The organism is Roseateles sp. Mitsp63 (assembly GCF_059491535.1).
The window spans coordinates 3,837,077-3,894,747 of record NZ_CP168509.1; the positions used below are offsets into that span (position 1 = coordinate 3,837,077).

The 57,671-nt window shown below is 70.5% G+C and carries 38 protein-coding genes (2 of these 38 running past the window's edge); 15 read left to right on the forward strand and 23 right to left on the reverse strand.

The window, feature by feature from the left end:
- Window positions 1-404 carry the 3' portion of a response regulator gene (locus tag ACEN96_RS16790; RefSeq protein WP_495588626.1) on the forward strand. 31 nt of this gene lie to the left of the window's left edge, so 404 of the gene's 435 nt are visible here — the last part of the coding sequence; its start codon lies off the left edge, out of view; it ends in the stop codon at window positions 402-404.
- A 63-nt stretch (window positions 405-467) separates the two neighbouring features.
- Here the strand turns inward: ACEN96_RS16790 and ACEN96_RS16795 are convergent, their stop codons facing one another.
- Genes ACEN96_RS16795 through scpA form a run of 5 tightly spaced genes read right to left on the reverse strand, consistent with a single transcriptional unit; the run spans window position 468 to window position 7,862 of the window.
- On the reverse strand, window positions 468-962 hold the full coding sequence (locus ACEN96_RS16795) for a VOC family protein (RefSeq protein ID WP_495584230.1): 495 nt from the start codon (window positions 960-962) through the stop codon (window positions 468-470).
- Between the two features lie 10 nt (window positions 963-972).
- Window positions 973-3,021 (reverse strand): acetyl-CoA carboxylase biotin carboxylase subunit, encoded by a 2,049-nt coding sequence (locus ACEN96_RS16800; RefSeq protein ID WP_495584231.1) that lies wholly within the window; start codon window positions 3,019-3,021, stop codon window positions 973-975.
- 23 nt (window positions 3,022-3,044) lie between these two features.
- The gene (locus ACEN96_RS16805; RefSeq protein ID WP_495584232.1) at window positions 3,045-4,577 is read right to left on the reverse strand and encodes an acyl-CoA carboxylase subunit beta; all 1,533 of its coding nucleotides are present in this window, start codon (window positions 4,575-4,577) and stop codon (window positions 3,045-3,047) included.
- A complete protein-coding gene (gene meaB, locus ACEN96_RS16810; protein WP_495588627.1) occupies window positions 4,570-5,616 on the reverse strand; it encodes a methylmalonyl Co-A mutase-associated GTPase MeaB in 1,047 nt (348 codons plus the stop codon). The genes ACEN96_RS16805 and meaB overlap by 8 nt, the downstream gene beginning before the upstream one ends.
- 38 nt (window positions 5,617-5,654) lie before the next feature.
- Window positions 5,655-7,862, reverse strand: a complete 2,208-nt coding sequence (gene scpA / locus ACEN96_RS16815) for a methylmalonyl-CoA mutase (protein ID WP_495584233.1) — start codon at window positions 7,860-7,862, stop codon at window positions 5,655-5,657.
- Between the two features lie 81 nt (window positions 7,863-7,943).
- Between scpA and ACEN96_RS16820 the strand changes: the two genes are divergently transcribed.
- The 9 genes from ACEN96_RS16820 to ACEN96_RS16860 all read left to right on the forward strand — a co-directional run bounded on the left by ACEN96_RS16820 (window position 7,944) and on the right by ACEN96_RS16860 (window position 31,758).
- Window positions 7,944-8,609 (forward strand): GntR family transcriptional regulator, encoded by a 666-nt coding sequence (locus tag ACEN96_RS16820; RefSeq protein WP_495584234.1) that lies wholly within the window; start codon window positions 7,944-7,946, stop codon window positions 8,607-8,609.
- Between the two features lie 637 nt (window positions 8,610-9,246).
- Window positions 9,247-18,702 (forward strand): SPM autocatalytic domain-containing protein, encoded by a 9,456-nt coding sequence (locus ACEN96_RS16825; protein ID WP_495584235.1) that lies wholly within the window; start codon window positions 9,247-9,249, stop codon window positions 18,700-18,702.
- A 106-nt stretch (window positions 18,703-18,808) separates the two neighbouring features.
- On the forward strand, window positions 18,809-23,266 hold the full coding sequence (locus ACEN96_RS16830; protein ID WP_495584236.1) for an SPM autocatalytic domain-containing protein: 4,458 nt from the start codon (window positions 18,809-18,811) through the stop codon (window positions 23,264-23,266).
- A 195-nt stretch (window positions 23,267-23,461) separates the two neighbouring features.
- Window positions 23,462-26,518 (forward strand): hypothetical protein, encoded by a 3,057-nt coding sequence (locus ACEN96_RS16835; protein WP_495584237.1) that lies wholly within the window; start codon window positions 23,462-23,464, stop codon window positions 26,516-26,518.
- A gap of 159 nt (window positions 26,519-26,677) precedes the next feature.
- Window positions 26,678-27,799 carry a glycosyltransferase family 4 protein gene (locus ACEN96_RS16840; RefSeq protein WP_495584238.1) on the forward strand — a complete coding sequence of 374 codons (1,122 nt, stop codon included), beginning with the start codon at window positions 26,678-26,680 and terminating at the stop codon, window positions 27,797-27,799.
- Window positions 27,799-28,545, forward strand: a complete 747-nt coding sequence (locus ACEN96_RS16845) for a DUF5672 family protein (RefSeq protein ID WP_495584239.1) — start codon at window positions 27,799-27,801, stop codon at window positions 28,543-28,545. The genes ACEN96_RS16840 and ACEN96_RS16845 overlap by 1 nt, the downstream gene beginning before the upstream one ends.
- A gap of 62 nt (window positions 28,546-28,607) precedes the next feature.
- Window positions 28,608-29,615, forward strand: coding sequence for a hypothetical protein (locus ACEN96_RS16850; RefSeq protein WP_495584240.1), 1,008 nt, complete (start codon window positions 28,608-28,610; stop codon window positions 29,613-29,615).
- A gap of 152 nt (window positions 29,616-29,767) precedes the next feature.
- Window positions 29,768-31,345, forward strand: a complete 1,578-nt coding sequence (locus tag ACEN96_RS16855) for a methyl-accepting chemotaxis protein (protein WP_495584241.1) — start codon at window positions 29,768-29,770, stop codon at window positions 31,343-31,345.
- Between the two features lie 188 nt (window positions 31,346-31,533).
- Window positions 31,534-31,758 (forward strand): hypothetical protein, encoded by a 225-nt coding sequence (locus ACEN96_RS16860; protein WP_495584242.1) that lies wholly within the window; start codon window positions 31,534-31,536, stop codon window positions 31,756-31,758.
- A gap of 18 nt (window positions 31,759-31,776) precedes the next feature.
- Here ACEN96_RS16860 and ACEN96_RS16865 read toward each other — a convergent pair whose 3' ends face one another.
- The 3 genes from ACEN96_RS16865 to ACEN96_RS16875 form a co-directional block, all read right to left on the reverse strand.
- On the reverse strand, window positions 31,777-32,397 hold the full coding sequence (locus ACEN96_RS16865; RefSeq protein WP_495584243.1) for a hypothetical protein: 621 nt from the start codon (window positions 32,395-32,397) through the stop codon (window positions 31,777-31,779).
- Window positions 32,387-33,745 carry a hypothetical protein gene (locus ACEN96_RS16870; protein ID WP_495584244.1) on the reverse strand — a complete coding sequence of 453 codons (1,359 nt, stop codon included), beginning with the start codon at window positions 33,743-33,745 and terminating at the stop codon, window positions 32,387-32,389. Before ACEN96_RS16870 ends, ACEN96_RS16865 begins: the two co-directional genes overlap by 11 nt.
- A 62-nt stretch (window positions 33,746-33,807) precedes the next feature.
- On the reverse strand, window positions 33,808-34,833 hold the full coding sequence (locus ACEN96_RS16875) for a phospholipase (protein ID WP_495584245.1): 1,026 nt from the start codon (window positions 34,831-34,833) through the stop codon (window positions 33,808-33,810).
- A 317-nt stretch (window positions 34,834-35,150) separates the two neighbouring features.
- Here ACEN96_RS16875 and ACEN96_RS16880 point away from each other — a divergent pair, with 317 nt between their 5' ends.
- Window positions 35,151-36,284 (forward strand): glycine zipper domain-containing protein, encoded by a 1,134-nt coding sequence (locus ACEN96_RS16880; protein WP_495584246.1) that lies wholly within the window; start codon window positions 35,151-35,153, stop codon window positions 36,282-36,284.
- A gap of 25 nt (window positions 36,285-36,309) precedes the next feature.
- Window positions 36,310-36,969: a hypothetical protein gene (locus ACEN96_RS16885; protein ID WP_495584247.1), complete on the forward strand. Its 660-nt coding sequence runs from the start codon at window positions 36,310-36,312 to the stop codon at window positions 36,967-36,969.
- Here ACEN96_RS16885 and ACEN96_RS16890 read toward each other — a convergent pair.
- From ACEN96_RS16890 to ACEN96_RS16910, 5 genes are all read right to left on the reverse strand, one after another.
- Entirely contained in the window at window positions 36,908-38,158 is a 1,251-nt protein-coding gene (locus ACEN96_RS16890) for a patatin-like phospholipase family protein (protein WP_495584248.1), read from the reverse strand. The two genes, ACEN96_RS16885 and ACEN96_RS16890, sit on opposite strands and share 62 nt — an antisense overlap.
- Window positions 38,159-38,235: 77 nt before the next feature.
- A complete protein-coding gene (locus tag ACEN96_RS16895; protein WP_495584249.1) occupies window positions 38,236-39,267 on the reverse strand; it encodes a TRAP transporter substrate-binding protein in 1,032 nt (343 codons plus the stop codon).
- Between the two features lie 71 nt (window positions 39,268-39,338).
- A complete protein-coding gene (locus ACEN96_RS16900; protein ID WP_495584250.1) occupies window positions 39,339-40,631 on the reverse strand; it encodes a TRAP transporter large permease in 1,293 nt (430 codons plus the stop codon).
- A gap of 13 nt (window positions 40,632-40,644) precedes the next feature.
- Window positions 40,645-41,166, reverse strand: a complete 522-nt coding sequence (locus ACEN96_RS16905) for a TRAP transporter small permease (protein WP_495584251.1) — start codon at window positions 41,164-41,166, stop codon at window positions 40,645-40,647.
- Entirely contained in the window at window positions 41,163-41,702 is a 540-nt protein-coding gene (locus ACEN96_RS16910; protein WP_495584252.1) for a gluconokinase, read from the reverse strand. Before ACEN96_RS16910 ends, ACEN96_RS16905 begins: the two co-directional genes overlap by 4 nt.
- 245 nt (window positions 41,703-41,947) lie before the next feature.
- Here ACEN96_RS16910 and gntR point away from each other — a divergent pair, with 245 nt between their 5' ends.
- The gene (gntR, locus tag ACEN96_RS16915; protein WP_495584253.1) at window positions 41,948-42,970 is read left to right on the forward strand and encodes an HTH-type transcriptional regulator GntR; all 1,023 of its coding nucleotides are present in this window, start codon (window positions 41,948-41,950) and stop codon (window positions 42,968-42,970) included.
- Window positions 42,971-43,004: 34 nt separating this feature from the next.
- Here gntR and ACEN96_RS16920 read toward each other — a convergent pair whose 3' ends face one another.
- From ACEN96_RS16920 to surE, 9 genes are all read right to left on the reverse strand, one after another.
- On the reverse strand, window positions 43,005-43,643 hold the full coding sequence (locus ACEN96_RS16920) for a hypothetical protein (RefSeq protein WP_495584254.1): 639 nt from the start codon (window positions 43,641-43,643) through the stop codon (window positions 43,005-43,007).
- A 139-nt stretch (window positions 43,644-43,782) separates the two neighbouring features.
- The gene (locus tag ACEN96_RS16925; RefSeq protein WP_495584255.1) at window positions 43,783-47,046 is read right to left on the reverse strand and encodes an efflux RND transporter permease subunit; all 3,264 of its coding nucleotides are present in this window, start codon (window positions 47,044-47,046) and stop codon (window positions 43,783-43,785) included.
- Window positions 47,047-47,061: 15 nt separating this feature from the next.
- A complete protein-coding gene (locus tag ACEN96_RS16930; RefSeq protein ID WP_495584256.1) occupies window positions 47,062-48,216 on the reverse strand; it encodes an efflux RND transporter periplasmic adaptor subunit in 1,155 nt (384 codons plus the stop codon).
- A 201-nt stretch (window positions 48,217-48,417) separates the two neighbouring features.
- Window positions 48,418-49,527 (reverse strand): chorismate synthase, encoded by a 1,110-nt coding sequence (aroC, locus tag ACEN96_RS16935; protein WP_495584257.1) that lies wholly within the window; start codon window positions 49,525-49,527, stop codon window positions 48,418-48,420.
- A 94-nt stretch (window positions 49,528-49,621) separates the two neighbouring features.
- Window positions 49,622-51,079 (reverse strand): 23S rRNA (uracil(1939)-C(5))-methyltransferase RlmD, encoded by a 1,458-nt coding sequence (gene rlmD / locus ACEN96_RS16940; RefSeq protein WP_495584258.1) that lies wholly within the window; start codon window positions 51,077-51,079, stop codon window positions 49,622-49,624.
- Window positions 51,080-51,132: 53 nt separating this feature from the next.
- Window positions 51,133-52,260, reverse strand: coding sequence for an RNA polymerase sigma factor RpoS (gene rpoS / locus ACEN96_RS16945; RefSeq protein ID WP_495584259.1), 1,128 nt, complete (start codon window positions 52,258-52,260; stop codon window positions 51,133-51,135).
- Between the two features lie 23 nt (window positions 52,261-52,283).
- Window positions 52,284-53,168: a peptidoglycan DD-metalloendopeptidase family protein gene (locus tag ACEN96_RS16950; protein WP_495584260.1), complete on the reverse strand. Its 885-nt coding sequence runs from the start codon at window positions 53,166-53,168 to the stop codon at window positions 52,284-52,286.
- 55 nt (window positions 53,169-53,223) lie between these two features.
- The gene (locus ACEN96_RS16955) at window positions 53,224-54,069 is read right to left on the reverse strand and encodes a protein-L-isoaspartate(D-aspartate) O-methyltransferase (RefSeq protein WP_495584261.1); all 846 of its coding nucleotides are present in this window, start codon (window positions 54,067-54,069) and stop codon (window positions 53,224-53,226) included.
- On the reverse strand, window positions 54,066-54,821 hold the full coding sequence (gene surE, locus ACEN96_RS16960; protein WP_495584262.1) for a 5'/3'-nucleotidase SurE: 756 nt from the start codon (window positions 54,819-54,821) through the stop codon (window positions 54,066-54,068). The genes ACEN96_RS16955 and surE overlap by 4 nt, the downstream gene beginning before the upstream one ends.
- 95 nt (window positions 54,822-54,916) lie before the next feature.
- Between surE and ACEN96_RS16965 the strand changes: the two genes are divergently transcribed.
- The gene (locus ACEN96_RS16965; protein WP_495584263.1) at window positions 54,917-55,894 is read left to right on the forward strand and encodes an NADPH:quinone oxidoreductase family protein; all 978 of its coding nucleotides are present in this window, start codon (window positions 54,917-54,919) and stop codon (window positions 55,892-55,894) included.
- Window positions 55,895-55,988: 94 nt separating this feature from the next.
- The gene (locus tag ACEN96_RS16970) at window positions 55,989-56,732 is read left to right on the forward strand and encodes a LuxR C-terminal-related transcriptional regulator (protein WP_495584264.1); all 744 of its coding nucleotides are present in this window, start codon (window positions 55,989-55,991) and stop codon (window positions 56,730-56,732) included.
- A gap of 18 nt (window positions 56,733-56,750) precedes the next feature.
- On the opposite strand, the gene ACEN96_RS16975 is transcribed toward ACEN96_RS16970, so the two are convergent.
- Window positions 56,751-57,671, reverse strand: partial view of a TonB-dependent receptor plug domain-containing protein gene (locus ACEN96_RS16975; RefSeq protein WP_495584265.1) — the final stretch only. 1,464 nt of this gene lie beyond the right edge of the window; the window shows 921 of its 2,385 coding nt (coding positions 1,465-2,385); its start codon lies beyond the right edge, outside the window; the stop codon is at window positions 56,751-56,753.

Here is a 57,671-nt window from a genome sequence, read left to right on the forward strand (position 1 = left end):
CATTCCTGGTGGTCGACGACTTCTCGACCATGCGGCGCATCATCTCCGGCCTGCTGCGCGAGCTCGGCTTCAAGAAGATTCTTGAGGCCGAAGACGGCAGGGCCGCGCTGCGCCAACTCGAAATCGCCGCCGAATCCGGCGAGCCGGTGCACTTCGTGCTCAGCGACGTCAACATGCCGGTGATGAACGGCTTCCAGTTGCTCGAGGCGCTGCGCACCAAGCCCGAAGGCGATCAGCTGCGCACGATCCCGGTCTTGCTCGTCACCGCCGAGGGCCGCAAGGAAGACATCATCCGCGCCGCGCAACTCGGCGCATCGGGCTACATCGTCAAGCCGTTCAACAAGGACACGGTCGGCGACAAGATCCACCTGACGCTGAAGAACCGGAACATCCTCGTCGACTGACGCTTCAGGACCACGCCTGAAGCGCCAGGTGCGCCCCACCAGGGCCGGCTGCCGTCAGCCCCATCAGCCACCGGCTCCGCCCAGGACCTTCACCACATCCGCCGGCGCCTGCACCAGCTCGATCAGCACGCCCTCCCCTCCAATGGGGAACTCGTCATTGCTCTTCGGATGGATGAAGCAGATGTCGTAGCCCGCAGCGCCCTTGCGGATGCCGCCCGGCGCGAATCGCACGCCATGGGCCGTCATCCACGCCACCGCCTTCGGCAGGTCATCGACCCACAGCCCGACGTGGTTCAGCGGCGTCGTGTGCACCGCCGGCTTCTTCTCCGGATCCAGCGGCTGCATCAGGTCGACCTCGACCTTGTGCGGCCCGCTGCCGATCGCGCAGATGTCCTCGTCGACGTTCTCGCGCTCCGAGACGAAGTTCCCGGTGACCTCCAGCCCCAGCACGTCCACCCACAGCCGCCGCAGCGCCGCCTTGTCCGGCCCGCCGATCGCGATCTGCTGGATGCCCAGGATCCGATAGGGCTTCGCGCCCTGTCCGTTCGATGCGGTCATCGTCCCCTCCTCACTCGAAACGCACGATGGGCTGATCGACCGCCAGGCTCTCGCCCACCTTGGCCAGCACCTCGCCCACCGTCACGTCCTGCGTCGCCGTCAGGATGTTCTCCATCTTCATCGCCTCGATGACGGCCAGCCGCTCGCCCGCCTGCACCCGCTGCCCCGGCTCCACCGCGACATGCACCAGCAGGCCCGGCATCGGCGACAGCAGCAGCTTGCTGGTGTCCGGCGGCGCCTTGTAAGGCATCAGCCGGTGCAGCTCCGCCGCGCGCGGCGACAGCACCGTGACCTCGATCGCGCGCCCGTTGTGCTGGATGCGATATGCCAGCGGCGCCCTCGGCGTGCCGCGCTCGGCCTGCGCGACGAAGGGCCGGCCATCCACCGTGCCGACGATCCGCGTGTCGTTGAGCCGCGACTGGCTCACGATGCGGTACTGCTTGTGCCCGCCGATCGCCACCAGCGCCTCGCCCAGGCTGCCCACGTACTCGGTGATGCTCAGCGGATGACGGCTGAACTGGCCCTGCCCTTCGTTGACCACCGCGACGTAGTCGTGCTCGATGCGCACCTCATGCCCCGGCAACTGGCCGGTGATGCCGGCCTCGCGCTCGCGCGCCTTGCGGCGGATGAAGCCGGCCAGCGCGACCAGGAAGTCCGGATCGTCGTGCGGCACGTCCTCGGCGTGGAATCCGCCGCCGTAGTGCTGCGCGATGAAGCCGGTGTTGAAGTCGCCCGCGCGGAAGTCCGGATGCGCCAGCAGCGCCGACTGGAACGGGATGTTGCTCGAGATGCCCCGGATCACGAAGCCATTGAGCGCCTCGCGCATCTTGGCGATCGCGTCGTCGCGGTCGCGGCCGTGCACGATCAGCTTGGCGATCATCGAGTCGTAGAACATCGGGATCTCGCCGCCGTCGAAGACGCCGGTGTCCACGCGCACGCCGAAGCGCTCCTCGCCGGCCGCCTCCATCGAGGTCTCCGGCGGCTGGTACTTCACCAGCCGGCCGGTCGACGGCAGGAAGTTCCGCAGCGGGTCCTCCGCGTTGATGCGGCATTCGATCGCCCAGCCCTCGCGCCGGATCTCGTCCTGCTTGAACGGCAGCGCCTCGCCCGCGGCGACGCGGATCATCAGCTCCACCAGGTCCAGCCCGGTGATGCACTCGGTGACCGGATGCTCGACCTGCAGCCGCGTGTTCATCTCCAGGAAGTAGAACGACTGGTCCTTGCCGACGACGAACTCCACCGTGCCCGCGCTCTGGTACTTCACCGCCCTGGCCAGCGCCACCGCCTGCTCGCCCATCGCGCGGCGCGTGGCCTCGCTGATGAATGGCGACGGCGCCTCCTCGATCACCTTCTGGTGCCGGCGCTGGATCGAGCACTCGCGCTCCCACAGGTAGACGACATTGCCCTGCGCGTCGCCCAGCACCTGGATCTCGATGTGGCGCGGCGACTCGACGAACTTCTCCATGAACACGCGGTCGTCGCCGAAGCTCGCGCGCGCCTCGTTGCGGCAGCTGGTGAAGCCGTCGTGGCAGTCCTTGTCGTTGAACGCGACGCGCAGGCCCTTGCCGCCGCCGCCCGCGCTCGCCTTGATCATCACCGGGTAGCCGATGCGGTTGGCGATGGCCACGGCCTCGTCGGGCGATTCGATCGGCTGGTTGTGGCCGGGGATCGTGTTGACCCGCGCCTCGCCCGCCAGCTTCTTGGAGGCGATCTTGTCGCCCATCGCCGCGATCGAGTAATGCTTGGGCCCGATGAAGACCAGCCCCTCCTCCTCGACGCGGCGCGCGAAGTCCTCGTTCTCCGACAGGAAGCCGTAGCCGGGATGGATGGCCTGGGCGCCGGTCTGCTTCGCGGCGGCGATGATCTTGTCGGCCACCAGGTAGGACTCGCGCGACGGCGCCGGGCCCAGCAGCACGGCCTCGTCGGCCAGCTCCACGTGGCGGGCGTCCTTGTCGGCCTCCGAATACACCGCCACCGTGGCGATGCCCATCTTCCTCGCCGTCTTGATCACGCGGCAGGCAATCTCGCCACGGTTGGCGATCAGGATCTTCTTGAACATGTTCTGCGTCTCCTGCGCGCCGGTCAGAGCGGAATGTTCCCGTGCTTGCGCCACGGGTTCTCGAGCTGCTTGTCCTTGAGCATCACCAGCGAGCGGCAGATGCGCTTGCGCGTCTCGTGCGGCTGGATGACGTCGTCGATGAAGCCGCGCGCGCCAGCCACGAACGGGTTCGCGAAGCGCGCCTTGTACTCGGCCTCGCGCGCGGCCAGCTTGGCCGGATCGTTCTTGTCCTCGCGGAAGATGATCTCCACCGCGCCCTTGGCGCCCATCACCGCGATCTCGGCATTGGGCCAGGCGAAGTTGACGTCGCCGCGCAGATGCTTGGAACTCATCACGTCATACGCGCCGCCATAGGCCTTGCGCGTGATCACCGTCACCTTGGGCACCGTGCACTCCGCGTAGGCGTAGAGCAGCTTGGCGCCGTGCTTGATGATGCCGCCGTACTCCTGCGAGGTCCCCGGCATGAAGCCCGGCACGTCGACGAAGGTGATCACCGGGATGTTGAACGCATCGCAGAAGCGCACGAAGCGCGCCGCCTTGATGCTGCTCCTGATGTCCAGGCAGCCCGCCAGCACCAGCGGCTGGTTGGCGACGATGCCCACCGTCTGCCCTTCCATGCGGGCGAAGCCGGTCAGGATGTTCTTCGCGTTCTCGGCCTGCAGCTCGAAGAAGTCGCCGTCGTCCACGACCTTGAGGATCAGCTCCCTCATGTCGTAGGGCTTGTTCGGGTGGTCCGGCACCAGCGTGTCGAGCGAATGGTCCAGCCGCGCGCCCGGATCGCCGCTCGGGCGGCAGGGTGCCTTCTCGCGGTTGTTCAGCGGCAGGTAGTTGAAGAAGCGCCGCAGCATCAGGATGGCCTCGACGTCGTTCTCGAACGCCAGGTCGGCAACGCCGCTGCGGGACGTGTGCGTCGAGGCGCCGCCCAGTTCCTCGGCCGTCACCTCCTCGTGCGTCACGGTCTTCACCACCTCGGGGCCGGTGACGAACATGTAGCTGCTGTCCTTCACCATGAAGATGAAGTCGGTCATCGCCGGCGAGTACACCGCGCCGCCGGCGCAGGGGCCCATGATCATGCTGATCTGCGGGATCACGCCGGAGGCCATCACGTTGCGCTGGAACACCTCGGCATAGCCGCCCAGCGAGGCCACGCCCTCCTGGATGCGCGCGCCGCCCGAGTCGTTCAGGCCGATCACCGGCGCGCCGACCTTCATCGCCTGGTCCATCACCTTGCAGATCTTCTCGGCATGCGCCTCGGACAGCGCGCCGCCGAAGACGGTGAAGTCCTGGCTGAAGGCGAAGGCCAGCCGGCCGTTGATCATCCCGTAGCCGATGACCACGCCATCGCCCGGGATGCGGTTGTCCGCCATGCCGAAGTCGACGCAGCGGTGCTCGACGAACATGTCCCATTCCTCGAAGGTGCCGTCATCGAAGAGCAGGTCCAGCCGTTCGCGCGCGGTCAGCTTGCCCTTGGCATGCTGCGCCGCGATGCGCTTCTCGCCGCCGCCCTGGCGCGCCTGCTCGCGCTTGTCCTCGAGCATCTGTTGGATGTCATGCATGTCGTTGGTCCTTTGAATCCTCGGGATTCCTGTCTCCGGAAAATCTCGCGAGCAGCTCGCGCGCCGCCGTCGACGCCGCCAGGCGCCCGTCCAGCACCCGCGCCGTCATCTCGCCCAGCGCCGCGCGCACCGCCGGCGCCGCCTTGAACTGCTGCTTCAGCCCCGCCTGGATGCGCTCCCACATCCACGCGAGCGCCTGCTGCTGGCGCTTCTCGTCGAACGCGCCATTGGCCTGCTGGATCGCCCTGAACTCGGTGACCGCGGTCCAGAAGGCCTCGATGCCCTCGCCCCTGAGCGCCGACATCCGCATCACCCGCGGATGCCAGATCGTCGTGTCGTGATGGGCGTGATCGGGCCGGCCATGCTGCCCGTACAGCCGCAGCGAGGACGTGATCTGCGCCTGCGCCCGCGTCGCCGCGGCGTCGTCCAGGTCGGCCTTGTTGATCACGACCAGATCGGCCAGTTCCATCACGCCCTTCTTGATCGCCTGCAGGTCGTCGCCGGCATTGGGCAGCTGCAGCAGGCAGTACATGTCGGTCATGCCCGCCACGGCGGTCTCGCTCTGGCCGACGCCGACCGTCTCGACGATGACGATGTCATGCCCGGCGGCCTCGCACACCAGCATGGCCTCGCGGGTCTTCTCGGCGACGCCGCCCAGCGTGCCGCTGGACGGACTGGGCCGGATGTAGGCGCGCGGGTCCATCGACAGCCGTTCCATGCGCGTCTTGTCGCCGAGGATGGAGCCGCCCGAGACCGTGCTCGACGGGTCCACCGCCAGCACCGCGACGCGGTGGCCGCGCGCGATCAGGTCCAGGCCGAGCGCCTCGATGAAGGTGCTCTTGCCCACGCCCGGCACGCCCGAGATGCCCAGCCGCAGCGAGCGCCCCGTGCGCGGCAGCAGTCCGGTGAGCAGCGCGTCGGCCTGCGCGCGGTGGTCGGCGCGGGTCGATTCCAGCAGCGTGATGGCCTTGGCCATCGCGCGGCGCTGGGCCGGCCCGGGCCCGCCCAGCAGCGGCGCCGCCAGCGGGTGATCCGGGATGTCGGGCGGAAGCGGCGCGTTCACGCGGTCCGCTCCCCTCAAGCCGCGACCGTCTTGCGGATCTGCTCGAGCACGTCCTTGGCGCTCGCCGGGATCGGCGTGCCGGGCCCGTAGATGCCCTTGACGCCAGCCTCGTAGAGGAAGTCGTAGTCCTGCGCCGGGATCACGCCGCCGACGAACACGACGATGTCATCGCCGCCCTGCTCCTTGAGCGCCTGGATGATGGCCGGCACCAGCGTCTTGTGGCCGGCCGCCAGCGTCGACACGCCGACCGCGTGCACGTCGTTCTCGATGGCCTGGCGCGCGCACTCGTCCGGGGTCTGGAACAGCGGCCCCATGTCGACGTCGAAGCCCAGGTCCGCGTAGGCCGTGGCGACGACCTTCGCGCCGCGGTCATGCCCGTCCTGCCCGAGCTTGGCGATCATCACCCGCGGCCGGCGGCCCTGCTCCTCGGCGAAGGCGGCGATCTCGTCCTGCAGCCGGGCCCAGCCCTCGGCCGAGTCATAGGCCGCCGCGTAGACGCCGGTGACCTTCTGCGTGTCCGCGCGATGCCGGCCGAAGACCGTCTCCAGCGCGTCCGACACCTCGCCCACCGTCGCCCGCAGCCGCATCGCCTGGATGCTCAGATCCAGCAGGTTGCCGCCGCCCGAGCGCGCGGCCTCGGTCAGCGCCGCCAGCGCGTCCCGCACCTTGGCGCCGTCGCGCGTGGCCTTGATGCGCTGCAGGCGCGCGATCTGGCTGTCGCGCACCTTGACGTTGTCGACCTCCAGGATGTCCACCGGGTCTTCCTTCGCCAGCCGGTACTTGTTGACGCCGACGATCACGTCCTTGCCGCTGTCGATGCGCGCCTGCTTCTCCGCGGCGCTGGCCTCGATCTTGAGCTTGGCCCAGCCCGAGTCCACCGCCTTGGTCATGCCGCCCATCGCGTCGACCTCCTCGATGATGGCCCAGGCCTTGTCGGCCATGTCCTGGGTCAGCGACTCCATCATGTAGCTGCCGGCCCAGGGGTCGATCACGTTCGTGATGTGGGTCTCTTCCTGGATGATCAGCTGCGTGTTGCGCGCGATGCGGGCGCTGAACTCGGTGGGCAGCGCGATCGCCTCGTCCAGCGAGTTCGTGTGCAGCGACTGCGTGCCGCCGAACACCGCCGCCATCGCCTCGATGGTGGTGCGCACCACGTTGTTGTAGGGGTCCTGCTCGGTCAGGCTCCACCCGGAGGTCTGGCTGTGCGTGCGCAGCATCAGGCTCTTGGGGTTCCTGGCGGCGAAGCCCTTCATGATCCGGCACCACAGCAGGCGCGCGGCCCGCATCTTGGCGATCTCCAGGTAGAAGTTCATCCCCACCGCCCAGAAGAAGGACAGCCGGCCGGCGAAGTCGTCCACGTCCATGCCCTTGGCGATCGCGGTCTTGACGTACTCCTTGCCGTCGGCCAGCGTGAAGGCCAGCTCCAGCGCCTGGTTCGCGCCCGCCTCCTGCATGTGGTACCCGCTGATCGAGATCGAGTTGAACTTCGGCATCGACCTGGCCGTGTACTCGATGATGTCGCCGATGATGCGCATCGACGGCTCGGGCGGGTAGATGTAGGTGTTGCGGACCATGAACTCCTTGAGGATGTCGTTCTGGATGGTGCCGCTGAGCTGGTCCTGCGCGACCCCCTGTTCCTCCGCCGCGACGACGTAGCCGGCCAGCACCGGCAGCACCGCCCCGTTCATCGTCATCGAGACCGAGACCTTGTCCAGCGGGATGCCGTCGAACAGGATCTTCATGTCCTCCACCGAGTCGATCGCCACGCCGGCCTTGCCGACGTCGCCGGTCACGCGCGGGTGGTCCGAGTCGTAGCCGCGGTGCGTGGCCAGGTCGAAGGCCACCGACACGCCCTGCCCGCCCGCCGCCAGCGCCTTGCGGTAGAAGGCGTTGCTCTCCTCGGCGGTCGAGAAACCGGCGTACTGCCGGATCGTCCAGGGCCGCACCGCGTACATCGTGGCCTGCGGGCCGCGCAGGAAGGGCTCGAAGCCGGGCAGCGTGTCCGCATGCGGCAGGTCGCGGGTGTCGGCCGCGGTGTACAGCGGCTTGACGACCAGCCCTTCGGGGGTGTGCCAGTTCAGCTTGGCGGGGTCGCCGCCGGGCGCGGACTTGGCCGCCGCCTTGTGCCATTGCTCCAGCGTCGCCGGCGCGAACTCCGGGGGAGTGTTCGTCCCGCTTGTGGCGGACGGCGCGGCGGAGGGGACCTGTTGTTCGTTCGACATGAGGGGACTCCTGGAAGCGGCGGATCATAGCGCGGGCCGAATTCATAATTATGAATTTCAGATTCGCTACACTCCGGCGCCATGTCGCTCACCGCCCCGCTCGCTCCCCGCGCCCCTCTTTATGAGGAGGTGGCCGAGCGGCTGCGCCAGCGCATCTTCGCCCGCGAGCTGGAGCCGGGCAGCTGGATCGACGAGCTCAAGCTCTGCGCCGAACTCGGCATCAGCCGCACCCCGATGCGCGAGGCGCTCAAGGTGCTGGCCTCCGAGGGCCTGGTCACGATGCGGGTCCGCCGCGGCGCCTACGTCACCGAGATGTCCGAGCGCGACGTGCGCGAGGCCTATCAGCTGCTCTCGCTGCTGGAGAGCGACGCGGCCTCGGTCGTGGCGCGCCAGGCCAGCGACGCGGAACTGGCCGAGCTGCGCGAGCTGCATCGCACGCTCGAAGAGAGCCTGGCCGCCGGCGAGGCCGGCAGCGAGCGCTTCTTCGCCGCCAACGAGCGCTTCCACCTGCGCATCGTCGAGATCGACGGCAACCGCTGGCGGATGCAGATCATCACGGACCTGCGCCGGGTGATGAAGCTCAACCGCCACCACTCGCTGTTCAAGCAGGGGCGGCTGCAGGAGTCGCTGCAGGAGCATCGGGAGATGCTGGCGGCGCTGCTCGAGCGCGATCCCGACCGGGCCGCGCGGCTGGTCCGGTGTCACTTCGACAATGGACTCAAGGCGACGGGCCGTTCTGCCGATTGAGCGCACGCGCGCGCGAGTTCCATTCAGGAAACCCAGGCGTATTAATTTCGCGCAATAACAAATAGCGGCATTAATACCCGCGATACCTCGCGATTCCCCTGCGAATCCCCCCTCAGGCGCCCCCGGAAAACTCGTGAACTTGTCACGAAAGCCTCACGGCTGGCCGCCTGCCCCGCAAGACCGCCCACCGCCGGCCTTGGTCTTCGTTCACATGTTTCACATCTTGTTGCAGTCGCTCGCACCGGGCTGCCGCCGCTGACTCCGCACAACCGCTGAAGCACCCCACCCTTCAGTCCCGCGCGTAAGTACCGATCAACATTGAAAGTCCGTCCAACGGAAATCGAACAGCCGTGCGCTTCCGCGCCGCGAAACCCTTGCCGGGGCAAGCATCCGATCCCCCGCGTTCGCGGGCTTTACGCAGCTTCTGTAACCGTGAACTGAGGCCGACTCCCCGCCCTTTTGTTCCGTTCAGGTTAAGCAAGCCACCAATAACATTTCTGGGCTAGCTCAAGTTCGTCATTCCGCGTCCGAAAACCGAATGACGGCAGCCGGAAGACCGGGTGTCTTTCGACCACACGCTGACCAAAACCACGCGCCTATGGGCGCATCCGCCCCATAGGTTCACGGAGTTCCAAAGATGGCATCGCTGATTACCAACCTGACGACCGACCAGATCGCCGCCCTCACGTCGACGACCCTGGCGCGCCTGACCAGCGAAGACTGGGCCGCCTTCACCACGGACCAGTTCCAGGCGCTGACGACGTCGCAGTTCGCGTCGCTCGGCACGAAGGCCATCTCGCTGTTCACGACGTCCAACATCGCCGCGATCGAGTCCGATGACCTGCGCGCGCTGTCCACGTCCGGCATCCAGACCTTCACCAGCGCGCAGCTGAACGCGCTGGGCTCCGACCAGTTCGGCGCCCTGACGACCCGCCAGGTCGGCGCGATGACCACGCAGCAGGTCCGCAACCTGGAGTCGGACGACCTGAACGCGCTGGCCTCCGACCAGATCCGCGCGCTGAGCACGCAGCAGGTGGCGGCCATCTCCACCAGCCTGATGAACAGCCTGGCCTCGGATGACCTGCAGGCCCTGAAGACCGACCAGATCAAGGCGCTGAGCTCGCAGCAGGTCGCCGCCCTCGCCACCGAGGGCGTCGCCGCGCTGGCGACCAGCCAGGCCGCCGCGCTGACCAGCACCCAGACCGCCGCGCTGACCAGCGGGCAGGCCGCGGCGCTGACCTCGGACGCCGTCCACGCGCTGAGCACCGCCGCCGTCAAGGCGCTGGGCACCGACCAGATCGGCGCGCTGAATTCCGACCAGGTCGCCGCGCTGACCACCGCGCAGATCGGCGCCCTGTCCACGCAGCAGATCCGCCAGCTGGCCAGCGACGAGATCGCCGCGCTGGGCACCGACCAGATCCGCGCCATCACCACCCAGCAGGTCGCCGCGTTGACCACTGACCAGATGGCCGGCGTCGGCAGCGCCGACGTGCAGGCGCTGTCGACCGCCCAGGTCCACGCGCTGAGCTCCAGCCAGATCGGCGTGCTGAGCACCGATTCCATCGCCGCGCTGAGCTCGGCCCAGGCCGCCGCGCTGAGCTCGACCCAGGTCAAGGGCCTGACGACCGACCAGGTCGCCGCGCTGAGCTCGGACGACGTCAAGGTGCTGAACACCGCCGCCCTGCGCGCGCTGTCCACCGACCAGTTCCAGGCGCTGAACTCGGACCAGGTCGCCGCCCTGAGCACGGCGCAGGTCGCCGCGCTGAGCACCGGCCAGGTGGCCGTGCTGTCCACCGATGAACTGAACGCGCTGGGCTCGGCCCAGATCCGCGCGCTGGGCACCGCCCAGATCGCCGCGCTGTCGACCGACCAGGTCGCCGGCATGGAGACCGCCGACGTGCAGGCGCTGACGACCGGCCAGGTCGCCGCGCTGAGCTCGGCCCAGATCGCCGCCCTGTCCACCGACGCCATCGTCGCGCTGACCTCGCAGCAGGTCGGCGCGCTGTCCACGAAGCAGCTGGCCGGTCTGTCGACCGACCAGATGCACGCCATCGAGTCCGGCGACCTGCGCGCCCTCTCGACCGCCGCGGTCCGCTCGCTGACCACCGACCAGTTCGACGCGCTGGGCTCCGACCAGGTCGCCGCGCTGACGACCCAGCAGGTCGCCGCGCTGACCACGGGCCAGGTGGCCGCCATGTCCAGCGACGACCTGAACGCGCTGGGCTCGGCCCAGATCCGCGCGCTGGGCACCGCCCAGGTCGCCGCGCTGACCACCGGCCAGATCGCCGGCATGGAAAGCGCCGATGTCCAGGCGCTGAGCACCGGCCAGGTCGCCGCGCTGAGCTCGGCCCAGGTCGGCGCCCTGTCCACCGACAACGTCGTCGCGCTGACCTCCGGCCAGTTCGGCGCGATGAGCACCAAGCAGCTCGCCGGCCTGTCGACCGACCAGATGGCCGCCATCGAGACCGGCGACCTGCGCGCCCTGTCCACGGCCGCGATCCGCTCGCTGACCACCGACCAGTTCGACGCGCTGGGTTCCGACCAGGTCGCCGCGCTGACCACCGGCCAGATCGCCGCGCTGACCACCGGCCAGGTCGCCGGGATGGCCAGCGATGACCTGAACGCGCTGGGCTCGGCCCAGATCCGCGCGCTGGGCACCGCCCAGATCGCCGCGCTGACGACCGACCAGGTCCACAACATGGAAAGCGCCGACGTCCAGGCGCTGACCACCGGCCAGGTCGCCGCGATGGGCTCGGCCCAGATCGGCGCGCTGTCCACCGACAACATCGTCGCGCTGACCTCGGCCCAGGCGGCCGCGCTGTCCACAAAGCAACTGGCCGGCCTGTCGACCGACCAGGTCGCCGCCTTCGAGACCGCCGACCTGCGCGCGCTGTCGACCGCCGCGATCCGCTCGCTGACCACCGACCAGTTCGATGCGCTGGGTTCCGACCAGGTCGCCGCGCTGACGACCGGCCAGATCGCCGCCCTGACCACCGCCCAGGTGGCCGCGATGGCCAGCGACGACCTGAACGCGCTGGGCTCGGCGCAGATCCGCGCGCTGGGCACGGCCCAGATCGCCGCGCTGACGACCGGCCAGATCGCCAACATGACCAGCGACGACGTGCAGGCGCTGAGCACCGGCCAGATCGCCGCGCTGAGCTCGGACCAGATCGCCGCGCTGTCCACCGGCAACATCGAGGCGCTGACCTCGCAGCAGGTCGGCACGCTGTCGACCAAGCAGGTCGGCGGCCTGACCACCGACCAGATGGCCGCCATCGAGACCGGCGACCTGAAGGCGCTGGGCACCGCGGCCGTGCGTGCGCTGACCACCGACCAGATCGCCGCGCTGGGCTCCGACCAGATCGGCGCGCTGTCGACCGCCCAGGTCGCCGCGCTGACGACCGGCCAGGTCAGCAACCTGACCAGCGATGACCTGAACGCGCTGACCAGCGGCCAGATCAAGGCGCTGTCGACCCAGCAGGTCGCCGCGCTGACCACCGGCCAGGTCTCCACGATGGAATCCGCCGACGTCCAGGCGCTGAGCACGCAGCAGATCGCCGCGCTGAGCTCGGCCCAGGTCGGCGCGCTGTCCACCGACAACATCGCCGCGCTGAGCTCGCAGCAGGTCGCTCCGCTGTCGACCAAGCAGGTCGGCGGCCTCACGACCGACCAGGTCGGCGCGATCGAGACCGTCGACGTCAAGGCGCTGACCACCGCCTCGCTGCGCGCGCTGACGACCGACCAGATCGGCGCCCTGACCTCCGACCAGGTGGCCGCGCTGACGACCGCCCAGGTCGCCGCGCTGGGCACGGCCCAGATCCAGGCGCTGTCCAGCGATGACCTGAACGCGCTGAACTCCAACCAGATCCGCGCGCTGGGCACCGCCCAGGTCGCCGCGCTGACCACCGGCCAGATCGCCGGCATGGAAAGCAACGACGTGCAGGCGCTGACGACCCAGCAGGTCGTCGCGCTGGGCTCCGACCAGATCGCCGCGCTGTCCACCGGCAACATCGCCGCGCTGACCTCGGGCCAGGTGGCCGCGCTGTCGACCAAGCAGGTCGGCGGCCTGACGACCGACCAGATCGGCGCGATGGAGACCGCCGACGTCCGCGCCCTCAACACCGCCGCGCTGCGCGCGTTGACCAGCGATCAGCTGGATGCGCTGGGCTCGGAACAGATCCAGTCGCTGACGACCGCGCAAGTGGCCGCGCTGACGACCGGCCAGGTCAGCAACCTGACCAGCGATGACCTCAACGCGCTGACCAGCGGCCAGATCAAGGCGCTGGGCACCGCCCAGGTCGCCGCGCTGACCACCGCGCAGATCTCGACGATGCAGTCCGACGACGTCGCCGCGCTGACCACCGGCCAGGTCGCCGCGCTGGGCTCGGCGCAAGTCGGCGCCCTGAGCACCGACGCGATCGTCGCGCTGAGCTCGACGCAGGTGGGCGCGCTGACGACCAAGCAGGTCGCCGGCCTCACGACGGACCAGATGGGCGCCATTGAAACCGGCGACCTGAAGGCCCTGAACACCGCCGCGCTGCGCGCCCTGACCAGCGACCAGCTCAACGCGCTGGGCTCCGACCAGGTCGCCGCGCTGTCGACCGCGCAGGTCGCCGCGCTGTCCACCGGCCAGGTCAGCAACCTGACCAGCGATGACCTGAACGCGCTGACCAGCGGCCAGATCAAGGCGCTGTCGACGCAGCAGGTCGCCGCGCTGACGACCGCCCAGCTCTCGACGATGCAGTCCGACGACGTGCAGTCGCTCACGACCGCTCAGGTCGCGGCGCTGAACTCGGCCCAGCTCGGCGCGCTGAGCACCGACTCGATCGTGGCGCTGACCTCGGCGCAGGTCGCCGCGCTCAGCAGCAAGCAGGTCGCGGGCCTGGGCACGGACCAGATGGCCGCGCTGGAAACGGCCGACCTCAAGGCGCTGGGCACCAACGCGCTGCAGTCGCTGACCTCGGCCCAGCTGGACGCCCTGAACAGCGACCAGATCGCCGCGCTGTCGACCGCCCAGGTCGCCGCGCTGAGCACCGCCCAGATCAGCAACCTCGCCAGCGATGACCTGAACGCGCTGACCAGCGGCCAGATCAAGGCGCTGACGACCCAGCAGGTCGCCGCGCTGACGACCGCCCAGGTCGCGGCGATGGAATCGGCCGACGTGGCCGCGCTGGGCACCAACCAGGTCGCCGCGCTGAGCTCGGCCCAGGTGGGCGCGCTGAGCACCGACTCGATCGTGGCGCTGACCTCGGCGCAAGCCGCGGCGCTGACCTCCAAGCAGGTCGCGGGCCTGACCACCGACCAGATGGCCGCCATCGAAACCGGTGACCTGCGCTCGATCTCGACCACCGCGCTGCGCGCCCTGACCAGCGACCAGCTGCAGGCGCTCGGTTCCGACCAGGTCGAGGCGCTGAGCACCGCCCAGGTCGCATCGCTGACCACCGGCCAGATCAGCCAGTTCGCCACCGATGACTTCGCCGCGCTGACCACCGGCCAGCTGCGCGCGCTGACCACCGGCCAGGTGGCCTCGCTGACCTCGGCTGAACTGGAGGCCCTCGGCAGCGACCAGATCGCCGCGCTGACGACCGCCCAGGTCGCCGCGATGACCACCGCCCAGATCAGCAACCTGACCAGCGACGACCTGAACGCGCTGACCAGCGCGCAGATCAAGGCGCTGTCGACCCAGCAGGTCGCCGCGCTGACGACCGGCCAGGTCGCGACGATGGAATCGGCCGACGTGGCCGCGCTGAACACCAACCAGATCGCCGCGCTGAGCTCGGCCCAGGTCGGTGCGCTGAGCACGGACGCGATCGTGGCGCTGACCTCCGGTCAGGTGGCCGCGCTGTCGACCAAGCAGGTCGCCGGCCTGACCACCGACCAGATGGCCGCCATCGAGTCGGGCGACATCAAGTCGCTGAACACCGCCGCGCTGCGCGCGCTGACCAGCGATCAGCTGGATGCCCTGGGCTCGGACCAGATCCAGTCGCTGACGACCGCGCAAGTGGCCGCGCTGACGACCGGCCAGGTGAGCAACCTGACCAGCGATGACCTCAACGCGCTGACCAGCGGCCAGATCAAGGCGCTGGGCACCGCCCAGGTCGCCGCGCTGACCACCGCGCAGATCTCGACGATGCAGTCCGACGACGTCGCCGCGCTGACCACCGGCCAGGTCGCCGCGCTGGGCTCGGCGCAAGTCGGCGCCCTGAGCACCGACGCGATCGTCGCCCTGAGCTCGACGCAGGTGGGCGCGCTGACGACCAAGCAGGTCGCCGGCCTCACGACGGACCAGATGGGCGCCATTGAAACCGGCGACCTTAAGGCCCTGAACACCGCCGCGCTGCGCGCCCTGACCAGCGACCAGCTCAACGCGCTGGGCTCCGACCAGGTCGCCGCGCTGTCGACCGCGCAGGTCGCCGCGCTGTCCACCGGCCAGGTGAGCAACCTGACCAGCGATGACCTGAACGCGCTGACCAGCGGCCAGATCAAGGCGCTGTCGACGCAGCAGGTCGCCGCGCTGACGACCGCCCAGCTCTCGACGATGCAGTCCGACGACGTGCAGTCGCTCACGACCGCCCAGGTCGCGGCGCTGAACTCAGCCCAGCTCGGCGCGCTGAGCACCGACTCGATCGTGGCGCTGACCTCGGCGCAGGTCGCCGCGCTCAGCAGCAAGCAGGTCGCGGGCCTGGGCACGGACCAGATGGCCGCGCTGGAAACGGCCGACCTCAAGGCGCTGGGCACCAACGCGCTGCAGTCGCTGACCTCGGCCCAGCTGGACGCCCTGAACAGCGACCAGATCGCCGCGCTGACGACCCAGCAGGTCGCCGCGCTGAGCACCGCCCAGATCAGCAACCTCGCCAGCGATGACCTGAACGCGCTGACCAGCGGCCAGATCAAGGCGCTGACGACCCAGCAGGTCGCCGCGCTGACGACCGCCCAGGTCGCGGCGATGGAATCGGCCGACGTGGCCGCGCTGGGCACCAACCAGGTCGCCGCGCTGAGCTCGGCCCAGGTGGGCGCGCTGAGCACCGACTCGATCGTGGCGCTGACCTCGGCGCAAGCCGCGGCGCTGACCTCCAAGCAGGTCGCGGGCCTGACCACCGACCAGATGGCCGCCATCGAAACCGGTGACCTGCGCTCGATCTCGACCACCGCGCTGCGCGCCCTGACCAGCGACCAGCTGCAGGCGCTCGGTTCCGACCAGGTCGAGGCGCTGAGCACCGCCCAGGTCGCATCGCTGACCACCGGCCAGATCAGCCAGTTCGCCACCGATGACTTCGCCGCGCTGACCACCGGCCAGCTGCGCGCGCTGACCACCGGCCAGGTGGCCTCGCTGACCTCGGCTGAACTGGAGGCCCTCGGCAGCGACCAGATCGCCGCGCTGACGACCGCCCAGGTCGCCGCGATGACCACCGCCCAGATCAGCAACCTGACCAGCGACGACCTGAACGCGCTGACCAGCGCGCAGGTCAAGGCGCTGTCGACGCAGCAGGTCGCCGCGCTGACCACCGGCCAGATCGCGACGATGGAGACCGCCGACGTGGCCGCGCTGGCCACCAACCAGGTGGCCGCGCTGAGCTCGGCCCAGGTCGGCGCCCTCAGCACCGATGCGATCGTGGCCCTGAGCTCGACGCAGGTGGCCGCGCTGACGACCAGGCAGGTCGCCGGCCTCACGACGGACCAGATGGGCGCCCTTGAAACCGGCGACCTGAAGGCCCTGAACACGGCCGCCCTGCGCGCCCTGACCAGCGACCAGCTGAACGCGCTGCACACCGACCAGATCGGTGCGCTGACGACCGCCCAGGTCGCCGCGCTGACCACCGGCCAGGTGAGCAACCTGACCAGTGACGACCTGAACGCGCTGACCAGCGGCCAGATCAAGGCGCTGTCGACGCAGCAGGTCGCCGCGCTGACCACCGGCCAGATCGCGACGATGGAAAGCGGTGACGTGGCGGCGCTGAGCTCGCAGCAGATCCAGGCGCTGAACTCGGCCCAGGTGGGCGCGCTGAGCACCGACTCGGTGGTCGCGCTGACCTCCGGCCAGGTCGCCGCGCTGGGCTCGGCCCAGGTGGCCGGCCTGACGACGGACCAGATGGCCGCGATCGAGTCCGGCGACCTCAAGTCGCTGAGCACGCTCGCCCTGCGCGCCCTGACCTCGTCGCAGCTGGATGCCCTGAGCTCGGATCAGATCCAGTCGCTGACGAGCACGCAGGTCGCCTCGCTGACGACCGGCCAGATCGCCAACCTGACCAGCGATGACCTGAACGCGCTGACCAGCGGCCAGATCCGCGCGCTGGGCACCAGCCAGCTGCAGGCCCTGACCACCGCGCAGATCGCGACGATGGACACCGACGACGTGGCGGCGCTGACCACCAGCCAGCTGCTGGCGCTGAGCTCGGCGCAGATCGGCGCGCTGAGCACCGACTCGATCGTGGCGCTGACCTCGTCGCAGGCGGCGGCGCTGACCTCGTCGCAGGTCGACGGCCTGACCACCGACCAGATGGCGGCCTTCGAAACCGGTGACCTGCGCCTGCTGGGCACGGCGGCGATCCGCTCGCTCGACAGCGCGCAGCTGGCGGCGCTGGGCTCCGACCAGATCGAAGCCCTGTCGACCACCCAGGTCGCGGCGCTGAGCACGCTGCAGGTGAGCCTGCTGGCCACCGACGACGTGCAGGCCCTGACCTCGCAGCAGGTCGTCTCGCTGAGCTCGGCGCAGCTCCACGCGTTCACCACCGACCAGGTGATGGCGCTGGACAGCGGCGACCTGGCGGCGATCGGCAGCGCGAACCTGGTGGCCTTCGACTCGGCGGACTTCCAGGCCTTCACCTCGGATCAGATCCATGCGCTGACCTCGTCGCAGTGGAGCGCGATCGGCTCGTCGCAGATCGTCGGCATCGACACCGCCGACATCGCGTCGATCACGACCGACGGCATCCACGCGCTGGGCACCGCGGCGATCCACGCCTTGCACACCGACCAGATCGCGGCCCTGACCACCGACCAGGTCCATGAGTTCAGCACCGCGCAGCTGCACGCGCTGGACACGGCCCAGATCGTGGCCCTGACGACGGACGACGTCGGCGCCCTGACCAGCACGCACTTCGCGGCGCTGACCTCGACGCAGATGCATGCCTTCACGACGGACCAGATCCTGGCGCTGGATTCGCACGACATCCACTCGCTGACGTCGCTGCAGATCCAGGGCATCACCACCGACCAGATCGTGGCGATGACCTCGGACCAGTTCATCGGCTGGGACACGCAGGACCTGGCCAGCATGAGCATGGAGCAGGTGCTGGCGATGACCACCGACCAGATGGCCGGCTGGACGGACGACCAGATCAACGCCCGCTTCATGGCGACCCCGATCGTGCTGGACCTGGACGGCAACGGCATCCAGACGCTGGCGGCCAAGGACGGCGTGCACTTCGACCTCAACGCCACCGGTCACAACGACAAGTGGGGCTGGGTCGGCGGCAATGACGGCCTGCTGGTGATGGATCGCAACGGCAACGGCTCGATCGACAGCGGCGCGGAGCTCTTCGGCTCGGGCACCACGGTCAACGGCCGCAAGAACCTGGACGGTTTCTCCGCCCTGGGCTCGCTGGACACGAACCATGACGGCCACGTCAACGCCAAGGACCTGGACTTCAGCAAGCTGCAGGTCTGGGTGGACGCCAACCATGACGGCAAGACCGACAAGGGCGAGCTGCACTCGCTGACGGACCTGGGCATCACCGACCTGAGCCTGAACGCCGCCAAGGGCACGGACGTCGATCACGGCAACCTGGTCGGCCTGGTGTCGAGCTACACCAAGTCGGACGGCACGACGCACGAGATGTCGGACGTGTGGTTCGCCAAGGACGGCGCGACGCAGCAGGTCACCGGCACGGCGCACGCCGCCACGCCGCAGCTGGGCGACCTGCTCGCGCAGCCGGAGGCCAACCTGCTGGGCGGCGCCACGGCGCACACCGCGACGGCGGCGACGGCGGCAACCACCGCGGCCTCGGCCGACACGGTCAGCCACGACGTCCTGAGCGCGGCCTACCGGAAGCTGCATGATGACGACCAGAACGGCAGCGCCCCGCTGATCTAAGCGACGCACCGGAACCGGGGGCTTCGGCCCCCGGTTTGCCGTTTGCGGCTGCCCCCGCCGGCCGCAAACGGCAAACCGCCAGGCTCCAGAAGTTCCTCCACACCGCATGGCCACTTTCGACGTCGGATCGCTCACGCCGGAGCAGATCGCCGCGCTCACCACCACCCAGCTCGCGACGCTGACCGGGGCGGAATGGGCGCTGCTGAGCGCCGACCAGGTGGTGGCGCTGACGACGCTGCAGGTGGCCTCGCTGACCGCGCGGCAGCTCAATGGCCTGGCCTCGGGCCACCTGTCGGCCATGGAGGCGCAGGACATCCAGGCGATCAACACCGGGGCGATCCGGACGCTGACCACGTCCACCGTCGCCGCGCTGACCTCCGACCAGATCCACGCGCTGACGACGGCGCAGATCCCGGCGCTGACCGTGGACCGGCTGCGCCGCCTGGACAGCGACCAGTTCAGCGCGCTCGACACGGCGCAGGTGGCGGCGCTGTCCTCGGTGCAGGTGCGCGGCCTGAACAGCCAGCAGATCGGGCTGCTCACGACCGACGAGGTCGCGGTGTTCAGCACCGCCTCGATGCAGGTGCTGAACACGCTGCAGTTGGGCGCCTTCAGCACCGACCAGCTCAACGCGCTGGCCACCGACCAGATCGGCGCGCTGCGCGGCAGCCAGACCCGCGGCCTGAGCGGCGACCAGCTCAGCGCGCTGCACACCGAGTCGCTGCAGGCGCTGAGCACCGGCGCGGTGCGCGGCCTGAGCACGGCGGCGGTGTCGCATCTGACGTCCGAAGCGATCCAGGCGCTCGCGAGCCAGCAGGTCGCCGCGCTGACCAGCCAGCAGTTCCGCACGCTGGGCACCGACGCGCTGGTCGCGATGACGACGGACCAGTACGCCGCCGTCGGCACGCTGCAGATCAAGTCGCTGAACACCACGCAGGTGGCCGCGCTCGAAGGCCAGGACCTGGCCGCGATCGGCACCAAGGGCCTGCGCACGCTGGACTCGCTGCAGCTGTCGGTGCTGAGCTCCGACCAGCTGGACGCGCTGAGTTCGCGCCAGGTGGCCAGCCTCACCTCGACCCAGCTGATCGGCATGAACACGGCGCAGCTGCCGTCCTTCGGCACCGACGAACTGCGCTCGCTCGGCAGCACGGCGCTGGCGGGCCTGAAACCCGACGTGCTGGCGGCGATGAGCGCCGAGCAGCTCGGCGCGCTCAGGACCCTGCAGGTGGCGGCGATCACGACGCGCCAGCTGGCGGCCTTCGGCACCGAGGACCTGGCCGCCTTCTCCACCGCGCAGATCGCGGCGCTGACCTCGACCCAGCTCGCGTCGCTGACGCCGGGCCAGTTCCACTCGCTCAGCACCGACGACCTCGCCGCGCTGAGCAGCGTGGCGCTGCGCGGCCTGACCGCGGCGCAGATGGCCTCGCTGGATCCGGAGCAGGTGGCGGCGCTGTCCAGCGCGCAGACCGGCGCGCTGGGCACGCTGCAGCTGCGCGACCTGACCGACGCGCAGCTCGCGGCGCTGACGCCGTCGGCGATCCAGGCGCTGTCCACGCGCGTGGTGGCCACGCTCACGAACGCGCAGCTGGAGATGCTGAGCTCGGACCAGTTGACCGCGTTGACCAGCAACCAGGTCCGCGCGCTCACCACGGCGCAGCTGTCGGCGATGACGCCGGACGAGCTCAACACGCTGACCACGGCGCAGTTCGCCGCGATGGGCTCGGCCCAGTTCCGCGGCCTGACGACGGACCAGGTGTCGCATCTGCAGGCCGAGGACTTCGGCGCGCTGTCGGGCACGGTGATCCGCTCGCTGAGCAGCGCGCAGGTGCAGGCGCTGGACCTGTCGCTGGTGGGCGGCATGACCTCGCTGCAGACCGGCGTGCTGAGCACGGTGCAGATCGCCGCGCTGACGGCGGACCAGCTGCAGGCGCTGGCCCCGGCCGCGTTGCAGGGCATCACGACGCTGGCGATCCGCGGCCTGTCGGCGGCGCAGCTCGACGCGCTGGGCCCGCTGGGCGTGGCGCAACTGCGCGATGCGCAGCTGGCGGCGCTGACCACCACGCAGGTGCGCAGCCTCGACCACGACACGCTGAACGCGCTGGGATCGCAGCATTTCTCGGCGCTGTCGTCGTACCAGCTGGCGGCGATCTCCACCGACGAGATCGGCGCGCTGACGCCGGACCTGCTCGCCGCGGTCCGCCCGGCCTACCTCACGATGCTGTCGACGGCGCAGATCCACGCGCTGAGCCGCGAGCAGGTCGGCGCCTTCGGCAGCGGCCAGACCTCGCTGCTGTCGACCGGCCAGGTGGCCGCGCTGACGCCGTCGCAGATCGACGCCTTGTCCACCGACGGCGTGCGCGGGCTGACGGTGCAATCGCTGCAGGGCTTCACCACGGACCAGCTCAACGCGCTGGTGCCCGAGCAGTTCGCGGCGATGCGCACCGGCCAGGTGGCGGCGCTGACGACGGCGCAGATGGCCGCGATGGAGCAGGCCGACCTGAACGCGCTGGACTCGACGCAGTTCGCGGTCTTCTCGTCGAAGCAGCTGGCGGCGCTGAACACCGATCAGCTCGCCAACCTCGAGCTCGACGACATCGTCGGCCTGACCACGCGGGCGCTGCAGGGCCTGAGCTCGGCGCAGCTGGCATCGATCAGCGGCGACAACCTCGCCGCGCTGAGCAATGCGCAGCTGGCCTCGCTGTCCTCGCGGCAGTTGCAGGGACTGACGGCCGACCAGATCGATCACCTCGGCACCGCCCAGCTGGCGAGCCTGGGCACCGGCGCGCTGATCGGCATGACCAGCGACCAGTTCGGCGCGCTGGACCTGGCGCAGATCGCGGCGCTCTCGCCCCGGCAGATCGCCGCGCTGAACTCGATGCAGATCGAGGCACTGGCCACCGATGCGCTGGCGGCGCTGACCACGGCGCAGTTCGCGGCGCTGCGCTCGTCGCAACTGGCGGCGCTGGACGCCGCGCACCTGGCCGCGATCGAGACGCAGGACCTGGCGGTGCTGCACTCGACGGCGCTGCGCGCCCTGAGCTCGGACCAGATCGCGCTGCTGAGCACCGACCAATTCACCGCGCTGCGGGCGGAGCAGGTCGGCAACCTGACCTACCAGCAGGCCGCGGCGATGACCACGGACCAGATCCAAGCGCTGAGCACGGCGCAGATGCTGGGCATCACCAACGTGCAGGTGCTGGCCTGGAGCACCGACCAGATGGCGGCGCTGGAGTCGCAGGACTTCGCGCTGCTGCGCGGTAGCGCGATCCGCGTCATGTCAGCCGGCGACTTCGCCGCGCTGTCGACGGACCAGGTGCATGCGATGACCAGCACGCAGCTGGTGGAAATGACGACGACGCAGCTCGGCGGCTTTGGCACGGACGACTTCGCGGCGCTGACCTCGTCGGCCTTCCACGCGCTGACGACGGCGACGCTGAACACGCTGTCCACCGATGTCTTCGCCAGCCTGGGCGCGGAGCAGGTGCACGGCCTGGGCACGCAGGTGCTGCACAGCCTGAACAGCGCGTCGATCGCGGCGATGAACAGCGACGCGATCGCGGCACTGGACAGCCGCCAGGTCATGGCGCTGACCACCGCGCAACTGGCGGCGATCTCGTCCGAGGGCTTCGCGGCCATGTCCAGCGACGAGCTGGCGGCGCTGAGCCGCGACCAGGCCAAGGCGCTGACGGTCGACCAGATCCACGCCATCGGCAGCGACGCCGTGATCGGCTTCGAGACCCTCGACTTGGCCGCGCTGAACATGGACCAGGTGCTGGCCTTCTCCACCGACGCGCTGCACGCGATGTCCGGCAAGCAGCTGGACGCGCTGTTCCTGGCCACGCCGATCATGCTCAACCTCGATGGGCACGGGCTGGGCACGGTGGCGGCGGCGCAGGGCGTCGGCTTCGACCTCAACAACACCGGCCACAACCAGCAATGGGGCTGGATGGCCCAGGGCAATGGCCTGCTCGCGCGCGACCTCAACGGCAACGGGCAGATCGACTCCGGCGCCGAGCTCTTCGGCACCGGCACCACGCTGGCCAATGGCCGGCATGCCGCCAACGGCTACGAGGCGATGCAGGCCATGGACGGCAACGGCGACCACGTGCTGAACGCGCTCGACGCCGGCTTCGGGCAACTGCGGATCTGGGCCGACGCCAACGGCAACGGCAAGACCGACGCGGGCGAACTCAAGTCGCTGGCGGAGCTCGGCATCGTGGAACTGGACCTCAATGCCAAGTCGAGCGCGACGGTCGATCACGGCAACGTGATCGGCCTGATCTCCGGCTACAAGACCGCGGATGGCGTCACCCACCAGATGGGCGACGTGTGGTTCTCGAAGTCGGGGGACGATCAGAAAGCCCACCCGTCCGCCGCGGACGTGCTGGCGGCGCCATCCGCCCCCGTGCTGCCGGAAGCCGCGCACGGCGGCGCGGCGGCCGCGGCGCTCTCCACGGCCGCCATCCCGGATGACGGCGCGCGCGTCCACCACGCCGCCATGGCGGCCCTGCATGCGGCGATGCGCAAGGCCGGCGAGGAAGACGGCTCCGGGCCGCTGCTCTGACCGGTTCCCTTCTGAGCGGTTCCATCGGACGCCATCGAGCAATCGATGTGTCCCGGACGTAAACCATGGGTTGTCAGCCGAACAGTGAACGCGGGAGCGTTCACTAGGCCTGCACCTTCGACAGACGACGTCGTCCCGCGGGTGGCCAGCACAAGCATCGCTGGATGAACGCGTCGTCGCCCATGGAGCACGACGATGCCGCTCACCCTCCCGCCAGGCCCCCAGGTGGACACGACCGTCCACGCAGCCCTGGCAGATGCCCGCGCCGACGAACCCGACCCTGACCCCGCCCGCGCACGCGAACGCGAACTCAAACACGCAGCGGCGCACGACGCCCCGGCGCGATCCCGCAAGGCGCGCATCGCCGACACGCTGCTGGGCCCGCTGCGCAGCCTGCGAGCGCGGTTCAGCGCGCCCCGCTTCACCCTCAGCACGGGTCCGTTCAGCGCGTCGTTCAGCAGGACGTCGCCCACCAGTTCCTCGCGCGGCCGCCTCCCCGCCGTCCCGCCCGCGGCCGGCCCCGCAGCCAAACCCGTCGTCAAGCCCGTCGTCGAGCCCGTCGTCGAGCCCGTGACGCCGACGCCTCCGCCGCCCTCCCCGCCACCCGCCACCACGGCCACCTCGAGCGCCACCGGGTTCGAAGCGGAGCTTGGGCGCCTGTTCGCCGGCGCGACCCCCGCGGCCACGGTCACGGTCAACGAACTGACGCGAGCCCTGCTCGACCAGGCCCACCCCGAGCCTTCACGGCGTCCGGACGGACACCCGCTGCGCCATGAACAGGCCCTGCTGATCGCCACGGTGTTGCGCTCGGTGACCCCGGATGCCCGTCAGGCGCGCGAGGTCCATGCCTGGCTCCGGCGGAGCCCGCCGCCTCAATTGGCCGGCATCCGGCCTTCGACGGACGGGGCAACGTCGCCGCCAGGCGAGGAGCCGCCGGGCGCAAGCGATATCCCGCGCCTGGCCCATGCGGCGCGCCGGGCCCTGGCCTCGACCGCCGGCGGCTTCCAGGCGCTGCTCGACCTGCAGGGAATCGCCTTGCCGCCGGCCGGCGATCCCTCGCGCGCCGCCGCCGAGCAGTCGCTCGAGTACTACAAGCTCGGCCTGCGCGCCGAGGACGCCCTGCTCCGGCTGGGGTTGACGGTGAAGGGCGCCGCCTCGACGGAGGACATCCGCGCCGCGCTGCAGGCCCATCCGCTGCGCGAGCGGCTGCTCGACCCGGCCTGGCTGGGCACCGGCAACGCGCGCCGGCGGCCCGGCGGACCGCATGAGGCCGAGCCGCCCATGACGCTGGCCGCCCAGGCCTTCCTGCACGCCACGGAGAACCGCGATCGCCCGTTCGGGGAGGCTGAGCGCCGGTCCGAGTTCAAGCCCGCATGCGTCGCGCTGCGCAACGGATTCACCGAGAGCGGACAGGGATCGCCCTTCCACCTGATGGCCAAGCGCCTGCGCAAGTTCATCACCTACATCGATCTCGCCTGCAAGACGCCGCAGGGCCGTCCGCCGACCAAGGGCGACCGGCTGCGCGCGCCGATCCGCGCGCTGCGCCGCCTGGCCGGCAAGGACAAGTCGCCACTGCGGACGCTGCTCCGGGCCGGGCCGCTGGCCGCGCAACTGGGCATGATTCCCGACCATCGCGCGGACCCCAAAGCCGAGGCGAAGGCAGCCGCCGCGGCCCGGGACCAGGCGGCGTCCGAGAAGATGCTGCGCGAGATGCAGGCCGAGTTCGATGGCGCCGAACCGGCCCGCCGCCGCGACATCCTGCGCCGGGTGATGAACGCGGTGGTGACCGGCAACGACATCGCCACCTACCGGGATGGCCGGCGCCACGGCATCGGCGTGACCGCTGGCGCGACCGCGGCCAGCATCGGCGTCGCGGGCGGACTCACCATCGGCATCACGCCCGTCGTCGAGCTCAGCGCCGATCGCAGCCGCGCCGCCGTGTTCAAGGCCGGCCCGAGCGCCAACAGCGGCGTGCTGTTCCTGGGCAGCGAACGCAAGGTGAGCGGGTCCATCGGCGCCGGCGTCCGCGCGGGCATGGAACTGGGGCCGGTGGGCCTGTCCGCGCAGGCGATGGCGCGGCTGGGCGGGTCGCACCTGGTCACCCGGGGCCTGATGATCCGCACCAACCGCGAGGGCCGCGAACATCAGGCGTTGCCGGCCGGCGAGCGGGCGCGCCTGACCGCCACCGACTGGCGGGGCATGGGCGAGCTCGTGGTCAACGCGATCTTCGAGATCGCGGGGCTGGACAAGCGGCCGGAGGATGGCGGCGCCATGTGGACACGGATGGTGGAGCGGCTGGGCGATCGCCGCGACATCTCCTTCGGCTGGAACGAGGCCCACGCCCGCTCGGCCGAGGTCTCGCTATCGCTCGACGCGATCGCGCGCGCCGAGCTGGGCATGGGCATCGGCGCCTTCGCGACCGCGGGCGCCGGACTCAAGCGCACCGTCCTGGACAGCCAGCGCCTGCGCGACACCGGCGGCGCGGCGCGCGTCCAGCAGGACATCAGCGCCTCCCACGCGTCCGCCGGATTGGGCGCCGGCATCGGCATCACGAATCCCGCCGTGCCGCTGCCCACGGGCCAGGGCCTGATCCTCTTCGATCAGCACAAGGTCGGCGTGGAGACCGATCTGCTGCTGAAGGGCGGCAGCGGCAGCGTCCGCATCACCACCCAGGACGGCAAGGTCCTGCCGCGGTTCTCGTTCAAGGAGCGCCTGGTTGCCCGGCAGGACAAGTTCCTCGAGCTGATCGAGTCCCGGCGCGCCGCCTGGGAGCCACGCCTGGGCCCGGGCGTCCTGGATGCCTTCCTCCAGCGCATCCGGGATCTGCCGCCCGCCGCCTCCAGCAACCGGCTCTTCATCGAGATGCAATGCCTGACACCGGAAGCCGGCGAGCGCATCAACGCCTGCATGGAACGCCTGGCCGTGCTGCAGCGCCCGCGGCCCGGCATGCCGGCGGACCGGCGCACGGAGGAGCGCATCCGCGCGCTGCAGCGCGAGATCGCCGCCCAGGCCGACGACCCCGCCAACTGGGAGCCGTCGAAGCTGGTCGTCAACGAAACCGTCTCGGCCACGCGCGAGTTCTCCCTCGGCGCCCAGGCCCTCGTCACGCCGGCCACGCCGCGTAGCCCGTCCGCGGGCGGGTTCGTCGAGCGCCTGCGCGCCGGCGGCCGGCTCGCGCTCGGCGCCCATGTGAACTCGGCGCACTCGGGCCGGGACCTGCTCCTGCTGGCCGCCGGCCCGGCGCCGGCCTGAGCCGCCGCGCCCCTCGCCGACCCTCGCCCCCCGCGCCTTGGCCCCGGCGCCTTCGCCCCGGAGTAGGCCGTCCCTGTCCCCCTTATCCGCGCATGCCCCGGGCCCCCTGGGGACACAATCGGCCGGATGAAGACACTCTGCATCGAAGGCTGGCGGGGGGTGAACCACTCCATCGCGATGGTCAACCAGAACCAGATCCTGGAGATGGTGAAGGACCCGCGGTTCGAGCTGTTCCACAAGGACGCGCCGTTCTTCATGCCGCATTGGGACAAGGGCAAGCTGGACTCCGGCTTCGCGCCCGAGGAGCGCGCCATCATCGACGCCCTGCCCGATCCCGGTGACCGCGTCATGGACCTGCGCCTGCGCATCGCCTCGCCGGTGCGGCTGGGCGATCCGGCCGCGGCGCGCCGCAACGCGACCTTCGTGGTCACCGAGTTCGGCCTCTCGGGCAAGAGCTTCGATCCGCCCGAGATGGCGCCGTCCGCGCTGACCCAGGGCGACGATTTCGTCGTCACGCCGACGCGCTGGTCCAAGGCGCGGCTGGTGGACTACGGCTTCGACGCGGACAAGGTCCAGGTCGTGCCGCACGGCTACAAGACCGACACCTTCTTCCCGATGACGTCCGAGCAGCGCCAGGCCGCGCGCGCGGCGCTGGGCCTGCAGCCGCACGAGACCGTGTTCGCCAACGTCGGCGTCGCGACCTGGAACAAGGGCATCGACCTGCTGCTGCTGGCCTTCGCCGAGCTGCGCCTGCAGGGCCTGCCGGTGCGGCTGATCCTCAAGGACCACCAGGGGCTGTACGGCATCGGCGTCGAGCGCCTGTTCGGCGAGCTCGCCGCGCGGGCGCCGCAGCTCAATTCGCCGCAGGTGCGCGACGGCATCTCCATCCTGTCGACCAGCCTGAACCTGCCGCAGCTGCGCTCGCTGTACGCGCTCTCCGACGCCTATGTCTCGCCCTACCGGGCCGAGGGCTTCAACCTGCCGGTGCTGGAGGCGATGGGCTGCGGCACGCACGTGATCGTCAGCGGCGGCGGCGCCACCGACGACTTCACGCCGCCCGAGCTCTGCCATCGCCTGCACACCCGCCCCGGCACCGATGCAGACGCGCCGCAGCCGGTGGGCGCCTTCGTCGTGCCCGACCTGGACGACCTGCGCGAGGCGATGCTGCAGGTCGTCGAGCAACGCCTGACCCCGGCGCCGCGCCGCGAGGCCGCCCGCCAGCGCTTGGCGCAGCGCTTCTCGTGGGGCACGGTGACCCGGCAGCTGCTGGACCTGATGTGATGAGCGCCAGGCCCAGCATCGCCGTCGCCATCGTCGACACCGACCTGCATGTGCTGGCGCGCCAGGCGCTGCTGCACAGCATGCGGCTGATGGAACAGCAGGGGCTGCCGTTCAGCCAGGTGCTGATCTACTCGGACCGGCCCGAGCTGTGGCCCGGCCTGCCGGTGATCCCGGTGCCGACGCTGCGCTCGATCAACGACTACAACCTGATCATCACGCGCCAGCTGGCCGAGCACCTGAGCGCCGACCACGTGCTGGTGATCCAGTACGACGGCTTCGTGCTCAACGCCGATCAGTTCTCGCCGCATTTCCTGCATTACGACTACATCGGCGCGCCCTGGCCCAACTACGAGGACAACAACGTCGGCAACGGCGGCTTCTCGTGGCGGTCGCGGCGCCTGGTGCACGCGGTGGCGCAGCTGGACTATCCCGATCCGGCCGAGGCCGAGGACCTCTTCATCTGCCGCACCATGCGCGGGGCGCTGGAGCGCGCCGGCTGCCGCTTCGCGCCGCAGGCGATCGCCTCGCACTTCTCGGTGGAGTTCCCGTCGGTGCCCTACCCGACCTTCGGCTTCCACGGCATCTTCCACCTGCCCAGCGTCTACCGCGAGATGCCGGACTTCCTGCTGGACCACCTCTCCGACCGCATCGTCAAGAGCCGCAGCGGCTTCCTGCTGCCGGGGCTGCAGGCGGTCGCGCCCGAGGCCGCGCTCAAGCTCCAGGCGCGCCTGGCGGCGCTGGCCTGATCCCGGCGACGACTCCCAAGAAAGCCCAAGAAGGCCCGCGAAAGCCCCCCGAAAGCCCCCAAATGAACGCGAAGAAACAGATCGTCATCCTGATCCCCCACGGCGTGCAGACCGGCGGCCCGGAGGCGTTGCACCAGCTGTCGGACTCGCTGATCCGCCAGGGCCACGACGCGCGCGTCTGGTACGTGCTGCCCACCGACCTGCCCGCGATCGACGAGCTGCAGCGCCGCAACGGCCTGACCGCCGGCACGGCGCTCAAGCTGCAGCCCCGGCCCAACACGGTGGCCGACTACCAGAAGTACCAGGTGCGCCTGGCCGAGGAGATCGCGATGACGCCGGACACCTGCGTCGTCCTGGCCGAGACCTACGTGCACTGGCTGCGCTACTTCCAGCCCTGCACGCCGATGGTGTGGTGGCTCAGCATCGACAACGCCTTCGAGTACCTGGCGGTCAACCGGATCAACATGAACCTGCTGCGCAGCGAGCGGGTGCTGCACACCTACCAGTCGAGCTACGCGCACGACGTGATCCGCGCGCTGGGCTGCGCGCGGACGCTGCCGCTGTCGGACTACACGCCCGGCAAGCCGGTCGCCGCGGAAGGCGAGCCGGCGCTCGATCCGGCCGCCAAGACCGACATCGCGCTGAACGCCAACCACAAGGTGATCTACGACGTGGGCGCGATCGCCGCGCGGCTGGAGCGCGAGAACGGCTGCAAGGTGCACCTGATCCGCGGCCTGACCCGCGCGCAGGTCTATGACGCGCTGGACCGCAGCAAGCTGTTCATCGACCTGGGCAACTTCCCCGGCAAGGACCGGCTGGCCCGCGAGGCGCTGATGCGCGACTGCTGCGTCTTCGCGCTGGACGTGGGCGCGGCGCGCGACTATGCGCTGCCCGGCGAGTGCTACTTCAAGCCGGACCAGGTCGACCAGATCTTCGCCGGCGCCGGCGAGCTGATGCGCCAGTACGGGCTCTACCTGGAGCTCTCGCGCCCCGCGCAGCAGGCGGTGCAGCGCGAGCGGATGATCTTCGAGCGCGAGGTCGCCGGCCTGGCGCACGCCTTCGGGGCCTGATTCCGCCGGGTCCATCGGCCGTTCCTCGATCGATGTAGGCATTTCCCTCACGCGCGAATCCGCGCTGGCTGCCTTGAGAACTCCCTGGCCGCCGCCGAAGATGAGATTTGGCACCGGCATCAGCGTGCCCGCATCCGTCAGGGGGAAACACCATGAATTTTTCGAGCCTCAAGGTCAAGACCAAACTCTGGGCCGGCTTCGGCCTGATGGCGTTGATCGTGGTCGCCGTGTCGGCGGAGGCGCTGCATCAGCTGGACCAGTCCAGCACGCGCGTCGAGAACTACCTGCATGGCGTCGCGGCCCGCGAGCGGCTGGTGATCGCGGTGCAGTCGGCGGCCAAGTCCCGCGCCATCGCCGCGCGCAACCTGGTCCTGGTGACCACGCCACAGGACCGCGCGATGGAGCTGGACGCGGTCACCAGGTCCCATGAGGAGGTCAAGCAGTCCCTGGGCAAGCTCAAGGAGCATCTGGCCGGCGCGCAGGACGCGACGGCGCAGGACAAGGCGCTGTTCGACAAGGTCTCCAGCGTCGAGGAACAGTACGGCAAGGTCGCGCTCGCGATCGTCGGACTGGCCAATGAAGGCCGGCGCGACGACGCCGTCGCCAAGATGAATGCCGAGTGCCGGCCGCTGCTGGCCGCGCTGCTGACGGCCACCAGCGAGTTCATCCGCTACGAGGACGAGCGCTCCGCCGGCGAGACGCAGGCGGCCAGCGAGCTCTTCGCCACCGACCGCACGCTGCTCATCGTCACGGCCGTGCTGTCCGTGGCGATGGCGGGCCTGTTGGGCTGGCTGATCAGCCGCGCGGTGACGGCGCCGCTGAACCGGGCGATCCGCGTGGCGCAATCGGTGGCCGACGGTGATCTGCGCGAGGAGATCGAGGTCAGCGGGCGCGACGAGCTGAGCCAGCTGCTGACCGCGCTGAAGGCGATGAGCGGCAACCTTTCGGCGATGGTGTCCAACGTGCGCCAGGCCGCCGATGGCATCGCGACGGCGTCGACGCAGATCGCCAGCGGCAACCACGACCTGTCCAGCCGCACCGAATCCCAGGCCAGCGCGCTGCAGCAGACGGCCTCGTCGATGGCGCAGATGACGGAGACGGTGCAGGTCAATGCCGAGTCCTCGCGCAAGGCGACCGGCCTGGCCGACGCGGCGGCGCAGGTCGCCGGCCAGGGCGGCGAGGTGGTGCATCGCGTGATATCGACGATGGAAGCGATCACCGGCTCCAGCAAGCGGATCGGCGACATCATCGGCGTGATCGATGGCATCGCCTTCCAGACCAACATCCTGGCGCTGAACGCGGCGGTCGAGGCGGCGCGCGCCGGCGAGCAGGGCCGCGGCTTCGCGGTGGTGGCCAGCGAGGTGCGGGCCCTGGCCCAGCGCAGCGCGCAGGCGGCCAAGGAGATCAAGGTGCTGATCTCGGACAGCGTCGACAAGGTCGATGCCGGCGGGGCGCTGGTGCACGAGGCCGGCCGCACCATGGACGCGGTGCTGAACCAGGTGCGCAAGGTCACCGACCTGATGGGCGAGATCAACGCTTCCACCGAGCAGCAATCGCAGGGCATCGTGCAGGTCAACGAGGCGGTCGCGGCCATCGACCGCGGCACGCAGCAGAACGCGGCGCTGGTCGAGGAAAGCGCGGCGGCGGCCGAGAGCCTGCGCCATCAGGCGCTGGCGCTGACCGAGGCGATCTCGCGCTTCAAGGTGCGCGGCGCCCTGGCCGCGATCTGAGTGCCGGTCCAGGCCCGCGGGCCGGGGCTGGCCGCGACGCACCAACAACGGGAGCCCGCGGGCTCCCGTTTCATTTGGGGCGGCGTGCGTTCTCCGGAGCGTCCGGCCGCAACCGGACGCAACCCTCATTGAACTTGCTGCGCCGCAGCATAAAGTGGCGGGGTGTTCTTCAACTCGTGAGGTCCAGCATGAGTTCGATCGCCATGGCCGTGTTCCTCGATTCCACGCCGGGGGAGCTCGTCGAGCTGCCGCACGCCGGCTCCGGGCTCGAGCACCCCCTCGTCTTCGACAGCGCGGCGCGGGAGATCCAGCAGCTCGCCGCCGACGGCCGCGTCGAGGTCACCCAGCAGCGGGTCAAGACCGTCGGCAAGGAGACGCTGATCGAGGATCTGCAGTTCCGCCGCCTGAGCTGACCGGCGCCATCACCAAACTCAAGGCGCCGCGCCGCTCGCCGCGAGTTCCGCCTGCATCCGCGCGCGCATCTCGGCGATGCGGCGGCGCTTCTCCTCGCCCTTGGCCAGTTGCTCCGCCGGCAGGCCCATCGCGCGGCCGCGCTCGAGCTGCTGGTCGATCAGCGGTAATTCGCGGTCGGCCGCGTCGACGAAGGCCTTCTGCACCCTCTGATGACGGTCCTGCTCGCGGCGCACATAGCCCGCATGGTCGTCAAGCTGCCATGCGGGCGTCGCCGGTTCGGCTGCCGGACGCTGCACGGGCGGCGCGCGGTCGTCGCCGGCCACGCGGGCATCGGCCAGCGTCCAGGCGGCCGGCACCTCCGAAGGCGCCTGCGATGGCGGCGCCAAAGGTGCCTGCGGCGAGGAAACGTCCGGCGCCGCGGCAACGCCCTCCGAGCCGGATGCGGCGGGATCCGCTGCCTGGAGGGGCCCGGCGCCAAACCGTGGCGTCACGGGCGCCGATGGCGCCCGAGTCGGCGCGGCGGCGGCCGTGTCCCAGGCATCCGCGGGTCCGCCCATCGCGAGCCAGGCCGCCACGGCGCCGATCACCACCAGCGCCACCGCGATCTTCAGATCGACGCGTCCGCGATCAATGCGCATGTCCATGCTCCTCGCCACCCATGGGCGGCAGTTCCGGCTCGAAGGGCGAGGCCGGCGGCGTCATGTCCGGCGCCCATTGCATTCCCGCCGACGCCAGCAGCTCGCGCTGCCGGCGGCGCCACGCAGCCTCGAGCTTCTCCTGCGCGATCGCCTGTCGCGCCTCGTGGCGCACCGTCTCGCTGTCGACCGGATGGTGGCCGCGCTTCACCGCCAGTGCCTGCACCCGTTCCCAGCCATGGCCGTCGGGATGGCGGATCGCCGGTGAGGCCATGCCGGCCGGCCAGGCCTGGAGCAGGTCGAGCGCCCAGGCATCGAGCTCGGCCGCCGGCTTGGGATCGCCTAGCCGCCACGCGAGCGGCATCACTCCCGCCTGACCGCGCAGGTCGCGGGCCTCGCCGCAGGCGGCCTCCTGGCAGCGCAGATGCAGCCCATCGACCGCCTCCAGCCGCGTGAAGCGATCCAGATGCGTGCGGTAGTACGCGCCGATCTCGTCCGCCGAGACCGACGCCGCCAGCGCATCGCGCGCCGGCGCGTCGCCGTGCGGATCGCCGGTGAGCCCCTGCCAGCGCACCCAGGCGAGCTTGCGCTGCCGCGCCTGGACGACCCGGCGGACGAAGTCCAGCTCCACGCCGTTCCATCCGCTCTCGCGGCGCAGCCACTGCTCGACGAAGTGCTCGCGCAGCAGCTGACGGGCCTGCGCGCGGGCGAAGTCGAGGTCCCCCATGCGCAGCATCCGCCGCCCCTGCACGTTCTGCATCGGCCAGACGTCGGCGACGGTGATCGCGCCCGCCGGCATGCCGCCAAAGGCGCGATGCCGCAGCAGCACCAGCCGGGAGGCCGCGTCGCGCTGCCCGTCATCGAGAGCCTCGTCCAGACGCAGGCCGCCGCCCTGCCCCTGCGCCCACAGCGCCGTCCAGGCCCGCGCGTCGACGGTCACCGGCTGCTCGAGCCTGGCGCCCGTCCAGGCCCGCTCGATGCGTTCCGGCCAGATCTGCTGGAGCGTCGCGAGCCACTGCCGCCGCACGTCGACCTCCGGCGCGAAACCGACGCGGCGGCTCGCGAAGAGCGTCGCATCGCCGACCTCGCGCGCCGCCGCGTCGCCCAGCAGCAGGTCCAGCCCCAGGTAGCGCGCCAGCTCGGGCAGGGTCAGCGCCGGCTGCTCGCGGCGGGCGAGCATCAACAGCGCCTGGGCCGGCCGGCGCGGGATCGTCTGGTCGCCGAAACGCGCGACCCAGGCCGGCGCGGCCCGCGCGTCGACCGCGACGGATGCGGCCACCGGCACGGGTGCCGCGCCGGCGGGGAAGACCGCCAGGACCGCAAGGGCAGCAAGGGCCGCAAGGGCCAGCATCACGGTCCCGGATGCCCCCGGAGCGCGGACTCCGTGCCCGGCCCGAGTCGCGCGCCCGTCCCTCACAGCCGCTCAGCCGCGCGATTCAGCAGATGCACGACCATCGCGATCGCGTGCGGCACGACGACGCGTCCGACGTCGCTGCGCACCGCGTGATCGGTCGTCGACAGCACCTGGCCGCCGCGGCTGTACGAGATCTGCCCGCCCTGGCGCAGCAGCGGCCGGATGTCGGTGGCGGTGGGCGCCAGCGGCGTGTAGTCCGCCAGCGCGGCGGTCACCAGCGCGTCGTCGCCCAGCGCCTCGCTGTCGTAGTAGTCCTTGACCCAGGTCTCCCAGCCGGCGTGGTTCAGCGCCGAGGTCGTCCAGGTGTGATGCGGCTGCAGCAGGTCGGTCGTGTGCATCACGAAGCCCAAGCTCTGCACCGTCGGCCGCGCCAGGAACTGCGACCACCAGTACTGGCCGAGGTTGTCGACCGGCTGGAACGGCGCCTTCTCGAAGTCCGCGTACATCGCCGGCGTCGAGCTGCCGCCCTGGCGGTAGTTGGCCTCGGTCAGGCCGTAGGCGTTGTACTTGCTGCCGTCGCCGAACCAGCCCTTCATGCCGCCCTTGCCGTCGTCCAGGTGGTCGCCGACCAGCCACGCGGCGGCCAGGTCGTCGATGTCGCCCTTCACGGTCAGCTTGGCGTAGTTGTAGCCGCCGAAGGGGTTGCCATGGACGTCGGGGCCCTGCGTGCGGTTCTGGAAGTGCCAGTACGAGGTGTAGTTGACGATGCCCGATCCCAGTCCCCAGACCGGCGCCAGCACGCAGTCGCCGGTCATCGCGCCGCACAGGTAGGTGTCGGCGAAGTCGTCCACGTCATAGGCGCCCTGGCCGAGCTGCTCGGCGAACTGGTCGATCGTGTAGCCCGCGCGCGTGACACCGGCCAGCAGCTTGGCGTAGTTCGTGGCGCCGGCATGGCGCTGCATGTAGCGCACCGCGTCGATGGCGATGCGCCTGTGGGTCTCCTGGGCGAAGGCATTGGCCTCGATCGGCTGGGCGAGGCCGGCCGCCATGGCGGCGGTGGCGGCGAGCAACTGGACGGATCGCATCGAAGTCTCCCTGTGATGAGCCCGCGAGGGGGCGTGATGGCTGCGCGATCAGCGCACGCCGAAAGCTGGGGCGCGATGTTCGGAGGCGCTCGTGAGGCTTCCGTTAAGGGAACGCGACGGCCCGCCGCTGGTTTTCACTTGGAAACAGTCGGTGGAATCCACGCGCGGTTCGCGGCCACAGGCTAGGGCCCGGATGCGGCCAGCGACAACCGGGCCGGCCCCGGTTAGGGACGCCCCTAGCTGGGGACGGTCCCGTCTTTCACCGCCGGCCACCGCGCGATGCAATGCCAGCCAGCCCGAAACGCAAGGAGCACGCGATGCTGGCCGACGCCACCCGTACATCCAACGTCCCTTCGCCCGCGCCCGCCCCGGCGCCGGCCGCCTCGAACGTCTCGAACGCGTCCCCCGCCGTCCAGCGCGGCGAGGCCCGGGACCTGATCGCCCAGGCGGCCAACCCCAAGACCGGCGCGGTCGACACCCGGCGCCTGGCCGGCTGGGTCGCCGAGGCCAGCGTCAAGGACTTCGACGCCGCCTCGCAGGCGCATGCCTCGATCGAGAAGGAGCTGATCGCGCAGGGCCGCGTCGGCGACCTGTCGCGCTTCAACCAGGACGTGGTCACGGCGACCGCCGAACTGGCGCCCAATGGCCTGTGGGCCGCCGGCCAGGCGATGGCGAGCCAGGGCAAGAACCTGCTGATCGACAACCCCATCCTGGTCAAGCGCTGGGAGAACACCACCAGCGCCTGGACCGGCCGCAGCGGCTTCTCGTCGCCGCTGCGGGAGCTGCTGAGCTCGCACGGCATCGAGTTCAACGCCACGCCGCACGCGGCGCCGCCGAACTCGGTGGGCAAGTCGGCCGGCATCCCCAAGGCGGTGGCCAACAACACCAACGGCGCGCTGGCGCGTGACGCGATCGCCGACCGCTGGCGCGCCACCGGGCACGACGTGTCGATCGAACAGCCGCGCAACGGCGGCAGCCGGCGCGTCGACGTCGTCGCCGACACGCGGGGCGGCGATCCGCGCAACCGCACGCGCTTCGAGATCGAGTCCAAGGTCGGCTACACGTCCAAGAGCAGCACCATCGTCGAGCAGGTCGCCAAGGATGCCCAGGCGCTCGCCGAGAACCGCACGCTGCGCCAGACCGGCGTGGCGCTGGAGCGCGCCGGCAAGGTGCTGCGGCCCGTGGGCGCGGTGATGGATGCGATCGAGGTCGGCAGCGCCTTCCACGCGGATGGCAACCGGGTCGGCGAGAAGACCGGGCGCGCGGTCGCCGGCGTGGCCGGCGGCGCGCTGGGCGGCTGGGGCGGCGCGGCGACCGGCGCGGCCATCGGCACGGCGATCCTGCCGGTCGGCGGCACGGTGGTGGGCGGCCTGATCGGGGGCGCGATCGGTGCCTTCGGCGGTGACCAGCTCGCCAAGGGGGCCTTCGACACGATCAAGGGATGGTTCTGAACGCCGCGCCTGCGAAGATGGCGCGATGCTGAACTGGCTCAAGAAGATCGCCCCGCCGCCCGGGTCCACGCTCGAGCGGCGCCTGGCCGGCTACCCGGCCTACACCCTGCCCCATCCCGGGGACGGCGCGTCGCTGACGCCCGCCCAGGCGCAGGCCAACCTGGAGGCGCTGCTGACGCAGCGGGCGGCCCGGCTGGAGATCGTCGCGGCGCTGCTGCGCGACGAGGCCGGCATCGATGCCGCGCCCGCGCTGGCCGGCGCCGACCCGTCGGCCCTGCTCGACGCGCTGCATGTCTGGATGAAAGACGCGATGCCCGCGCTGCACGACCGGCACCGGGCGCTGGCGTCCACGGCGCGCTGGCTCGCCAGCCACCGGCGCGGCGACGAGCTGGTCTTCTCCTTCCTCGGCGACCTCGGGCTGCTGCTGGGCGAGCTCATCATCCTGGGCCGGCCAAACTTCCAGTGGGCGCTCGACCTGGATCCGCGCAACCGCCGCGCGAAGATGGTCAGCTGGCAGCGCCCGGTGCTGATCGCGCACCGGCCCGATGGCAGCGCCGTCGAGCTCGATCCCGAGGACGCCGTCGTCCATCGCTTCATCCAGCCGCGCGGCAGCGCGCTGGTGCTCAACGAGTGGGGCCGGATGGTCCTGGACGCGCGGGCCGGGGCGTACGACCGGGCGCTTTGACCGCCGGCTTGGCGTTGTGCACGCGGTTGGCGAGGAACACCTCGCCGATGTCCAGCGTGCTCTCGTGGCCGACATGGGCGGCGCAGGTGCCCAGCCACTTGTCGGCCGCCGTCCGGCCGAGCCCGAACAGCGTCGTCAGCAGCCCCGGATCGGTGTTGAGCTTGCTCGACGCGCCGAACGGCGCCAGGCCGTCCTCGTCGGCGATGCGGTGCAGCCGCATCTGCTTGTAATGCGTCGGATCGACGCGCCGGTCGCGCAGCAGCCGCTGCACGAAGGCGATCGCGCGCAGCTCGGCCACCAGGCTGGCGTTGAAGGTGATCTCGTTGATGCGGTCGTCGATCTCGGCCGCGGTGCGCGGGATGCCGGCGTGCTCGCGCGGATTGATCTGGATCAGCAGCACGTCGTCCGACGCGGTGCCGTAGACCAGCGGCCACAGCGCCGGATTGCCCGAATAGCCGCCATCCCAGAACGGCTCGCCGTCGATCACCACCGTCTGCGCGCCGTGCGGCAGGCAGGCCGAGGCCATCAGCGCCTCGATGCTCAGGTCCTCGCCGCTGAAGACGCGCGGCTGGCCGGTGCGCACCGAGGTGGCGACGACGAAGACCTTGACCGGTCCGTCGCGCAGCGCCTCGATGTCGACGTGACGCCGGACGATGTCGCGCAGCGGATCGAGATTGAACGGGTTCAGCTGATAGGGGCTCCACAGCCGCATCCAGGCGTCCCAGGCCGCGTAGCCGGGCCAGGCGCTGCGGTTGTAGACCCAGGCGGGGAGCTCCATGCGCGCGGCGTGGCCGGGGCCGGCCGTCTCGCCAACGGCGCCGACGACGCCGAAGCAGGCCGGCACGCCCGACACGTCCTGCCAGAAGCGCGACAGTGCCTGCCGCGCGCCGAGCGCCCCGCCCTTGGCGAAGCCGGTGGCCAGGACGGCGGCGTTCATCGCGCCGGCGCTGGTGCCGGAGACGCCGTCGGCCTGGAGCCGGCCGTCCTCGAGCAGCCGGTCCAGCACGCCCCAGGTGAAGGCGCCGTGAGAGCCGCCGCCTTGCAGCGCGAGGTCGATCAGGCGGGGAGCGGCCGACGGCTCGGCCGCCAGCCCGGTCTCGGGGACAGCCTTGGGTCGGGTGCCGGCTCTTGCCTTGGACCTGGCAGCGGTCTTGACGTTGGATGGAGCACTGGGCTTGGCGGTCGGCATGTCGGAAGGGCGCGCGGCGGCGTCCGGTGGCGGCGAAGCCCGCAGCCTACCGTGGCGGCGTGCCCCGCGTCACGCGATCACTTCCCGCCGCGCAGCTTCGCCAGCTGCTCCTGCGTCTGCGTCCACAGGTCCATGCCGACCTGCGTCGCGATGCCGGCGTTCACGCGGGTCAGCTTGTCGCGCATGCGGGCGGTCTCGGCGGGGCTCAGCTCGTTGACCGCCATCCCCTTGGCCTTGAGCTCGGCCAGCGCCTTGGCGGCCTCGTCGCGCGTGTCCTTGCGCTCGAAATCGCGGCTCTTGACCGCCGCCTGCTGAAGGATCCCCTGCTCGTCCTTGGACAGGCCGTCCCAGAATTTCTTCGACACCGTCACGATCCACGGGCTGTACACGTGGTTCGTCACCGTCAGGTACTTCTGCACCTCGTAGAACTTGGCCGACAGGATGGTGTTGTACGGGTTCTCCTGGCCATCGACGGCGTTGGTCTCCAGCGCCGTGAACAGCTCCGAGTACGGCAGCGGCACCGCGTTCGCGCCCAGTTGCTTGAAGCTGTCCAGGAACACGTTGTTCTGCATCACCCGCAGCTTGATGCCGTTCAGGTCTTCCAGCTTGTTGACCGCGTGCTTGCTGTTGGTCAGGTTGCGGAAGCCGTTCTCCCAGTAGACCAGGCCGACCAGGCCCTTCTCTGCCAGCTTGCCGCGCACCTTGTCGCCCACCGGCCCGTCCAGCAGCGCGTCGGCCTCGCGGACGTTGTTGACCAGGAAGGGCGTGTCCCACAGCGCCATCTCCTTGGCGATGCCCACCAGCGTCGCCGTCGAGCCCACCATCATCTCCTGCGCCCCGCCGATCAGCGCCTGCTGCATCTGCGTGTCCGGCCCCAGCGCCGCGCCGCCGATCGCGCGCACCCGCATCCTGCCGCCGGAGAGCTTCTGCACCTCGTCGGCGAAGACCTTGACGGCGCGGCCCTGGTTGCTGTTCTCCGCCAGGCCGTAGCCGAAGCGGATCAGGCGCGGCTTGACGTCGGCGGCGGCGGCCGGCAACGCGGCGCCCAGCGCGATCGTGGCCAGCGCGGCGGCGGCGGCCAGGGTACGGCGGCGAGTCTTGAAGCTCATGGTTGTCTCCTAGGGGGGAAAGGACTCGATTTGGACTCGATTTGGACTCGAATTCGGACTCGGATCCGGATTCAGCGCATCCAGCGGATCGGCTCCGTCACCAGCGCGGGGAAGGCGGTGAACAGCACCAGGATCAGCGTGTAGGTGATCAGGAACGGATTGACGCCCTTGATGACCTGGTGCATCGACAGCCGGCCCACGCCCGCCACGACGTTGAGCACCGTGCCCACCGGCGGCGTGATCAGGCCGATGGCGCCGTTGAGCACGAACATCAGGCCGAAGTACACCGGGTCGATGCCGGCCTTGACGGCGATCGGCAGCATCACCGGCGCGAAGATCAGGATCGTCGGCGTCAGGTCCAGCGCGGTGCCGATCACCACCAGGATCAGCATCATCAGCGCCATCAGCAGGCGCGGCGACTCGATCAGCCCGCCCAGCCAGCCGGTCAGCACGCCCGGCAGGTCGGCCAGCGTGATCATGTAGCTCGCCACCTGCGCGCCAGCGCACAGGAACATCACGATCGCCGTCGTCTTGGCCGCGCGCACCAGCACGCCATGCAGCTCGCGCAGGCCCATCTCGCGATGGACGGCGAAGCTGATCACGAGCGCGTAGAACGCCGCCACGACCGCCGCCTCGGTCGGCGTGAACACGCCGGTCTTCATGCCCCCGATGATGATCAGCGGCATCAGCAGCGCCCAGAAGGCCTTGGCGGTCGCGGTCAGGCGCTCGCGCATCGGCAGCGCGGTGCCCGGCGGCAGGTCGATCCGGCGCAGCTGCAGCTTCCACGCGATCAGCAGGCCCAGCCCCATCACCAGCCCCGGCACGATGCCCGAGATGAACAGCGCCGAGATCGAGGTGTTGGTCGTCACGCCATAGATCACGAAGGGCATCGACGGCGGAATGATGGGCGCGATGATGCCGCCCGACGCGATCAGCCCGGCGGAGGTGGCCATCGGATAGCCGTGGCGCTGCATCATCGGCAGCAGGATGGTGGCCAGCGCGGCCGTGTCGGCCAGCGCGGAGCCGCTCATGCTGGCCATCAGCACCGCCGCGCCGATCGCCACGAAGCCCAGCCCGCCCGGGATGTGCCCGACCCAGGCCTGCGCCATCTGGATGATCCGCCGGCTGATGCCGCCGGCGTTCATCAGCTCGCCGGCCAGGATGAAGAAGGGCACGGCCAGCAGCGGGAAGCTGTCGATGCCGGCCACCAGGTTCTGCGCCAGCAGCTGGGTGTCCCAGAACTCCAGCGCCCAGGCCATGCCCGCGCCGGTCAGCACCAGCGCGAAGGCCATCGGGATGCCCAGGCCCATCAGCAGCAGCATGCCGCCGGAGAAGACGATGAAGGACAGTGCCTCGTTGCTCATGGTCGTCCTGCCCTTACTCGACGTCGGACTCGTGATCGAGGTCCAGCGGCTGGTTGCGGATCAGCTCCCACAGCGCGATCACGGCGATCGCGGCGCAGGACAGCAGCGCCGGCAGCGGCAGCAGCGCGTTGGAGTAACCCAGCACCACCGAGCGGCTCTCCAGCCCCACCACGACCTGCTGCCAGGCGCCCCACCCGACCAGGCCGGCCGCGGCGATGACGGCGACGCGGATCAGCGCGGTGATCGCGCGCAGCGCCGCCGGCTTGCGCCGCAGCGGCAGCAGCAGGCTGGTGAAGGCCATGTGCTCGCCCAGCGGATAGGCCGCGGTCGCGCCGATGAAGACCATCCACACGAACAGCAGGCGCGAGAGCTCCTCGCTCGCTGCGATGCCGCTGCCGAAGCCGTAGCGCAGCACGACGTTGACGAACACGGCGAGTGCCATGACGCCGAGGCACAGGGCCATCGCGGCCTCGCTGGCGGTCTGCCAGCGCGAACGGCGCGCGGGCGCGGGGACGTCCTGATGGATGGGGGTCATGGCGCGGTCTCCTGGTTGTGCTGCGGCGCGAGCGCGTGCCGCACCTGCTCCGCCACCGGCAGCGCCGCCGGCACGGTCACGACGCCGGGCTCGCCGGTGGGCGGCTCCAGCGTGGCGAACTGGCTGTCGACCAGGCTCGCCGGAAAGATGTGGCCCGCCGCGCGGGCGGCGACCCGCTTCAGCGCCAGCGGCTTGTCGATCTCGAGGAACACGAAGCCCAGCGACGGACACGCGGCGCGCAGACGGTCCCGGTAGGCGCGCTTGAGCGCCGAGCAGCTCAGCACCACCGGTGCCTGGCCGGCGAGCAGCTCGCCGAGCCGGTCCAGCCAGCCCCAGCGGTCCTCGTCGGTGAGCGGCTGGCCGGCCTGCATCTTGGCGATCGAGGCCGGGGCGTGATGGGCGTCGCCTTCGATGAAGGGCCAGCCCAGCGCTTGCGCCAGCGCCTCGCCGACGCTGGTCTTGCCGCAGCCGGCCACGCCCATCACGACGATGGCGCGGGCAGCGGGCAAGGGGGTGGAGGCGGTCGGCGGCGTCATTGGATAGCGCTATCCCAAATGCTGAAAAGAGACGGCGATCCGGAAATTCCGGGGTCGCCGTCGAGTCCTCGTCACTGGAGGGCCACCCGCCGCGAGAGCCTTTCACACGGCGGGATAGCGCTATCTTAGGTGGTGCATCGTGGCACCAGGATAGGGATTACGCGAGGTTTCAGTGCCTCCCCCGCGCCACGCCCTGGGGCAGCGCCCGGATCCCGCGCAGGGAGGACAGCGCTATCCTCCTGCCGATGAACGCTCCCTCCCCCAGACGCCGCCGGGCCACCGGCCGCGCCACGCTGCAAGACGTCGCACGGGCGGCCGGCGTGAGCCCGATCACCGCCTCCCGCGCGCTGCGCGGCGAGCGCAGCGTCGCACCGGAGCTGGTCGAACGCGTCACCGCCGCCGTCGCGCAGCTGGGCTACATCCCCGATCCGGCGGCGCGCGCGCTGGCCTCGGCGCGCAGCAACCAGGTCGTGGTGCTCATCCCGCTGCTGTCGAACGCGCTGTTCGTCGACCTGCTCGACGCGGCGCAGCGCACGCTGCTCGCCGCCGGCTACCAGAGCCTCATCGGCGTCACCCACTACCACCCGGAGGAAGAGGAAGCGCTGCTGCGCACCTATCTGATGAACCGGCCCGCCGGACTGCTCGTCACCGGCTTCGACCGCACCGACGCGGCGCGCGCGCTGCTCCACGGCAGCGGCGTGCCCTGCGTCCATGTGATGGAGAACCGCGGCGAGCCCGGTCTCTATTCCGTCGGGTTCTCGCAGCAGGCGGCCGGCCATGCGATGACCGCCGAGCTGCTGCGGCGCGGCTACCGCCGCATCGCGTTCGCCGCGGCGCAGCTGGATCCGCGCACGCTGCAGCGCGCCGAGGGCTACCGCGCCGCGCTCGGCGCGGCCCACGATCCGGCGCTCGAGTTCATGGACTCGGCGCCGTCGTCCTTCGCGCTGGGGGCGGCGATGTTCGAGCGCGTGCTGCGGGCCGCGCCGGACGTCGACGCGATCTTCTTCAACAACGACGACCTGGCGCAGGGCGCGCTGCTGCAGGCCTTGCGCCTGGGCTTGAAGGTGCCCGAGCGCGTCGCCGTCGTCGGCTTCAACGACCTGACTGGCGGGGACCAGATGCTCCCGCCGCTGAGCACGGTGCGGACGCCTCGCGGCGACATCGGCCTGCACGCGGCCCGCATGCTGGTGGCCTTGATGCACAACGAGCCGGTGCCCGAGACCTGCGTGGACCTCGGCTTCCAGCTCGTGATGCGGGACAGCTGCTGAGCGCCTCCCGGCGCCCTTCCCTCCAGGTCTGCGTTCAGAACGGCGCGGGCCGGGTCCGGACCTGCCACTCGCCAGGCGGCCGCCAGGTGGCGCGCACGCGCAGGAGACCGAAGGGATGGCGCGTTTCGAGGCGGACGCGCGGGATCGCCTGCGAGCCGCATCTGATCGCCGGCAGCGGCATCAGCACCGAGTCCGTGGCGCGCGCCGCGACGGCCAGCCAGCGCGTGCCGCCCGGCAGCGATGGCTCGCCCAGCGTCACGGCGATGTGGCTGCGCGCACGTCCGGATGGGTTCCGGGCCGAGAGCGCGAGCATCGCGGTGTCCCCGGCGAAGCACAGCGATGGCGGCGCGACCCGCAGCCGCAAACCGCGCAGGGTCTCGATGCCCACCGCCAAGCAGGCCGTCAGCAGCCCCATCAGCGCCAGCCCGAAGGCCATCGGCAGCCAGGCGTTCGACGAGAGGCCCTGCGTCAGCAAGGGCACGGCGCAGGCCAGCAGGACCAGTGACAGCCAGGACGGGGTCACCCGCAGGTCGCGGAGTGCGAGCGTGGTCTGGGCGACCGGATCGGCGCGGCAGTCCGGCGCGGTCGCGGCGACGCACGGAGCGAGGGAGAGGGTGCGCAGCTGGCTGCGCAGCGGCAGGCGGATCGAAGGCGGCGTGGGCTGGAAGGACATCGCGGAATCGTCCAGACGTTGACGGAACGGCGACTGTCCGTCGCCGCTCCGCCTCCGCGCCATCGTCTAGACGGGTCAACCGCTGTCGTCCGCCGACCTTGCTGAGCTAGCTCCGATGAGTCAGCTCCGTCTTCAACCCTCAATCGGCGATCCCCGGCGCGGGCGTGCCCGGGGTCCCGATCACGGCGTTCCCCTCGGAGGCCGTGGCCGGTGCGGACGGCGATGCGCCGGCCGCCTCCGCCGTGAAGGTCTTGCGGCCCTTCACCAGGTAGGAATAGATCACCGGCACCACCACCAGCGTCAGGAGGGTCGACGTGATCACGCCGCCGATGATCGCGCGGCCCATCGGGGCCTGCATCTCGCCGCCCTCGTTCAGCGCGATCGCCATCGGCAGCATGCCGAACACCATCGCCGCGGTCGTCATGATGATGGGCCGCATCCGGATCAGGCCCGCCTGCAGCAGCGCCTCGGGCACCGACAGCTGCTGGTCCTTGCGCGCATGGTTGGCGAAGTCCACCAGCAGGATCGCGTTCTTCGTCACCAGGCCCATCAGCATCACCAGGCCGATCATCGAGAACACGTTCAGCGTCGTCTTCCACAGCAGCAGCGCCAGCATCACGCCGATCAGCGCCAGCGGCAGCGAGGCCATGATCGCCACCGGCTGCACGAAGCTGCCGAACTGGCTGGCCAGCACGATGTAGATGAAGATCAGCGCCAGGCCCATCGCGATCAGCAGGCCGTTGAAGGCCTCCGCCTGCTGCTTGCCGTCGCCATCGACCATGAAGCTGATGCCCGGGGGCAACTGCGTCTCCTTGATCAGCTTCTGCACGTCGGCGTTGACGTCGCCGCCCGGGCGGCCCTGCACGCCGGCATACACCGCCTCGCGGCGCTGCAGGTTCTGGCGGCGGATCACCTCGGGGTTGAACACCGGCTCGATCGTGGCGACCTGCTCCAGCGCGATCGGCGAGCCGTCCTTGGCGAACGCCACCGGCAGGCCGCGCATCTGCTCGATGCTCTGGCGCTGCGCCTTGGGCAGGCGCAGCAGCACCTCGACCTGGTTGCCGTCCGGCGTGGTCCAGTAGGTCGCGATGTCGCCGTTGACGTAGGCGCGCAGCGACGAGGCCACCTGCACCGCGTTCAAGCCCAGCTCGCGCACCGCGGAGTCGCGCAGCTTCACCGCGAAGGCCGGCAGGCCCGGCTTGACGGTGGTGTCCACGTCCACGGCGCCCTTGATCTTCCTGACCTTCTCGGCGAAGTCCTTGGCCACCTGCGTCAGCACCTCCGGGTCCGAGCCCAGGATGGTCACCCACACCGGCCGGTTGAAGCCGACGCTGACCTCGACGCCGGGGATGCGCGCGATCTCGGCGCGGATCGCGTCCTCGACCTGGGTCTGCGTCCGCTTGCGCTCCTTGCGGTCCACCAGCGCGATGTCCAGGTTGGCCTGGTTGCGGCCGGTGGCCAGCCCTTCCCCGCTGCTGCCCACGACGGTCGAGACGGTCTTGATCTCGGGGAACTTCGCCAGGATCTCCTCGACCTGGCGCACCTTGGCATCGCCCCGGTCCAGGCTGGTGGCCACCGGCATGCGCAGCGTCAGATGGGTGAAGCCCTGGTCGACCTGGGGCTGGAACTCGCTGCCCACGGCCGGCACCAGCAGGATCGCCAGCACGAAGCTGCCGATGCCCGACAGCGTCACGATGCCGCGCGGCGTGATGGTGGCCGGGCGCAGCCGGCGCGGCGCGGACTTGTCGCGCTCGCCATCGGCGCCGAACGGACGCCCGAAGGACGGCAGCACCCACAGCCGGTAGCGGCGCGGCGAGAACACCCAGCGCAGCGTCTTCTCGTAGACGGTGTGCAGCACGTCCATCGCGGCATCGGTGGCGCGGATCAGGTGGCCGATCACCGGCACCTTCTTCACGTAGGCGCTGGGCGGGTCCGGCCAGACCGAGGACAGCATCGGGTCCAGCGTGAAGCTGACGAACAGCGACACCAGCACCGCCACCGCGACGGTGATGCCGAACGGATAGAAGAACTTGCCGACGATGCCGCCCATGAACGCGACCGGCACGAACACCGCGCAGATCGCGAAGGTCGTGGCCATCACGGCCAGGCCGATCTCGTTGGTGCCGTCCTCGGCCGCCTGGTGGTGGCCCTTGCCCATGCCGACGTGGCGCACGATGTTCTCGCGCACGACGATGGCATCGTCGATCAGCAGCCCGATGCACAGGCTCAGCGCCATCATCGTCATGAAGTTCAGCGTGAAGCCGAAGGCGTAGATCGCGATGAAGCTGGAGATCACCGAGATCGGCAGCGTCAGCCCCGTGATGATGGTCGAGCGCCAGCTGTGCAGGAACAGGAACACGATCGCCACGGTCAGCAGCGCGCCCTCGATCAGCGTGTGGCGCAGGCCGTCCAGCGAGTGCTTCACGAAGTCGCTGTTGACGTAGACCAGGCGCAGCTCCATGTCCTTGGGCAGCGTCTTGCGCAGCTCCTCGACGGCGGCCTTGACGGCCTCGCCGGTGGCGACGATGTTGGCGTCCTGCTGCTTGAAGATGTTGAAGCTCACCGCCGGCTGGCCGTTGATGCGGGCGATGGAGTCGAGCTCGCGCTCGCGCTCGCTCAGCGTGCCCAGGTCGCCCAGCGTCAGCGCCAGGTCGCCGCGGCGCGCCACCACGACATTGGCGAACTGCTTCGGATCCTTGACCTTGCCCTCGACGCGCAGCATCGCGTCGTCGTAGTGGTTGGAGATCAGGCCCACCGGCGCGTCGGTGTTGGCCGCGTTCAGCGCCTTGGAGATCTCCGCCGGGGTGATGTTGTAGGCGCGCAGCCGGGTGGGATCGAGGTCGATGCGGACCTCGCGCACCGCCATGCCGCCCACGTCCACCTTGGCCACGCCCTCGACGCGGCCCAGCCGCTTGGACACGGTCAGGTCGGCCAGCATCGACAGCTCGCGCAGCGTGCGGTTGGGGCTCATCAGCGCGGCCACGATGATGGGCTGCGCGTTCTCGCCCTGGAAGCGCTGCACCATCGGCGGCTTCACGTCGCGCGGGAACTGCGCCTGCGCCATCGCGACGCGGTCGCGGATCTCCTGCATGCCGCGGTTCATGTCGGCGTTCAGCGAGAACTCGACCGAGGTCTGCACCCGGCCCTCGAAGCTGCGCGACTGCACGCGCTCGACGCCGGCGATGGTGTTGAGCGCCTCCTCCAGCGGCTTGGCCACTTCGCGCTCGACCGCCTCGGGCGAGGCGCCCGGGTACTGGATGTCGATCTGCGCGCCGGGGAAGGTGATGTCGGGCGACTGCTCGACGCCCAGCTTGGAATACGCGACCAGCCCCAGCACGCACAGCGCGACCATGACCATGGTGGCGAAGACGGGGTTGCGGATCGAGACGCGGGTCATCCACATGGTGCGGCTCCCCGGTTATTGAGCGGCGGCGCCGCTGGCGGCCGCGCTGGCGACACTGGCCTTGGGAACGCGGATCTCGGCGCGCTCCCCCTCCTTGAGGTTGTCGAAGCGCGCGCCCAGCACCTGCGACTGCGGCGTCACGCCGGCCAGGATCTCGACCCGCCCTTCCCGCGCGTCGCGCCGGCCGGTGGTGACGATGCGGCGCACCAGCGCGCCCTTGTCGATCAGCCAGACATGCTCCTGGCCGGAGACGCTGCCGATGGCCGTCGCGGGCACGGTCAGGCGCTGCTTGTCGTCGGCCAGCTCGACGCGGGCCACCGCGTACTGGCCGGCGCGGAAGCGCTCGCCCGGGTTGTCCAGCGCCAGCGTCACGCCGATCGAGCGGGTGCCCGGCTCGGCCGCCGGCGCGATGCGCGCGATGCGGGCCGTCACCGGCTCGTCGACGCCCTCGACCTTCACCTGCACCGACATGCCGGGCGAGAGCTTGCCCACCTCATGCGTGCCGACCAGGCCGGCCAGTTCCAGCTTGGACAGGTCGACGATGGTCAGCACCTGCTGCTCGGCGGCCACCTTCTCGCCGGGCAGCGTGTGGCGCTTGGCGACGATGCCGTTGATCGGCGAGATCAGCGCCGCCTGGCGCAGCAGGACCTCGCTGGTGCCCAGCTGGGCCTGCGCCGACAGCATCTGGCCGCGCGCCGACTCGAGCTGGGCGCGGGAGTTGTCCAGCGCCGTGGGCGCGATGAAGTTCTGCGACGCCAGTCCCTGATTGGCCTTGAACTGGCGTTCGGACTGCTCGTACATGGCGCGCGCGGATTCGACGCTGGCACTGCGCTCGGCGACCTTGTGGCGGAGTTCCTCCAGGTCCAGCTGGCCCAGCACCTGGCCGGCCCGCACCCGGTTGCCCTCCACGACCGCGAGGCGGTCCAGACTGCCCGACGCCTTGGCGCGGACGACCACCGTGTTGGGCGCGACCAGCGGGCCGGAGAACTCGATCACCCCGGGCATCGCGGCGAGCACCGGCTTGACGACCTCGCTGGCCTGGAATTCCAGGGCCGGCTTGCCGGCGTCCTTCTTGGGCGCGGACGCATGGCCCGCGCTCGTGGCGTACACGCCGGCACCGCCAGCCAGCACGGCCACCGCCACACCACCCAACCACCACTGCTTGCGCATGATCTCCCCCATCCGTCGACATGGGATCACCGGTCCGATGATCCTTGAATGCGGCGGAGTGTAGGAATCCCGAATTTGACCTGTGAGCGACCTGCGACGAATTGCAGTTTGCGCGTCATGGCCTGCTTTTCTCCGGGACTGAAATCCTTCGAATGAAGGACGAAATGCAGATCCAGGTGGGGGACGGACGGCGGGGAAGGCTCAGCTGGCCTCGGGCCGCCGGGCGGCGATCGCCGGGATCGGCAGCTCGACGTCCGCGCATTGCGCGCGGTCCATCAGCACGTGATCGATGACGACCAGCGCCAGCATCGCCTCGGCGATCGGCGTGGCGCGGATGCCGACGCAGGGATCGTGGCGGCCGAAGGTCTCGACGACGGTCGGCTCGCCCGCGCGGTTGATGGACGGCTTGGGCGTGCGGATCGAGCTGGTCGGCTTGATCGCGATCGACACCCGCAGGTCCTGGCCGCTGGAGATGCCGCCCAGCACGCCGCCGGCGTTGTTGCTGGCGAAGCCCTCCGGCGTCAGCGCGTCGCCATGCTCGCTGCCGCGCTGGCGCACGCTCTCGAAGCCGGCGCCGATCTCGACGCCCTTCACCGCGTTGATGCCCATCATCGCGTAGGCGATGTCGGCGTCGAGCTTGTCGAACAGCGGCTGGCCCAGGCCGGCCGGCATGCCGGTGGCCTCGACCATCAGCTTCGCGCCCACCGAGTCGCCGTCCTTGCGCAGCGCGTCCATGTAGGCTTCCAGCGCCTCGATCTGCGACGCGTTGGCGGCGAAGAACGGGTTCTGGCCGACGTGGTCCCAGCCCTCGAAGGCGACGTCGATCTCGCCGAGCGCGGTCATGCAGCCGCGGAAGCCGATGCCCAGTTCCTGCTTCAGCCACTTGCGGGCCACCGCGCCGGCCGCGACCATCGGCGCCGTCAGCCGGGCCGAGGACCGGCCGCCGCCGCGCGGATCGCGCAGGCCGTACTTGCGCCAGTAGGTGTAATCGGCGTGGCCGGGGCGGAAGGTGTCGAGGATGTTCCCGTAATCCTTGCTGCGCTGGTCCACGTTGCGGATCAGCAGGCAGATCGGCGTGCCGGTGGTCAGGCCTTCGTAGACGCCGGACAGGATCTCGACCTGGTCCGGCTCCTGGCGCTGGGTCACGTGGCGCGAGGTGCCGGGGCGGCGGCGGTCGAGCTCAGGCTGGATGTCCTCGGCCGACAGCGCCAGCCCCGGCGGGCAGCCATCGATCACGCAGCCGATGGCCGGACCGTGGCTCTCGCCGAAGTTGGTGACGCGAAACAAGCTGCCGAAAGTGCTGCCGGACATCTGGAGAACCTGCCTGGGCGGGAGAAACCGAAGTCGACGATTCTACGAGCGCGTCCCCGGAGGACGGCCCGAGATGCGCCCGCCCGCGGCCGCTTCAGGCTCCTTCAGCGATGAACTCAGCGCTCGGGTCCGGCGAGGCATCGGCGCCGGCCGCGGCCTCGCGGGCGATGCGCGCCTGTGCCGCGGGATCGCGCTCGAAGACGGCGATGCTTTCCACGTGCGCCGTGTGCGGGAACATGTTGACCGCGCCCGCCATCGTGCAGCGGTAGCCGGCCACGTGGACCAGCAGCCCCGCGTCGCGCGCCAGCGTCGACGGCGCGCACGACACGTAGACGATGCGCTCCGGCGGCGTCCAGCCCGGCGCCAGCGACGGATCCTTGACCAGCTCCGCCAGCGCCTTGACGAGCGCGAACGCGCCCTCGCGCGGCGGGTCGATCAGCCAGCGGCCGGCGGCGCCATCGGCGGCCAGCAGCTGCGGCGTCATCTCGAACAGGTTGCGCGCGACGAAGCTCGCCTTGTGATCCAGCCCGTTGCGCCTGGCGTTCTCGCGCGAGCGCTGCACCAGCGCCTCGCTGCCCTCGATGCCCAGCACCTCGCCCGCCTGCGTCGCCAGCGGCAGCGTGAAGTTGCCCAGGCCGCAGAACCAGTCGATGACGCGCTCGCCGGCCTGCACGCCCAGCAGGCGCAGCGCGCGGCCGACCAGCACCGTGTTGATGTGGTGGTTGACCTGCGTGAAGTCGGTCGGCTTGAACGGCATCAGCACGCCGAACTCCGGCAGCGTGTACGCCAGTTCCGGGCCGCCCTGATCGAGCAGGTGCACCGTCTCCGGCCCCTTGGGCTGCAGCCACCATTGCACGCCGCGCCCGGCCGCGAAGGCGCGCAGCTTGGCGAGGTCGCCCGCGCTCAGCGGCTCCAGGTGGCGCAGCACCAGCGCGATGACCTGCGTGCCGCCGGTGTCACCGATGGCGAGCTCGATCTGCGGCAGCCGGTCGCGCGCGTCCATCGAGCCGATCAGGTCGCGCAGCGGCATCAGCATCGCGCTGACCTGCTCCGGCAGCACCTTGCAGACCTGCATGTCGGCGATGTAGCGGCTCTTGCGCTCATGGAAGCCGACCAGCACGTGGCCCTTCTTCGGCACGTAGCGCACCGACAGGCGGGCGCGGTAGCGGTAGCCGGTGGCCGGCCCCTCGATCGGACGCAGCAGCGCCTCGGCCTTGACCTTGCCCAGGTGCCAGAGGTTGTCCTCCAGGACGCGCTGCTTGACCGCGACCTGCGCGGCCGGGTGCAGGTGCTGCATCTTGCAGCCGCCGCAGGCGCCCGGGTGTAGGCCGAAATGCGGGCAGACGGGACGCACGCGCTGGGAACTCTCACGGCGCATCGCCACCAGCGCGGCCTGCTCCCAGTTGTTCTTCTTGCGGCCGACGGCGACCTGGACTTCCTCGCCGGGCAAGGCGCCCTCGATGAACACCACCTTGCCTTCGCTGTTGTGGGCCACGCCCTGCGCTTCAAGGTCCAGCGATTCGACCTTCAGCCATTCCGATACGTCAGTCATGGGCGCGCATTATCCCAGCGCGGCCCGAGGGGACTGAATTCAGCCGATGGGGTTCAGAAGATGGAGTCGCGGCTGATGCCCTGCCGCATCATGTTGCGCTTGAGCTTGGCCAGCGCCTCGATCTGGATCTGGCGGATGCGTTCGCGCGTGAGGCCCAGCCGCACCGCCAGGATGTCCAGCGTCTCCGGTTCGCGGTCGGCCAGTCCGTAGCGGCCGGCGAGCACTTCGCGCTCGCGGTCGCTGAGCGAGGCCAGCCCGCTCTTGAGCAGATCCTCGAGTTCATGGCTGAGCCGGTGCCCGACGGGATCGATGGCCTGTTCATCGGCGACCAGGTCCAGCATCGATTCGCCGCCGTCGCCGTTGCGGTCGACCGGCGAATCCAGCGAGCTCGGCAGCTCCGCGTAGGCCAGCAGTTCCGCCACCTCGTCGACCGGCCGGCCCAGCGCCTGGGCCACGTCCTCGGCGCGCACCACGCCTTCGCCGCCGCGCTGCGCCGCGGCCGCCTCCAGCGCGCGGCGCGCCTTCAGCACCTGATTCAGTTCACGAACGATGTGGACCGGCAGACGCACCAGCCGCGCCTGATGCATCAGCGCGCGCTCCACCGCCTGGCGGATCCACCAACTGGCATAGGTCGAGAAGCGGAAGCCGCGTTCGGGCTCGAACTTGCCGATCGCGTGCATCAGGCCGAGGTTGCCTTCCTCGATGAGGTCGCTCATCGGCAGGCCGCGGCCCAGGTAGTTCTTCGCGATGCTGACGACCAGGCGCAGGTTGTGCTCGATCATGGCCTGACGCGCCTCGAAGTCGCCGGCGCGCGCCTTGACGGCGGTGGCGAACTCTTCCTGGGGGGTCAGCAGCGGGGTGCGGCGGATGTCGCGCAGGTAGGCCTGCAGCGCATTGGTCGCATCGCCGTCGGCGGGACCGAGATCGCCCTTGCGCGCCTTGGCGCGGCCGGCTTCCGATTCGGCGTCGCGCAGCGCGCGGACGTCGTCGTCCTCGTCGCCATCGGCGGCCGCGGCCGGAGCCGGGCCATCGGCGGCCGGCGCGAGTTCGCGCTCATCGGCCGGCTCCGCGGCGGCGTCGGCCGTGAGTTCGGGAGGGAGTTGGAAACGGCCCGGGTGGCCAGGGTGATCCAGGCCATCGGGCAGGTGTCCGTCGGAGGAAGAGGCGCGTTGCAGGTTCATGTCGCGGCGCCTCCTTGAGCGCCTCAGCGCGCGGGCAGCAGCCTGGAAGGATCGATCGGCTTGCCCTGCTTGCGCACCTCGAAGTGCAGTCTCACCGCGTCGGCGTCGCTGCTACCCATCTCGGCGATCTTCTGACCCTTGCGCACCACCTGGTCTTCCTTCACCAGCAGCGTCTGGTTATGCGCGTACGCGGTCAGATAGTTCGTGCTGTGCTTGATGATGATCATGTTGCCGTATCCGCGCAACCCCGCTCCCGCGTACATCACGCGGCCATCGGCGGCCGCGAAGACCGGATCGCCGGCCTTGCCGGAGAACGACAGGCCCTTGTTGCGGACCTCGTCGAAGGGCGACGCCACAGGGCCGGACGAGGGCCAGCCCCAGCTGATATCGTCATCGTCCTTGGTCGCCACCGGCGGCGTCGGCGCAGCGGCGCCGCTGGCGGGGCCCGAGGCGGCGGCGGCGGTCGTCGCCGGAGCCGGGGACTTGCCATCCAGCGGACGGGTCTCGACCTTGGAGGTCGCCAGCGGCTTGGTCGTCACCGCGGTCGGGTCGACGCCCGGCGGCACCACGCGCAAGACCTGACCCACCTCGATCAGGTTGGGGTTGTCCATGCCGTTCCAGCGCGCCACGTCCTTCCAGCCCTGGCCGTTGTCCATCGCGATGCGGATCAGCGTGTCGCCCGGTTTGACCGTGTAGTAGCCGGGCTTGCCGGCGTTCTCGGCGCCGGGGAGCGGCTTGGATTCGGGCGCCGGCGTGACGGCGGTGCCGGGGATGGACGATTGCGCGGTCGAGCCCTTGCCGACGGTGCGGTCCTCCACCGGCGCGCGGTGCGGCGTGTTCTGGCAGCCTGCGAGCGCCATCAGCACCACGGTGGCTCCAAGCAGCGGAAGACGGAAGAGTTGTTGCATGCGCGCGTGTGTGTCGTTTGGGAAAGCCGAAGCGCGGCGCCGTGAGGCAACCGCGCTACAGGACCCCTGATTTTAGGGGCACGAACAGGACCGCTTCATGCAGGCTGCGCAGGAAGCGCGAGCCCGCGGCGTCGCGGACATGGTCGATGAGGACCAGGACTTGCCCCCGGCCGCTGGGCGCCGTCATCGGCGCGACCAGCCGGCCGCCGGGCGCGAGCTGGTCCAGCCAGGCCTGCGGGATGTCGTCGCCGCCGGCGGCGGAGATGATGCTGTCGTACGGCGCGGACGGCCGGTGGCCGAGCATGCCGTCGCCGTAGACCAGCCGGACCTGGTGATGGCCGGCCAGATTGGCGCGCGCCTTGTCGTGCAGCGGCTTGAGCCGCTCGACCGACACCACCTGTTTCGAGAGTTGCATCAGCAGCGCCGCCTGGTAGCCGCAGCCGGTGCCGATCTCGAGCACCTTGCCCAGATGGCCGCGCTGCTGCGCACCCGGCGCGGCCAGCATCAGCGCCATCATGCGGCCCACCACGGACGGCTTGGAGATGGTCTGGCCATGGCCGATGGGCAGGCTGGTGTCCTCGTAGGCCTGCGTGGCCAGCGCGGAGTCGACGAATTCATGGCGCGGCACGGTGGCCAGCGCCTGCAGCACGCGCTCGTCGCTCAGGCCGTCGCGGCGCAGCCGCTGCACCATGCGCTGGCGCACGCCGGCCGAGTCCAGCCCGAGTCCGATCGGCGTGGTCTGGCGCGCCTTGATCGCCGCGGCCTGCTGCCAGTGCCCCTGCGGCTTGAGCGGCTCGCGCGCATCCGCGGCCGCGGCCGCGCCGGGCGTGCCGGCGCGCGCCGTCCCGAGCTTGTCCAGCGACAGCGGGAAGCGCTTGGACCGCGGCGGCAGCGAGGTCATGGACGGCCGTCGTTCTGCAGGCGCTGGGCCCACTGGCCGAGCGTGGCGTGCTCGGTCAGGTCGACCTGCAGCGGCGTGACCGACACCGCGCCGTTGCCGGTCGCATGGAAGTCGGTGCCCTCGCCGGCCTCGCGCTCGGCGCCCGCCGGGCCGATCCAATAGATCATGTCGCCGCGCGGGCTGCGCTGCTGGATCGTCGCCTCGCTGGCGTGGCGGCGGCCCAGGCGGGTGACGCGGCGCGGCAGCGCGGCCGCGTCGGCGCGGTTGGGGATGTTGACGCTCAGCAGGAAGGGCTGGCCCAGGCCGCCGGCGATCACGTCCTGGATCAGCGCGCGCGCCACGGCGGCGGCGGCGTCCAGGTGGCCCCAGCCCTTCTCGACCTGCGAGAAGGCGATCGACGGGATGCCGAACAGGTAGCCCTCGGTGGCGGCGGCGACGGTGCCCGAATAGAGCGTGTCGTCGCCCATGTTGGCGCCGTTGTTGATGCCGGAGAGCACCAGGTCGGGCCGGTAGTCGAGCAGGCCGGTCAGCGCCAGATGGACGCAGTCGGACGGCGTGCCGTTGACGTAGCGGAAGCCGTTGGACGCGCTGTAGACCGACAGCGGCCGGTGCAGCGTGAGCGAGTTGGACGTGCCGCTGGCGTTCTGCTCGGGGGCGATCACTTCGACCGTGCCGAGCCCTTCGCACGCGCGGACCAGGGCGGCCAGGCCGGGGGCCAGGTAGCCGTCGTCATTGGCGATGAGGATGCGCATGGGGCGGCATTGTAGGCAGGCCGTCACCCGGGCGACGCGAGCCCCTGCGCGGGCTGCCTATCATGCGCCCTGGCTTCCAGCATCAAGGAGACGGCATGAAGGCTTGGCTGTGCGAGAACCCCGTCGGCGTTGAGGCGCTGCAGTGGAAGGAGCTGCCGTCGCCGCAGCCCGGTCCGGGCCAGCTGAAGGTGGCGATCAAGGCGGCGAGCCTGAACTTCCCCGACCTGCTGATCATCCAGGACAAGTACCAGATGAAGCCGCCGCTGCCCTTCGTGCCGGGGACGGAGTTCGCGGGCGTGGTCGAGGCCGTCGGCGACGGCGTGACCGGCTTCAAGCCCGGCGACGCGGTGGCGGCCTTCACCGGCACCGGCGGCTTCGGCACCGAGGCGCTGGTGCCCGCCGCGCTGGCGCTGCCGCTGCCCGCGGGTTTCCCGTTCGAGGACGCGGCCGCCTTCATCTGCACCTATGCGACCAGCCACCACGCGCTGATGGACCGCGCCGCGCTGCAGCCCGGCGAGACGGTGCTGATCCTGGGCGCGGCGGGCGGTGTCGGCACGGCGGCGATCCAGATCGCCAAGGCGGCCGGGGCGCGGGTGATCGCGGCGGCCTCGTCGGACGAGAAATGCGCCCGCTGCCGCGAGATCGGCGCCGACGCGACGATCAACTACGCAACGGGCTCGCTGCGCGACGAGCTCAAGGCGCTGACCGGGGGCAAGGGCCCGGACGTCATCTATGACCCGGTGGGCGGCGACCTGGCCGAGGCCGCCTTCCGCTCGATCGCCTGGCGCGGGCGCTACCTGGTGGTGGGTTTCGCGCAGGGCGCGATCCCGGCGCTGCCGCTGAACCTGGCCTTGCTGAAGGGGGCGTCGCTGGTCGGGGTCTTCTGGGGAGAGTTCGCGAAGCGCGAACCCAAGCGCAATGCCGCGATGATGATGACGCTGGCCCAGTGGTACGCGGCGGGCAAGATCCGCCCGGTCATCGACCAGGTCCTGCCGATGGAGGAGCTGCCGCGAGCCTTCGCGCGGATGGCCTCGCGGCAGGTGGTGGGCAAGCTGGTGGTGGTCAACGGCTGAATGAGCGGCTGACGGCGGCCCGACACCCCGCTTTACGGGGCATGCAAGCCGGGGGGGCGCTGCTAGGATGCGGGCAGCTTTTGCTCCCCACACCATGGCCGTCAAAGTTCTCATCGTCGAAGACAACCCCGTTGCCCGCAGTTTCCTGTGCCGCGTGGTGCGTGAGAGCTTCAGCGACGGCATGGAGATCACCGAGGCCGGTGACCTGGAGGGCGCGCGCCGCCAGCTGGCCAAGGTGGAAGCCGAAGGCGGGCCGGGCAACGGCTACAAGCTGATCCTGATCGACCTGGAACTGCCCGACGGCAACGGCATGGAGTTCCTGGGCGAGCTGGCCGGCCGGCCGGCGGTGAAGATCGTCACCACGCTGTACTCGGATGACGACCACCTGTTCCCGGCGCTGCAGCGCGGCGCCGACGGCTACCTGCTGAAGGAAGACCGCTTCGAGGTGCTGGTCGAGGAGCTGCAGCGCATCGTGCGCGGCCAGCCGCCGCTGTCGCCGGCGATCGCGCGGCGGCTGCTGTCGCACTTCCGGCCGGGGTCGACGGGGGACTCGGGCCCGATGGGACTGAATTCCGGCTTCGGCAGCCTGACCTCGACGGCCACGGTCAGCACGCGCGGCGTGACGCTGGACCCGCTGCCGGAATGGGAGCGCCTGACGCCGCGCGAGAACGAGGTGCTGACCTACCTCAGCAAGGGCTTCACGATCAAGGAGATCGCGAACCTGATGGGCATCAAGTGGTTCACCGTGAACGACCACATCAAGTCGATCTACAAGAAGCTGAACGTGTCCAGCCGCGCCGAGGCGGCCGTGCTGGCCAGCAAGCAGGGCCTGGTCTGAGGCCGTGCGGCCCCACCCTCACCACCGATAGGCGGCCTTGGCGTAGTACTGCCGCCCGTTGAAGCCGAACGGCGAGAACTGGCTGTAGGCCAGGATGCCGCCGATCGCATTGGCCGTGATGACGCGGTCCGGATAGCGGTTGGTGAGGTTGTCGACACCGGCGCTGATCTGCCAGGCGCCCTGCTCCCATCCCGCCGACAGATCCAGCAGCCAGGCCGGCCCGAAGGTCTGGTCGTTCGCCGCATTGGACTGGCGGACGATGAAGCTGCCATAGCGGCTCGCGGCCGCGCGGCCGATCCATGGTCCCCAGCGATGCTCGGCGCCAAGCACCAGCTTGTCCTTCGGCGAGCCGACGGTGGCCCGCGCCAGCGTCACGCGGTCGATCAGCTCCAGGCCATTGGCCGTCAGCAGCGCCGGGTTGTCGTCGACATGGCGGATCGAGTTCTTGTTGTGGTTGAACGCGACGGTGTACTGCCCCCGACCCGCGGCGCCCCAGTCCTGCTGCCAGGTGCTCACCAGATCCACGCCGCGCGTGCGGGTGTCCAGCGCATTCGTGAAGTAGCGGCCGGCGCTGACCAGCACACCCTGCGCCGCGAGCTGGCTCCGCAGCGCCGCCGGCAGCGAGAGGTTGGCGGAGAGCAGGATCCTGTTGTCGATGTCGATCTGATACACGTCGACGGTGGTCTGCCATTGCGGCAGCGGCTGCAGCAGCAGGCCAGCGCTGAAGTTCCGGGACTTCTCGGCCTTGAGCGGGCGCGCGCCGAGCGCCGCGGCCGCCGCCGATTCAACCGGGAAGGTCCCCGCCTCGACGAGCGCGCCGTTGATCAGGTTGGTCGAGGTGGTGGCGAAGTACTGCTGCGCCAGCGAAGGCGCGCGGAAGCCTGTCGACACGGTGCCGCGCAGCGCGATCGCCGGCGACCAGACATAGCGCCCGGAGAG

What these genes read in the sequence shown, in the direction of transcription:
- ACEN96_RS16795 (WP_495584230.1), bottom strand. Translation starts at nt 962, where the DNA reads ATGACCGCATCGAACGGACAGGGCGCGAAGCCCTATCGGATCCTGGGC.
- ACEN96_RS16800 (WP_495584231.1), bottom strand. Translation starts at nt 3,021, where the DNA reads ATGTTCAAGAAGATCCTGATCGCCAACCGTGGCGAGATTGCCTGCCGC.
- ACEN96_RS16805 (WP_495584232.1), bottom strand. Translation starts at nt 4,577, where the DNA reads ATGCATGACATCCAACAGATGCTCGAGGACAAGCGCGAGCAGGCGCGC.
- scpA (WP_495584233.1), bottom strand. Translation starts at nt 7,862, where the DNA reads ATGTCGAACGAACAACAGGTCCCCTCCGCCGCGCCGTCCGCCACAAGC.
- ACEN96_RS16820 (WP_495584234.1), top strand. Translation starts at nt 7,944, where the DNA reads ATGTCGCTCACCGCCCCGCTCGCTCCCCGCGCCCCTCTTTATGAGGAG.
- ACEN96_RS16825 (WP_495584235.1), top strand. Translation starts at nt 9,247, where the DNA reads ATGGCATCGCTGATTACCAACCTGACGACCGACCAGATCGCCGCCCTC.
- ACEN96_RS16830 (WP_495584236.1), top strand. Translation starts at nt 18,809, where the DNA reads ATGGCCACTTTCGACGTCGGATCGCTCACGCCGGAGCAGATCGCCGCG.
- ACEN96_RS16835 (WP_495584237.1), top strand. Translation starts at nt 23,462, where the DNA reads ATGCCGCTCACCCTCCCGCCAGGCCCCCAGGTGGACACGACCGTCCAC.
- ACEN96_RS16845 (WP_495584239.1), top strand. Translation starts at nt 27,799, where the DNA reads ATGAGCGCCAGGCCCAGCATCGCCGTCGCCATCGTCGACACCGACCTG.
- ACEN96_RS16850 (WP_495584240.1), top strand. Translation starts at nt 28,608, where the DNA reads ATGAACGCGAAGAAACAGATCGTCATCCTGATCCCCCACGGCGTGCAG.
- ACEN96_RS16855 (WP_495584241.1), top strand. Translation starts at nt 29,768, where the DNA reads ATGAATTTTTCGAGCCTCAAGGTCAAGACCAAACTCTGGGCCGGCTTC.
- ACEN96_RS16860 (WP_495584242.1), top strand. Translation starts at nt 31,534, where the DNA reads ATGAGTTCGATCGCCATGGCCGTGTTCCTCGATTCCACGCCGGGGGAG.
- ACEN96_RS16865 (WP_495584243.1), bottom strand. Translation starts at nt 32,397, where the DNA reads ATGCGCATTGATCGCGGACGCGTCGATCTGAAGATCGCGGTGGCGCTG.
- ACEN96_RS16870 (WP_495584244.1), bottom strand. Translation starts at nt 33,745, where the DNA reads ATGCTGGCCCTTGCGGCCCTTGCTGCCCTTGCGGTCCTGGCGGTCTTC.
- ACEN96_RS16875 (WP_495584245.1), bottom strand. Translation starts at nt 34,833, where the DNA reads ATGCGATCCGTCCAGTTGCTCGCCGCCACCGCCGCCATGGCGGCCGGC.
- ACEN96_RS16880 (WP_495584246.1), top strand. Translation starts at nt 35,151, where the DNA reads ATGCTGGCCGACGCCACCCGTACATCCAACGTCCCTTCGCCCGCGCCC.
- ACEN96_RS16885 (WP_495584247.1), top strand. Translation starts at nt 36,310, where the DNA reads ATGCTGAACTGGCTCAAGAAGATCGCCCCGCCGCCCGGGTCCACGCTC.
- ACEN96_RS16890 (WP_495584248.1), bottom strand. Translation starts at nt 38,158, where the DNA reads ATGCCGACCGCCAAGCCCAGTGCTCCATCCAACGTCAAGACCGCTGCC.
- ACEN96_RS16895 (WP_495584249.1), bottom strand. Translation starts at nt 39,267, where the DNA reads ATGAGCTTCAAGACTCGCCGCCGTACCCTGGCCGCCGCCGCCGCGCTG.
- ACEN96_RS16900 (WP_495584250.1), bottom strand. Translation starts at nt 40,631, where the DNA reads ATGAGCAACGAGGCACTGTCCTTCATCGTCTTCTCCGGCGGCATGCTG.
- ACEN96_RS16905 (WP_495584251.1), bottom strand. Translation starts at nt 41,166, where the DNA reads ATGACCCCCATCCATCAGGACGTCCCCGCGCCCGCGCGCCGTTCGCGC.
- ACEN96_RS16910 (WP_495584252.1), bottom strand. Translation starts at nt 41,702, where the DNA reads ATGACGCCGCCGACCGCCTCCACCCCCTTGCCCGCTGCCCGCGCCATC.
- gntR (WP_495584253.1), top strand. Translation starts at nt 41,948, where the DNA reads ATGAACGCTCCCTCCCCCAGACGCCGCCGGGCCACCGGCCGCGCCACG.
- ACEN96_RS16920 (WP_495584254.1), bottom strand. Translation starts at nt 43,643, where the DNA reads ATGTCCTTCCAGCCCACGCCGCCTTCGATCCGCCTGCCGCTGCGCAGC.
- ACEN96_RS16925 (WP_495584255.1), bottom strand. Translation starts at nt 47,046, where the DNA reads ATGTGGATGACCCGCGTCTCGATCCGCAACCCCGTCTTCGCCACCATG.
- ACEN96_RS16930 (WP_495584256.1), bottom strand. Translation starts at nt 48,216, where the DNA reads ATGCGCAAGCAGTGGTGGTTGGGTGGTGTGGCGGTGGCCGTGCTGGCT.
- aroC (WP_495584257.1), bottom strand. Translation starts at nt 49,527, where the DNA reads ATGTCCGGCAGCACTTTCGGCAGCTTGTTTCGCGTCACCAACTTCGGC.
- rlmD (WP_495584258.1), bottom strand. Translation starts at nt 51,079, where the DNA reads ATGACTGACGTATCGGAATGGCTGAAGGTCGAATCGCTGGACCTTGAA.
- rpoS (WP_495584259.1), bottom strand. Translation starts at nt 52,260, where the DNA reads ATGAACCTGCAACGCGCCTCTTCCTCCGACGGACACCTGCCCGATGGC.
- ACEN96_RS16950 (WP_495584260.1), bottom strand. Translation starts at nt 53,168, where the DNA reads ATGCAACAACTCTTCCGTCTTCCGCTGCTTGGAGCCACCGTGGTGCTG.
- ACEN96_RS16955 (WP_495584261.1), bottom strand. Translation starts at nt 54,069, where the DNA reads ATGACCTCGCTGCCGCCGCGGTCCAAGCGCTTCCCGCTGTCGCTGGAC.
- surE (WP_495584262.1), bottom strand. Translation starts at nt 54,821, where the DNA reads ATGCGCATCCTCATCGCCAATGACGACGGCTACCTGGCCCCCGGCCTG.
- ACEN96_RS16965 (WP_495584263.1), top strand. Translation starts at nt 54,917, where the DNA reads ATGAAGGCTTGGCTGTGCGAGAACCCCGTCGGCGTTGAGGCGCTGCAG.
- ACEN96_RS16970 (WP_495584264.1), top strand. Translation starts at nt 55,989, where the DNA reads ATGGCCGTCAAAGTTCTCATCGTCGAAGACAACCCCGTTGCCCGCAGT.